The organism is Sphingopyxis italica (assembly GCF_011926545.1).
GTDB classification, from domain to species: Bacteria; Pseudomonadota; Alphaproteobacteria; order Sphingomonadales; family Sphingomonadaceae; genus Sphingopyxis; species Sphingopyxis italica.
Genome location: NZ_JAATIT010000001.1, coordinates 1,563,585 through 1,618,959 on the forward strand (window position 1 = coordinate 1,563,585; position 55,375 = coordinate 1,618,959).

General features: G+C 65.4%; 56 protein-coding genes (2 of these 56 only partly in view). 35 read left to right on the forward strand and 21 right to left on the reverse strand.

Annotation, left to right across the window (positions count from 1 at the left end; translation table 11 throughout):
- Together GGR90_RS07260 and GGR90_RS07265 are read left to right on the forward strand one after the other, a co-directional pair.
- Nucleotides 1-2,153, forward strand: partial view of a TonB-dependent receptor gene (locus tag GGR90_RS07260; protein ID WP_167920655.1) — the 3' portion only. The gene continues 643 nt to the left of window position 1, outside the view; the window shows 2,153 of its 2,796 coding nt (coding positions 644-2,796); the start codon falls outside the window, past its left edge; the stop codon is at nt 2,151-2,153.
- 94 nt (nt 2,154-2,247) lie between these two features.
- Nucleotides 2,248-3,843 carry a family 43 glycosylhydrolase gene (locus GGR90_RS07265; RefSeq protein WP_167920860.1) on the forward strand — a complete coding sequence of 532 codons (1,596 nt, stop codon included), beginning with the start codon at nt 2,248-2,250 and terminating at the stop codon, nt 3,841-3,843.
- Here GGR90_RS07265 and GGR90_RS07270 read toward each other — a convergent pair.
- Nucleotides 3,840-5,321 (reverse strand): UxaA family hydrolase, encoded by a 1,482-nt coding sequence (locus tag GGR90_RS07270; RefSeq protein ID WP_167920861.1) that lies wholly within the window; start codon nt 5,319-5,321, stop codon nt 3,840-3,842. The genes GGR90_RS07265 and GGR90_RS07270 overlap by 4 nt on opposite strands.
- A gap of 58 nt (nt 5,322-5,379) precedes the next feature.
- Between GGR90_RS07270 and GGR90_RS07275 the strand changes: the two genes are divergently transcribed.
- Genes GGR90_RS07275 through GGR90_RS07290 form a run of 4 tightly spaced genes read left to right on the forward strand, consistent with a single transcriptional unit; the run spans nt 5,380 to nt 10,237 of the window.
- Nucleotides 5,380-6,171 (forward strand): 2-keto-4-pentenoate hydratase, encoded by a 792-nt coding sequence (locus GGR90_RS07275; protein ID WP_245198429.1) that lies wholly within the window; start codon nt 5,380-5,382, stop codon nt 6,169-6,171.
- Nucleotides 6,172-6,196: 25 nt separating this feature from the next.
- On the forward strand, nt 6,197-7,504 hold the full coding sequence (locus GGR90_RS07280; protein WP_167920656.1) for an MFS transporter: 1,308 nt from the start codon (nt 6,197-6,199) through the stop codon (nt 7,502-7,504).
- A gap of 4 nt (nt 7,505-7,508) precedes the next feature.
- The gene (gene uxaC, locus GGR90_RS07285) at nt 7,509-8,921 is read left to right on the forward strand and encodes a glucuronate isomerase (protein WP_167920657.1); all 1,413 of its coding nucleotides are present in this window, start codon (nt 7,509-7,511) and stop codon (nt 8,919-8,921) included.
- Complete coding sequence (locus GGR90_RS07290) at nt 8,918-10,237, forward strand: mannitol dehydrogenase family protein (protein ID WP_342449904.1); 1,320 nt, start codon at nt 8,918-8,920, stop codon at nt 10,235-10,237. The genes uxaC and GGR90_RS07290 overlap by 4 nt, the downstream gene beginning before the upstream one ends.
- Here GGR90_RS07290 and GGR90_RS07295 read toward each other — a convergent pair.
- Entirely contained in the window at nt 10,234-11,121 is an 888-nt protein-coding gene (locus GGR90_RS07295) for a LysR family transcriptional regulator (protein WP_167920659.1), read from the reverse strand. The genes GGR90_RS07290 and GGR90_RS07295 overlap by 4 nt on opposite strands.
- A gap of 96 nt (nt 11,122-11,217) precedes the next feature.
- On the opposite strand from GGR90_RS07295, the gene GGR90_RS07300 reads away from it, so the two are divergent.
- From GGR90_RS07300 to mmsB, 10 genes are all read left to right on the forward strand, one after another.
- Complete coding sequence (locus tag GGR90_RS07300; protein WP_167920660.1) at nt 11,218-12,723, forward strand: CoA-acylating methylmalonate-semialdehyde dehydrogenase; 1,506 nt, start codon at nt 11,218-11,220, stop codon at nt 12,721-12,723.
- Between the two features lie 70 nt (nt 12,724-12,793).
- Entirely contained in the window at nt 12,794-13,315 is a 522-nt protein-coding gene (locus GGR90_RS07305; RefSeq protein WP_167920661.1) for a hypothetical protein, read from the forward strand.
- 26 nt (nt 13,316-13,341) lie between these two features.
- Nucleotides 13,342-13,647, forward strand: coding sequence for an I78 family peptidase inhibitor (locus tag GGR90_RS07310; RefSeq protein WP_167920662.1), 306 nt, complete (start codon nt 13,342-13,344; stop codon nt 13,645-13,647).
- Nucleotides 13,640-14,041 (forward strand): Rid family hydrolase, encoded by a 402-nt coding sequence (locus tag GGR90_RS07315; RefSeq protein ID WP_167920663.1) that lies wholly within the window; start codon nt 13,640-13,642, stop codon nt 14,039-14,041. The genes GGR90_RS07310 and GGR90_RS07315 overlap by 8 nt, the downstream gene beginning before the upstream one ends.
- A complete protein-coding gene (locus tag GGR90_RS07320; protein ID WP_167920664.1) occupies nt 14,038-15,195 on the forward strand; it encodes an acyl-CoA dehydrogenase family protein in 1,158 nt (385 codons plus the stop codon). The genes GGR90_RS07315 and GGR90_RS07320 overlap by 4 nt, the downstream gene beginning before the upstream one ends.
- The gene (locus tag GGR90_RS07325) at nt 15,192-16,235 is read left to right on the forward strand and encodes an enoyl-CoA hydratase/isomerase family protein (protein WP_167920665.1); all 1,044 of its coding nucleotides are present in this window, start codon (nt 15,192-15,194) and stop codon (nt 16,233-16,235) included. The genes GGR90_RS07320 and GGR90_RS07325 overlap by 4 nt, the downstream gene beginning before the upstream one ends.
- The gene (locus GGR90_RS07330; protein ID WP_209023581.1) at nt 16,220-16,576 is read left to right on the forward strand and encodes a YunG family protein; all 357 of its coding nucleotides are present in this window, start codon (nt 16,220-16,222) and stop codon (nt 16,574-16,576) included. Before GGR90_RS07325 ends, GGR90_RS07330 begins: the two co-directional genes overlap by 16 nt.
- 14 nt (nt 16,577-16,590) lie before the next feature.
- Nucleotides 16,591-17,373 carry an enoyl-CoA hydratase-related protein gene (locus tag GGR90_RS07335; RefSeq protein WP_167920666.1) on the forward strand — a complete coding sequence of 261 codons (783 nt, stop codon included), beginning with the start codon at nt 16,591-16,593 and terminating at the stop codon, nt 17,371-17,373.
- An 89-nt stretch (nt 17,374-17,462) separates the two neighbouring features.
- Complete coding sequence (locus tag GGR90_RS19265) at nt 17,463-17,615, forward strand: hypothetical protein (protein ID WP_209023582.1); 153 nt, start codon at nt 17,463-17,465, stop codon at nt 17,613-17,615.
- 1 nt (nt 17,616) lies between these two features.
- Nucleotides 17,617-18,492, forward strand: coding sequence for a 3-hydroxyisobutyrate dehydrogenase (mmsB, locus tag GGR90_RS07345; protein ID WP_167920668.1), 876 nt, complete (start codon nt 17,617-17,619; stop codon nt 18,490-18,492).
- A gap of 103 nt (nt 18,493-18,595) precedes the next feature.
- Here mmsB and GGR90_RS07350 read toward each other — a convergent pair whose 3' ends face one another.
- The 10 genes from GGR90_RS07350 to GGR90_RS07395 form a co-directional block, all read right to left on the reverse strand.
- A complete protein-coding gene (locus tag GGR90_RS07350) occupies nt 18,596-18,832 on the reverse strand; it encodes a hypothetical protein (RefSeq protein WP_167920669.1) in 237 nt (78 codons plus the stop codon).
- Nucleotides 18,833-18,975: 143 nt separating this feature from the next.
- Complete coding sequence (locus GGR90_RS07355; RefSeq protein ID WP_167920670.1) at nt 18,976-21,009, reverse strand: 3-hydroxyacyl-CoA dehydrogenase NAD-binding domain-containing protein; 2,034 nt, start codon at nt 21,007-21,009, stop codon at nt 18,976-18,978.
- 122 nt (nt 21,010-21,131) lie between these two features.
- Nucleotides 21,132-22,334 carry a serine hydrolase domain-containing protein gene (locus GGR90_RS07360; RefSeq protein WP_167920671.1) on the reverse strand — a complete coding sequence of 401 codons (1,203 nt, stop codon included), beginning with the start codon at nt 22,332-22,334 and terminating at the stop codon, nt 21,132-21,134.
- Between the two features lie 151 nt (nt 22,335-22,485).
- Nucleotides 22,486-23,289, reverse strand: coding sequence for an SDR family NAD(P)-dependent oxidoreductase (locus GGR90_RS07365; protein ID WP_167920863.1), 804 nt, complete (start codon nt 23,287-23,289; stop codon nt 22,486-22,488).
- Nucleotides 23,289-24,065: an SDR family NAD(P)-dependent oxidoreductase gene (locus tag GGR90_RS07370; RefSeq protein ID WP_167920672.1), complete on the reverse strand. Its 777-nt coding sequence runs from the start codon at nt 24,063-24,065 to the stop codon at nt 23,289-23,291. Before GGR90_RS07370 ends, GGR90_RS07365 begins: the two co-directional genes overlap by 1 nt.
- Nucleotides 24,062-25,129 (reverse strand): phosphotransferase family protein, encoded by a 1,068-nt coding sequence (locus tag GGR90_RS07375; RefSeq protein WP_167920673.1) that lies wholly within the window; start codon nt 25,127-25,129, stop codon nt 24,062-24,064. The genes GGR90_RS07370 and GGR90_RS07375 overlap by 4 nt, the downstream gene beginning before the upstream one ends.
- A 142-nt stretch (nt 25,130-25,271) precedes the next feature.
- A complete protein-coding gene (locus tag GGR90_RS07380; RefSeq protein ID WP_167920674.1) occupies nt 25,272-26,363 on the reverse strand; it encodes a Zn-dependent alcohol dehydrogenase in 1,092 nt (363 codons plus the stop codon).
- Between the two features lie 121 nt (nt 26,364-26,484).
- Complete coding sequence (locus GGR90_RS07385) at nt 26,485-27,774, reverse strand: acyl-CoA dehydrogenase family protein (protein ID WP_167920675.1); 1,290 nt, start codon at nt 27,772-27,774, stop codon at nt 26,485-26,487.
- Between the two features lie 109 nt (nt 27,775-27,883).
- Nucleotides 27,884-29,344, reverse strand: coding sequence for an MFS transporter (locus tag GGR90_RS07390; RefSeq protein WP_167920676.1), 1,461 nt, complete (start codon nt 29,342-29,344; stop codon nt 27,884-27,886).
- Nucleotides 29,341-30,198 (reverse strand): SDR family NAD(P)-dependent oxidoreductase, encoded by an 858-nt coding sequence (locus GGR90_RS07395; RefSeq protein ID WP_167920677.1) that lies wholly within the window; start codon nt 30,196-30,198, stop codon nt 29,341-29,343. The genes GGR90_RS07390 and GGR90_RS07395 overlap by 4 nt, the downstream gene beginning before the upstream one ends.
- A gap of 172 nt (nt 30,199-30,370) precedes the next feature.
- Here GGR90_RS07395 and GGR90_RS07400 point away from each other — a divergent pair, with 172 nt between their 5' ends.
- From GGR90_RS07400 to GGR90_RS07415, 4 genes are all read left to right on the forward strand, one after another.
- Nucleotides 30,371-31,552 carry an acyl-CoA dehydrogenase family protein gene (locus GGR90_RS07400; RefSeq protein WP_167920678.1) on the forward strand — a complete coding sequence of 394 codons (1,182 nt, stop codon included), beginning with the start codon at nt 30,371-30,373 and terminating at the stop codon, nt 31,550-31,552.
- Nucleotides 31,553-31,555: 3 nt separating this feature from the next.
- The gene (locus tag GGR90_RS07405; protein ID WP_167920679.1) at nt 31,556-32,674 is read left to right on the forward strand and encodes an acyl-CoA dehydrogenase family protein; all 1,119 of its coding nucleotides are present in this window, start codon (nt 31,556-31,558) and stop codon (nt 32,672-32,674) included.
- A 118-nt stretch (nt 32,675-32,792) separates the two neighbouring features.
- Complete coding sequence (locus GGR90_RS07410; protein ID WP_167920680.1) at nt 32,793-33,596, forward strand: SDR family oxidoreductase; 804 nt, start codon at nt 32,793-32,795, stop codon at nt 33,594-33,596.
- 180 nt (nt 33,597-33,776) lie between these two features.
- Nucleotides 33,777-34,295, forward strand: a complete 519-nt coding sequence (locus GGR90_RS07415; RefSeq protein WP_167920681.1) for a hypothetical protein — start codon at nt 33,777-33,779, stop codon at nt 34,293-34,295.
- Between the two features lie 138 nt (nt 34,296-34,433).
- Here GGR90_RS07415 and ppc read toward each other — a convergent pair whose 3' ends face one another.
- Together ppc and GGR90_RS07425 are read right to left on the reverse strand one after the other, a co-directional pair.
- On the reverse strand, nt 34,434-37,112 hold the full coding sequence (gene ppc, locus GGR90_RS07420) for a phosphoenolpyruvate carboxylase (RefSeq protein WP_167920682.1): 2,679 nt from the start codon (nt 37,110-37,112) through the stop codon (nt 34,434-34,436).
- 154 nt (nt 37,113-37,266) lie between these two features.
- Nucleotides 37,267-37,680, reverse strand: a complete 414-nt coding sequence (locus tag GGR90_RS07425) for a YbaY family lipoprotein (protein WP_167920683.1) — start codon at nt 37,678-37,680, stop codon at nt 37,267-37,269.
- 377 nt (nt 37,681-38,057) lie between these two features.
- Here GGR90_RS07425 and GGR90_RS07430 point away from each other — a divergent pair, with 377 nt between their 5' ends.
- Complete coding sequence (locus GGR90_RS07430; RefSeq protein WP_167920684.1) at nt 38,058-38,189, forward strand: entericidin EcnA/B family protein; 132 nt, start codon at nt 38,058-38,060, stop codon at nt 38,187-38,189.
- 180 nt (nt 38,190-38,369) lie between these two features.
- Here the strand turns inward: GGR90_RS07430 and GGR90_RS07435 are convergent, their stop codons facing one another.
- Nucleotides 38,370-38,936 carry an HNH endonuclease gene (locus GGR90_RS07435; protein ID WP_167920685.1) on the reverse strand — a complete coding sequence of 189 codons (567 nt, stop codon included), beginning with the start codon at nt 38,934-38,936 and terminating at the stop codon, nt 38,370-38,372.
- Nucleotides 38,937-39,117: 181 nt separating this feature from the next.
- On the opposite strand from GGR90_RS07435, the gene gluQRS reads away from it, so the two are divergent.
- The 7 genes from gluQRS (at nt 39,118) to GGR90_RS07470 (ending at nt 44,827) form a co-directional block, all read left to right on the forward strand.
- The gene (gene gluQRS / locus GGR90_RS07440) at nt 39,118-39,969 is read left to right on the forward strand and encodes a tRNA glutamyl-Q(34) synthetase GluQRS (RefSeq protein ID WP_167920686.1); all 852 of its coding nucleotides are present in this window, start codon (nt 39,118-39,120) and stop codon (nt 39,967-39,969) included.
- Nucleotides 39,970-39,978: 9 nt separating this feature from the next.
- Complete coding sequence (locus GGR90_RS07445; protein ID WP_167920687.1) at nt 39,979-40,203, forward strand: HIG1 domain-containing protein; 225 nt, start codon at nt 39,979-39,981, stop codon at nt 40,201-40,203.
- Nucleotides 40,204-40,338: 135 nt separating this feature from the next.
- Nucleotides 40,339-40,920, forward strand: a complete 582-nt coding sequence (locus tag GGR90_RS07450; RefSeq protein ID WP_167920688.1) for a cob(I)yrinic acid a,c-diamide adenosyltransferase — start codon at nt 40,339-40,341, stop codon at nt 40,918-40,920.
- A gap of 107 nt (nt 40,921-41,027) precedes the next feature.
- The gene (gene egtB / locus GGR90_RS07455) at nt 41,028-42,293 is read left to right on the forward strand and encodes an ergothioneine biosynthesis protein EgtB (protein ID WP_167920689.1); all 1,266 of its coding nucleotides are present in this window, start codon (nt 41,028-41,030) and stop codon (nt 42,291-42,293) included.
- 1 nt (nt 42,294) lies between these two features.
- Nucleotides 42,295-43,281 (forward strand): L-histidine N(alpha)-methyltransferase, encoded by a 987-nt coding sequence (gene egtD, locus GGR90_RS07460; RefSeq protein WP_167920690.1) that lies wholly within the window; start codon nt 42,295-42,297, stop codon nt 43,279-43,281.
- 68 nt (nt 43,282-43,349) lie between these two features.
- A complete protein-coding gene (locus GGR90_RS07465) occupies nt 43,350-44,216 on the forward strand; it encodes a 3-hydroxyacyl-CoA dehydrogenase NAD-binding domain-containing protein (RefSeq protein WP_167920691.1) in 867 nt (288 codons plus the stop codon).
- A gap of 122 nt (nt 44,217-44,338) precedes the next feature.
- Complete coding sequence (locus tag GGR90_RS07470; protein ID WP_245198431.1) at nt 44,339-44,827, forward strand: hypothetical protein; 489 nt, start codon at nt 44,339-44,341, stop codon at nt 44,825-44,827.
- 9 nt (nt 44,828-44,836) lie between these two features.
- Here GGR90_RS07470 and GGR90_RS07475 read toward each other — a convergent pair whose 3' ends face one another.
- From GGR90_RS07475 to GGR90_RS07485, 3 genes are all read right to left on the reverse strand, one after another.
- Nucleotides 44,837-45,154 (reverse strand): MliC family protein, encoded by a 318-nt coding sequence (locus GGR90_RS07475; RefSeq protein ID WP_167920693.1) that lies wholly within the window; start codon nt 45,152-45,154, stop codon nt 44,837-44,839.
- A gap of 13 nt (nt 45,155-45,167) precedes the next feature.
- Nucleotides 45,168-45,794, reverse strand: a complete 627-nt coding sequence (locus GGR90_RS07480) for a beta/gamma crystallin family protein (protein WP_167920694.1) — start codon at nt 45,792-45,794, stop codon at nt 45,168-45,170.
- 114 nt (nt 45,795-45,908) lie between these two features.
- Nucleotides 45,909-47,252, reverse strand: a complete 1,344-nt coding sequence (locus tag GGR90_RS07485; protein WP_167920695.1) for a NupC/NupG family nucleoside CNT transporter — start codon at nt 47,250-47,252, stop codon at nt 45,909-45,911.
- A gap of 125 nt (nt 47,253-47,377) precedes the next feature.
- On the opposite strand from GGR90_RS07485, the gene GGR90_RS07490 reads away from it, so the two are divergent.
- The 6 genes from GGR90_RS07490 to GGR90_RS07515 are packed head-to-tail and all read left to right on the forward strand — an operon-like array spanning nt 47,378 to nt 51,502.
- The gene (locus GGR90_RS07490; RefSeq protein WP_167920696.1) at nt 47,378-48,052 is read left to right on the forward strand and encodes a queuosine precursor transporter; all 675 of its coding nucleotides are present in this window, start codon (nt 47,378-47,380) and stop codon (nt 48,050-48,052) included.
- Entirely contained in the window at nt 48,049-48,957 is a 909-nt protein-coding gene (gene argB, locus GGR90_RS07495; protein WP_381448464.1) for an acetylglutamate kinase, read from the forward strand. Before GGR90_RS07490 ends, argB begins: the two co-directional genes overlap by 4 nt.
- Nucleotides 48,958-49,002: 45 nt before the next feature.
- Nucleotides 49,003-49,302, forward strand: coding sequence for a YggT family protein (locus GGR90_RS07500; protein WP_167920698.1), 300 nt, complete (start codon nt 49,003-49,005; stop codon nt 49,300-49,302).
- A 3-nt stretch (nt 49,303-49,305) separates the two neighbouring features.
- The gene (folD, locus tag GGR90_RS07505; protein WP_167920699.1) at nt 49,306-50,214 is read left to right on the forward strand and encodes a bifunctional methylenetetrahydrofolate dehydrogenase/methenyltetrahydrofolate cyclohydrolase FolD; all 909 of its coding nucleotides are present in this window, start codon (nt 49,306-49,308) and stop codon (nt 50,212-50,214) included.
- Complete coding sequence (locus GGR90_RS07510) at nt 50,214-50,879, forward strand: hypothetical protein (protein WP_167920700.1); 666 nt, start codon at nt 50,214-50,216, stop codon at nt 50,877-50,879. The genes folD and GGR90_RS07510 overlap by 1 nt, the downstream gene beginning before the upstream one ends.
- Nucleotides 50,876-51,502 carry a MarC family protein gene (locus tag GGR90_RS07515; protein WP_167920701.1) on the forward strand — a complete coding sequence of 209 codons (627 nt, stop codon included), beginning with the start codon at nt 50,876-50,878 and terminating at the stop codon, nt 51,500-51,502. Before GGR90_RS07510 ends, GGR90_RS07515 begins: the two co-directional genes overlap by 4 nt.
- Before the next feature lie 58 nt (nt 51,503-51,560).
- Here GGR90_RS07515 and GGR90_RS07520 read toward each other — a convergent pair whose 3' ends face one another.
- Nucleotides 51,561-52,250, reverse strand: a complete 690-nt coding sequence (locus tag GGR90_RS07520) for a YiaD family glycine zipper/OmpA-like lipoprotein (protein ID WP_167920702.1) — start codon at nt 52,248-52,250, stop codon at nt 51,561-51,563.
- A gap of 232 nt (nt 52,251-52,482) precedes the next feature.
- On the opposite strand from GGR90_RS07520, the gene GGR90_RS07525 reads away from it, so the two are divergent.
- Nucleotides 52,483-53,805: a hemolysin family protein gene (locus GGR90_RS07525; RefSeq protein WP_167920703.1), complete on the forward strand. Its 1,323-nt coding sequence runs from the start codon at nt 52,483-52,485 to the stop codon at nt 53,803-53,805.
- 352 nt (nt 53,806-54,157) lie between these two features.
- Here GGR90_RS07525 and GGR90_RS07530 read toward each other — a convergent pair whose 3' ends face one another.
- Together GGR90_RS07530 and purD are read right to left on the reverse strand one after the other, a co-directional pair.
- Nucleotides 54,158-54,949: a hypothetical protein gene (locus tag GGR90_RS07530; protein ID WP_167920704.1), complete on the reverse strand. Its 792-nt coding sequence runs from the start codon at nt 54,947-54,949 to the stop codon at nt 54,158-54,160.
- Between the two features lie 171 nt (nt 54,950-55,120).
- Nucleotides 55,121-55,375: the 3' end of a phosphoribosylamine--glycine ligase gene (gene purD / locus GGR90_RS07535; RefSeq protein WP_167920705.1), read on the reverse strand. Its footprint extends 1,023 nt past the window's final position; 255 of the gene's 1,278 nt are visible here — the last part of the coding sequence; its start codon lies beyond the right edge, outside the window; it ends in the stop codon at nt 55,121-55,123.

Consider the following 55,375-nt stretch of genomic DNA (forward strand, 5'->3'; position numbering starts at 1 on the left):
CCAATGCCGACCGGACCTTCGGCGTCTCCGCGTCGGTCGCCTGGGCCGACTACAAGACGCACGAGCTCGGCAACAACAGCGTGCGCTGGGCGCAGGCGCCGTTCCGCAGCGTCGACGGCGTCACCTGCCTTGCGGGCTCCGACTTCGTCGCCAACCCGTCGGACGCCTGTATCGAGGTCGCCGAAGCCTTTCACCCGCGCATCCCGCGCTATGGCCTCGTCAGCCACGACCGCGAGCGCCTCGGCGCCACGGCGTCGATCCAGTGGGAACCGAGCGAGAACACCAAAATCTCGATCGACGGCCTCTATTCGACCTTCAAGGAAACACGCGACGAATTTTGGGGCGAAGTGCTGCTGCGCAGCGAAGAGGAAGCGATCGACGTATCGAATTACACGATCGACGGCGACAACAACCTCATCGCCGCCGACCTCGACAATGTCTATGTCCGCACCGAACGCTATTCGCGCCAGAGCAAGACCGAATTCTATCAGATTTCGGGCCGGCTCGAGCAGCGGCTGACCGACACGCTCGCGGTCAATCTTCTCGGCGGCATCTCCAAGTCGCAAGCCGATATTCCGGTCGAAACGACGCTCGCTTTCGACGATGTCGACGCGACCGGCTATCGTTACGATTATACGAACATGAAATATCCGCTGCTGACCTTCGGCGCCGGCATCGACGATCCGTCGTCCTTCGTGCTCGCTGAATTCCGCGACCGCCCGTCCTTCCTGACGAACAAGTTCAAGACCTTCGCGGCCGATTTCGACTGGGACGTCGCCGACCGGTTCAAGATGCGCGGCGGCGGCTTCTATCGTCGGTTCGATTTCGATACGGTCGATTTCCGCCGCGACAGCAGCTATTGCAGCGCCTTCACCTGCGCGCCGGGCACCGGCGGGCTGCCGGTCACGTCGGACATCGCCGAGCTGTTCGAACTCGGCAACGCCGGGCAGCCGTCGGGCAACACCAACGCCTGGATCGTTCCCGATCTCGACGCGGGCACCGCGCTGATCGATCTTTATAACCGTCCCGCGGTGCTTCAGCAGGGCGGCCAGCGCGCCGTCACCGAAAAAACCTATGGCGGCTGGTTCATGGCCGAGTTCGAGACCGACGTGCTCGGTATGCGGATGACGGGCAATGCGGGCGTCCGCTATGCCAAGACCGATCAATCGTCATCGGGCTTCACCAGCGGCACCTTCGTCACGGTCGACCGGACCTATGACGACTGGCTGCCGTCGTTCAACGTCAACCTGCACCCGACCGACAGCATCATCCTGCGCGGCGCGATCGCCAAGGTGATCACGCGTCCGACGCTGGGCAGCCTGACCCCGGGCGGTTCGGTCGACCAGTTCAATTTCCGCATCACCTCGGGCAACCCGTTCCTCGAACCCTATCGCGCCACGACCTTCGACCTCGCGGCCGAATGGTATTTCGCGCCGGGGGCGATCGCGTCGGTGGCGCTGTTCGCAAAGGATATCGAAAGCTTCCCGATCGGCACGTCGCTCCAGGGAACCTATGCGTCGAGCGGGCTGCCGCTGTCGCTGCTGACGCCGGGGACGCCGGCCTATCAGGCGGTCGTCGATGGCGGCAATCCCAATCGCGAGTTCGAATTCCGTACAACCGGCAACGGTCCCGGCGCCAGCCTGAAGGGCGTCGAGCTGTCGCTGCAGCTGCCCTTCTCGGTCTTCTCGGATTCGCTGCGCCACTTCGGCGTGCTCGGCAACACGACCTTCGTGAAGAGCGACGTCGATTACGCCATCCGCGGGCCGCTCGCTTACGACCCCGACGACAACCGGCTCGAGGCGCCGGTCGCCAGCACCTTCACCCAGCCGCTGCTCGGGCTTGCGAAACGCGCGTGGAATGCCACCGTCTATTATGACGACGGCAAATTCTCGGTCCGCACCTCGGCGGCGTGGCGTTCGGGCTATAACGACAGCACCAGTGGCAACAACAATGTGTTCGAAGGTTATGGCAGCTCGTTCAACGTCGATGCGTCAATCCGCTATGCGCTGACCGACAACATCGAATTGTCGATCGAGGGCACCAATTTGACCGACGATTACCGTTATCGCTTCACCGACCGCGAAGCGAACCGCAATTACGAGAATAATCATTACGGCCGCACCTTCCTGTTCGGTGCGCGCTTCAAGATCTGACACCGAACATGTCGTCCCGGTGAGGCCCGGCCTTCGCTTGCGGGGGCCGGGCCTTTCTTTTTGCGAGGAGAATGATGTGACCGATCGCCGCGACATGCTCAAACTGGCCGGAGCGGGATTGCTGGGGACGGGCCTCTCGGGCTTCGGCGCCCCGGCGGCTCTTGCGAGCGGCGCACCCGCTTCGCCCGCCCCCGCGCCGGCGTGGGCGAAGGGCTTCGACGGCCAGCGCAAGGCCGACCTTGGCGACGGGCGCTTCCTCAATCCGATCATGGCGGGCGACCATCCAGATCCGTCGATCCTGAAGGATGGCGCCGACTATTATATGACCTTCTCGACCTTCGATAGCTATCCGGGTCTGGTCATCTGGCATTCGCGCGATCTGGTGAACTGGCGCCCGATCGGCCCCGCGCTCACCCGCAATATCGGCTCGGTCTGGGCGCCCGAACTCTGCAAGCACGACGGGCGCTATTATCTCTACGTTCCGACCAAGGGCCCGAACACAAGTTGGGTGATCTGGGCCGACCGGATCGAGGGACCGTGGAGCGATCCCGTCGATTTGAACCTCCCCAACCATATCGACCCCGGCCATGCGGTCGGCGAGGACGGGTCGCGCTGGCTGTTCCTGTCGGGCGGCGACCGCGTGCGCCTGTCGGACGATGGCCTGTCGCGCATCGGCGAGCCCGAACATGTTTATGACCCGTGGCGCTATCCGTCCGACTGGGTGGTCGAAGGCTTCGCGCCCGAGGGGCCGAAGATCGCGCGGCACGGCGACTATTATTACATGATCACCGCGGTCGGCGGCACCGCGGGGCCGCCGACCGGCCATATGGTGATCGCCGCGCGCTCGAAGTCGATCCACGGCCCGTGGGAAAATTGCCCCGCCAACCCGCTCGTTCGCACCAGATCGGCCGCTGAAAAATGGTGGTCGCGCGGCCATGCGACGCTCGTCGAGGGGCCGGCGGGCGACTGGTGGAGCGTTTATCATGGCTATGAGAATGGCTATTGGACCTTGGGCCGGCAGGCGCTGCTCGACCCCGTCGAATGGACCGATGACGGCTGGTTCCGGATGAAAGGCGGCGATCTGTCGCAACCGATCGCCAAGCCCAAGGGCGGCACGGTCGCGGGGCCGCACGGCATGGCGCTGTCGGACGATTTTTCGAGCCTAGCGCTCGGCGCCAAATGGAATTTCTTCAAGCCCGCGCCCGATGAGCGCCGCCGCGCGCGCGTCGAGGATGGCGCGCTGGTGCTGGCGGCTCGCGGCAAGGCGCCGGTCGATTCATCGCCCTTGCTGCTGATCGCGGGCGATCAGGCGTATCGCTTCGAATGCGATATCGAGATCGCGCCCGGCGGCACCGCGGGGCTGATCCTCTTCTATGACGAGAAGCTCTATTGCGGGCTCGGCTTCGACGGCGCCCGCTTCGTCACCCACCAATATGGCATCGAGCGAGCGCGCCCCGCCAATCCGCACGGCCGCCCGATGCGCATGCGCGTCACCAACGACCGCCATATCGTCACCTATGACACGAGCGGCGATGGCGGGAAAACATGGGTCCGCTTCGACCGCGGCATGGAGGTTTCGGGATACCATCATAATGTGCGCGGCGGCTTCCTGATGCTGCGCCCCGGGCTCTATTCGGCGGGATCTGGCGAAGCGCGCTTTCGGAACTTCACCTTCCGCGCGCTCGATTAAAGCGTCACGCCCGACTTCCAGATCGCGATATCGCGCTCTTCGTTGACCTCGGCTTTCGTCGGCTTTCCCGAGGCGGTGGCCGTGACGAGTTCGAGCAGCGCGTCGGCCGCCGCATCGAAACCGGCGTCGAGCACCGCCCCCGCGTCGAAATCGATCCACCCCGTCTTGCGCGCCGCGAGCGCGCTGTTCGACGCGATTTTGAGCGTCGGCGCCGGAAAGCCGAGCGGCGTGCCGCGCCCGGTGGTGAACAGGATGATCGTCGCACCCGCCGCGGTCAGTGCGGTCGAGGATACCGCGTCGTTGCCGGGCGCTTCGAGCAGCGTCAGCCCGGGAAGCGCCGCCTCTTCGCCATAGCGTCGGACATCGACGAGCGGCACCTGGCCGCCCTTCTGCACCGCGCCCAATGACTTTTCCTCGAGCGTGGTGATCCCGCCCGCGATGTTGCCGGGCGAGGGGTTCTCGCTCACCGGCTCGCCGTGGCGGATGAAATATTGCTTGAAATCGCGCACGAGCGCGGCGGTCTCGTCGAACACCGCGCGCGACACCGCGCGGTCCATCAACATTTGCTCGGCGCCGAAGATTTCCGGAATTTCGGTCAGCACCACCTTGCCGCCCGCCGCCGCGACGGCATCGGCCATCCGCCCGACGAGCGGGTTGGCGGTGAGGCCCGAGAGGCCGTCGGAGCCGCCGCATTTGACGCCCAAAACCAGCTTTTCCAGCGGCACGTCGGTGCGCGGCGCGTCGGCGCAGGCCGCGACCAGTTCGTCGACCAGCGCGAGGCAGGCGGCTTCGTCATCCTCGACCGCCTGCGCCGACAGGGTGCGGATATGGGCGCGGCGATCGGCTGGAATATGGTCCACCAGCGCGCCGAGCTGATTGCTCTCGCACCCCAGGCCGACGATCAACACGCCGCCCGCATTGGGGTGCTGCGCGAGCGCCGCGAGCAGCGCGCGCGTATGGCCGAGGTCGTCGCCGAGCTGCGAACAGCCGAAGGGGTGCTTGAACGCATGCACCCCGTTGATGCGCTCCGCATGGCGCTCGCCCGCGATCCGCGCGACGCGCGCGGCGAGGTTGCCGACGCAGCCGACGGTCGGCAGGATCCAGATTTCGTTGCGGGTGCCGACGCGGCCGTCGGAGCGGACATAGCCCGCAAAGGTCCGGGAAGGCATGGCGGTGGGCGCTGCACGGGCGGCGGGCGGCGCGTAACGATAGTCGCCGTCGCTGCTCAGCACGGTCGCCAGATTGTGGCTGTGCACATGCTCGCCGGGCGCGATGTCGGCGGTCGCGACGCCGATCGGAAAGCCATATTTGATCACAGCGGCGCCGCGCGCGATCGGCGCGAGCGCGATCTTGTGCCCGCGCCCCACGGCGACGGCGGCGCGCAGATCGCTGCCCGCGAACAGCGTCGTGCCCGGCGCGATGTCGGCGATCGTGGTCGTGACATTGTCCGCCTCATGGACGCGCAGCGCCCCGCGCATCGGATATTCGCTTGCCTTTGACACCGGTGTCTCTTACACCGCATCGCGGAAGAGGGAAATGAGAAAGATGCTGGCGACAAGCGATCACGAGAATATAGCGCGGGTCCTGATCGACGCGCGTGCGCGAAAGACACCGCTTACCGCCTATCCCGGCGCGATGCCGCAGACGATGGCCGACGCCTATGCGATCCAGGACAGCGCGATCGCGTTCGACGGCCGCCGCATCGGCGGATGGAAGGTCGGACGAATCGCGCCCGATCTCGTCACCCGCTACGGCGGCAATCGCCTGACCGGCCCGATCTTCGCCGACGAGATTTTCGACGGCGCCACCGGCGAACCCGTGATGCCCGTCTATGCCGACGGCTTCGCCGCCGCCGAAGCGGAGGTGCTGCTCTGCTTCGGCGAGGTTGGCACGCGCGATTATGACATCGACAGCGTGCGCGGCTGCATCGCCGACGTCCGCACCGGCATCGAGATTGCGAGCTCGCCCTTTCCCGAAATCAATCGCCACGGTCCCGCAGTCACCGCCTCGGATTATGGCAATAACAAGGGGCTGATCCTCGGCCCGCCGATCGCCGACTGGCGGAATGCCGATCTGATCCGCATGCCCGTCGAAATGGCGATCGACGGCGAAACCGTCGGCGCCGCGACGATGGAGGCCATGCTCGACGGCCCGTTCGGCTCGGCGCTGTTCCTGATCAACATCCTGCGGACGCGCGGCATAGCTATTCCAGCCGGAACATGGGTGTCCGCCGGCGCGATCACCGGTATTCATGAAATCAGGCCGGGCCAGCGCGCCGAAGCGGTCTTCGACGGAAAAATCCGCGTCGGCTGCTCGATCAAAAGCTAATAGAGCCAAATAACAGGAGAGGATTATGGCACAGGCATTCGCGGACGGAGGTACGGCGACGCCGGTGCCAAGGACCGGCCGTTACCGCTGGCTGATCGTCGGGGTGCTGTTCGCCGCGACCACGGTCAATTATATCGACCGCACCATGCTCGGACTGCTCGCGCCGACGCTCGGCGATGAGCTCAAATGGACCGAGAATGACTATGGCAACATCGTCACCGCCTTCCAGTTCGCCTATGCGCTGGGCTTTCTGCTCATGGGCTGGCTGATCGACCGCTTCGGTCCCAAGATCGGCTATGCGATCGCCATTTCGATCTGGACCGTCGGCCATGTCGCGCATGGTTTCGCTTCGTCGGTCGTCTCCTTCATGCTGGCGCGCGTCATCCTCGGCGTCGGCGAGGCGGGGCACTTCCCCTCGGTCGTCCGCGCGTCGAGCGAATGGTTCCCGCAAAAGGAGCGCTCCTATGCGATCGGCTGGGTCAACAGCGCGACGACGATCGGCGTCATCCTGACCGCGCCGACGGTCGCGCTGTGCATGCGCGTGCTCGGCTTCGACTGGCGCGAAACCTTCATCTATACGGGCGCTTTCGGCGTCCTGCTTCTGATCCTGTGGCTCTGGCTCTACAGCAACCCGCGCGAAAGCGGCAAGGTCAGCGAGGCCGAACTCGCATGGATCGAGCATGATCCGCCCGAAAAGATCGAACGCATCGGCTGGGGCAAGATCGTCACCAAGCGCGAAGCCTGGGCATTCGCGATGGCCAAATTCCTGACCGATCCGGTCTGGTTCCTGATGCTCTTCTGGCTGCCCAAATATTTCAGCACCACCTATAACGTCGATCTCAAGATCATATTGCTGCCGATGATCATCATGTATCTGCTCTCCGATGCCGGCAGTATCCTTGGCGGCTGGGTGTCGTCGAAACTGATCCAGACGGGCCACAGCGTCAATTTCGCGCGCAAGGTCACGATGATCGGCGCGGGTCTGTGCGTGCTGCCCTTGCTGTTCGTCACCGGGCTGGAAAATATGTGGCTCGCGGTCGTGCTGATCGGCATCGCGCTCGCCGGGCACCAGGCCTTTTCATCGACGATCCTGTCGATCCCGCCCGACATGTTCCCGAAACGTGCGGTCGGATCGGTGATCGGGCTCGGCGGCTTCATGGGCGGCGTCGGCGGCATGATCATGGCGAAATCGACCGGGCTCGTGCTCGATGCGACGGGGGGCAATTACACGCTCATCTTCGCCGCGTGCACGATCGTCTATTTCCTCGCCGTGCTCGCGGTTCATCTGCTGAGCCCGCGCCTCGCGCCGGTCGGCGTGGAAAGCGCAAAATAAGCCCATGCCGCGTCCGCTGCTACTCTCCCCCGACCGCCTCTTTCCGTCCGATCCGGCGCAGCGCGACATCGCGCGCCGGCTCTATAAGGAGGTGGCGGACCTGCCGATCGTCAGCCCGCACGGGCACACCGATCCCGGCTGGTTCGCGGGCAACGCGCCCTTCGGCAATGCGGCGGAGCTGCTGCTCCATCCCGACCATTATATATTCCGGATGCTCTATTCGCAGGGCATTCCCCTCGATGCGCTGGGTATCCGGAACCGCGATGCCGAGCCGCGAGAAAGCTGGCGGCTCTTCGCCGGGAACTATCATCTCTTCCGCGGCACCCCGTCGCGGATGTGGATGGACTGGGTGTTTGCGGAAGCCTTCGGATTCGATGTGCAATTTTCGGCCGAGACGTCGGACCTCTATTACGACCGCATCACCGAGGCGCTGGCGACCGATGCCTTCCGCCCGCGCGCGTTGTTCGACCGCTTCGGGATCGAGGTGATCGCGACGACCGAAAGCCCGCTCGACACGCTCGAGCATCACGCCGCCATCCGCACCGCGAATGAAAGCGGCGAATGGGGCGGGCGCGTGATCACCGCCTATCGCCCCGACCCGGTCGTCGATCCCGAATTCGAAGGCTTTCGCGATAATCTCCAGCGTTTCTCCGAGCTTTCGGGCGAGGACGCTTTTTCCTACGCAGGCTATCTGGCGGCGCACCGCAATCGCCGCGCCTTCTTCGCCGAAATGGGCGCGACCTCGACCGATCACGGCCACCCGACCGCGGCGACCGCCGATCTGCCATACGCCGAAGCCGAGGTGCTGTTCGCGCGCGTCACCGGCGACAAAGTCAGTGCGGCCGATGCCGAGCTGTTTCGCGCGCATATGCTGACCGTGATGGCGGGGATGAGCCTCGACGACGGGCTCGTCATGCAGATTCACCCCGGCGCCTTCCGCAATCACAACCCTTGGCTGTTCGACCATTATGGCCGCGACAAGGGCGCCGATATTCCCATGAGCACCGACTATGTCCATGCCCTGCGTCCGCTGCTCGGTCGCTACGGCAATGAAGCGGGCCTCACGATCATCCTCTTCACATTGGACGAGACGAGCTATGCGCGCGAACTCGCACCGCTCGCGGGCCATTATCCGGCGTTGAAGCTCGGCCCCGCTTGGTGGTTCCACGATAGTCCCGAAGGGATGCGGCGGTTCCGCAGCCAGATGACCGAGACCGCGGGTTTTTATAACAGCGTCGGGTTCAACGACGACACGCGCGCCTTCCTGTCGATTCCCGCGCGCCACGACGTCGCACGGCGCATCGACTGCGGCTTTCTCGCGCAGCTCGTCGCCGAGCACCGGATGGCGGAATGGGAGGCGGCCGAGCTCGCGGCCGACCTCAGCTACAATCTCGCCAAGGCCGCGTACAAACTGTGAGGCTGTCAGCGCAAACACCCCTCCCGGCGTCGGTGCGGGCGCCGGGCTACGACCGCGCCGCGCAGGCGGCGGGCATCGTCCATATCGGTATCGGCGCGTTCCACCGCGCGCATCAGGCGGTCTACACCGACGATGCGATGACGGCGGGCGATCGCGACTGGGGTATCATCGGCGTGTCGCTGCGCTCGGGCGATGTCGCGGCACAGCTCAATCCGCAGGACGGCCTCTATACCGTCAGCACGCGCAGCGCCGTCGGGACGCGGTTGCGCCTGATCGGCGCGGTGCAGAAGGTGCTCGTCGCGGCCGACGACAATCAAGCGGTGATCGACGCCATCGCCGCGCCGACGACGCATATCGTCAGCTTCACCGTTACCGAAAAAGGCTATCTGCGCCGGCCCGACGGCTCGCTCGACCTCGCCGCGGCGGTCGGGAATCCAAGCCTCTATCGCTTCCTCGCCGCCGGGCTCGCCGCGCGCAAAGCGGCGGGGCTCGGCGGACTGACCCTGCTCAGCTGCGACAATCTGGCGGGCAATGGCGCGGTGCTGCGCCGCCTGATGCGCGAATATCTCGCCGCCTGTCACCCCGACCTGTCGGCGTGGTTCGATAGGGCATGCACCTGCCCCGCGACGATGATCGATCGCATCGTCCCCGCCACGACCGATGCCCACCGCGCGGAGGTCGAAGCGACGCTCGGCGCGCGCGATGAGGGCGCGGTGGTCACCGAGGGTTTCAGCCAGTGGGTGATCGAGGATGATTTCGCCGGCCCGCGCCCGCGCTGGGAAAAGGTCGGCGCCGAACTCGTTGCCGACGTCGCGCCCTATGAGACCGCGAAGCTGCGCATGCTCAACGGCGCGCATTCGGCGCTCGCCTATATCGGGCTGGGGAAGGGGCATGAATATGTCCATCAGACGATCGCCGATCCCCAAATCCGCCCGGTCATCGAGCGGCTGATGGTGGGCGAAGCCGCGCCGACGATCGACGCCGCGCCGGGGCAGAATCTCGCCGCCTATGCCGATGCTTTGCTGGGTCGCTTCGCCAACCCCGCGCTCGATCATCGGCTGATCCAGATCGCGATGGACGGCAGCCAGAAGATCCCGCAGCGCTGGCTTGAAACGCTGGCATGGCATCAAGCGCGCGGTGCGCGCTGCCCGTCGCTCGAAGCGGCCATCGCGGCGTGGATCGCCTTTCTGCGGAGCGATCATCCGGTCGATGACCCGCTCGCCGGCAAACTGCGCGAAGCGGCGGCGGGTCCGGACGCGATGGCAAGGCTGTTCGGCAAAAGCGGCCTGATCGCCTCCGATTGGCGTCCGGCCTAAGCGGGAATCAGCACCCCCCGGCTCTCCCTCACCTCGGCGTCCAACCAGTCGATGAACGCCCGTATCCGCGGCTGCGGCGCGACGTCGCGGTGGAGCGCGAGCCAGAAGGCGCGCGCGATCACCTGATCGAGCCGCACGCGCACCAGCGCCGGGTCGCCCGCCGCGAGGAAACAGGGCAGCACACCGACCCCCGCGCCGCCCGCGATCATGCGCCGCTGCGCGAGGATCGACGACGATCGCACATTCGCCCGCAATCCGGGCTCGATCTCGCCCAGATAGTCGAGTTCGGGCGCGTAGAGGATGTCGGGCATATAGCCGATCACCGGAATCCCCGCGCGCGACAGCGGCGCGGCGGCGACCGCCACCTGCCAGTCGGGCCGGTCGGCGGGCGCATAGAGGCCGAGGCCGTAGTCGGAGAGCTTGCGCGTGATCAGCGGGCCTTTTCGTGGCCGCGCAAGCAGCACCGCCATATCGGCCTCGCGCCGCGACGGATTGAGGAAGCCCGACGAAGCGACGAGGTCGATTTCGAGTTCGGGATGCGCCGCGACGAAGCGTCCGAGCCGCGGCGCGATGAAGCTGTTGCCGAAGCCTTCGGACACGCTGACGCGCAATTGCCCCGACAGGCCCGAGCCGGCTTCGTCAGCCTTATGGATGCGCGCCGCCGCCGCCGCCATCGCTTCGGCGTGCGGCACGAGCGCACGGCCCGCCGCGGTCAGAACGAAACCCGTCGGCGCGCGTTCGAACAATGTCTGGCCGAGCGACGTCTCGAGCGCGCTCACCCGGCGGCTCACCGTCGTCGCATCGACGTGCAGCGCGGCACCGGCGCGCGCGAGCGTGCCGTGACGCGCGACGAACAGGAAATATTGCAGCTTGTCCCAGTCCATGACCTGCAAATATGCAGGATGGTCCTGCAAGTCTATCCCTTGCAATCGGACCGTAACTGGTCTGTGGCAAGGCCAACATCTTTGGGAGACTATGCCATGCGACAGATCGACCATCACATCGTCGGCGGTGCCGGCGGCGGCACGAACGGTGCCGGCCGGTTCGCCGACGTTCTCGACCCCAACAACGGCGGCGTGCAGGCGCGGGTCGCGCTCGGCGACCGCGCCGTCCTCGACCGCGCCGTCGCCGCCGCCAAGGCCGCGCAGCCCGCCTGGGCCACGACGAACCCGCAGCGCCGCGCGCGCGTGATGTTCGAATTCAAGCGCCTCGTCGAAGCCAATATGGACGAGCTCGCGCAGATGCTGTCGGCGGAGCATGGCAAGGTGATCGCCGACGCGCGCGGCGACGTTCAGCGCGGGCTCGACGTCGTCGAATTCGCCTGCGCCGCGCCGCATGTGCTGAAGGGTGAATATACCGTCGGTGCCGGCCCCGGCATCGACGTCTATTCGATGCGCCAGCCGATCGGGATCGGCGCGGGCATCACGCCGTTCAACTTCCCCGCGATGATCCCGCTGTGGATGGGCGCGATCGCGACCGTCGTCGGCAACGCCTTCATCCTGAAGCCCAGCGAGCGCGATCCCTCGCTCCCCGTGCGCCTGTCCGAACTCTTCCTCGAAGCGGGCATGCCCGAGGGAGTTTTCCAGACCGTCCATGGCGACAAGGAAATGGTCGACGCGATCCTCGACCATCCCGACATCGGCGCGGTCAGCTTCGTCGGCTCGTCGGACATCGCGCATTATGTCTACAACCGCGGCGTCGCGAACGGAAAGCGCGTCCAGGCGATGGGCGGCGCGAAGAACCATGGCATCGTCATGCCCGATGCCGATCTCGACCAGGTCGTCAATGATCTGACCGGCGCGGCCTTCGGTTCGGCGGGCGAACGCTGTATGGCGCTGCCGGTCGTCGTTCCCGTCGGCGAAGACACCGCGAACCGGCTGCGTGAAAAGCTCGTCCCCGCGATCGAGGCGCTGCGCGTCGGGGTGTCGACCGATGCCGACGCGCATTACGGCCCCGTCGTTACGCAGGCGCACAAGGACAAGGTCGAGGGCTGGATCGCGAAATGCGCCGACGAAGGCGCCGAACTCGTGATCGACGGCCGCGGCTTCACGTTGCAGGGCCACGAAAAGGGCTTCTTCGTCGGTCCGACCCTGTTCGACCATGTCACCCCCGACATGGAAAGCTACAAGGAAGAGATTTTCGGCCCCGTCCTCCAGATCGTCCGCGCGCCCGATTTCGAGACCGCGCTCGAACTGCCGTCGAAGCATCAATATGGCAACGGCGTCGCGATCTTCACGCGCAACGGCCACGCCGCGCGCGAATTCGCGGCGCGGGTCAATGTCGGCATGGTCGGCATCAACGTGCCGATCCCGGTGCCGGTGGCCTATCACAGCTTCGGCGGCTGGAAACGGTCGGCGTTCGGCGACACCAACCAGCACGGCATGGAAGGCGTGAAGTTCTGGACCAAGGTCAAGACGATCACCGCGCGCTGGCCCGATGGCTCGCCTGACGGTGGCAACGCCTTCGTCATCCCGACGATGGGGTGAGGCGCGGATCGGGCGCGGCGGTGAAACCTCTGTGCCCGGTCGAACATTTCTCCCGCGAAGGAGAATGACGATGATGCGATGGACGATGCCCGCCGCCCTGTTGATGCTCGCCGCGTGCAGCGGCGGACAGGATGAGGAAACGGGCCCCGAAGCCAGCTCCGATATCGGCCCGCTGCAAAAGGCCGAACGTCCGGCGCCCGCCGAAACGCCCGCAGCCGACGCGGAAACCGAAGCGTCCGCAAAGGCCGATCCGGGCAACGCCGCCGTTGACGGCAAGACGATTCCGCCCGCGATTCGCGGCCGCTGGGCGCTGAAAGCCGCCGATTGCACAGCGCGGAGAGGCACCGACCTCACCGCACTGACGATCGATGCGACCAATCTGCGTTTTTTCGAATCGCACGGCGAACTCGCGCGCGTGCAAGAGAGCGACGCGAGCGGCATCGTCGCCGACTATAAGTTCAGCGGCGAGGGCGAGGAATGGGATCGCCGGATGCGGCTCGACCTCGCCGACGGCGGCAAGACGCTCGTTCGCCGCGACGAAGGCGAGGGTGCCGCGGCTGGTCCGATGCGCTATACGCGCTGCGCCGGTTGACGGTTTTTTTGAAAGGGAGACGAAAGATGGACATTCGCTGGATTGCAATTGCTGCCGCCCTGCCGCTCGCCGCCTGTTCGAGCAGCGAAGCGCCCGTCGAATCGACCCCGCCGCCGCCCGAAGCCGAAATGACGTGTCAGGCCGATGCGGTGCAATCCTATGTCGGCCAGACCGCGACCCCCGCCCTCGGCGGCGCGATTCTGAAAGCGTCTGGCGCGCGCACGCTGCGCTGGGGGCCGCCGCGCTCGGCGATGACGATGGATTACCGCGTCGACCGCGTGAACATCATGTACGACGACGCCTACAAGATCACGCAGGTCACCTGTGGCTGAGTCCAGCCGCCGCAATCATTCATCGGCGTCCCCATTCGAACCCGTCTACGGCTACAGCCGCGCGGTTCGGGTGGGGAGCCGCATCGACGTCGCGGGCTGCGCGCCGATCGAGGCCGACGGAAGCTCGACTCCCGGCGACGCGGGGGCACAGGCGGCGCGCTGCCTGACGATCATCAAGGAAGCGCTCGAAGCGCTCGGCGGCTCGCCCGCCGATGTCGTGCGGACGCGCATGTATATCACCGACGCCGCCGACGCCGACCTCGTCGGCCATGCGCATGGGGCGATGTTCGGCGACATCCGCCCGGCCGCGACGATGCTTGTCATCCCCGCGCTGATCCGGCCCGAGTGGAAAGTCGAAATCGAAGCCGAAGCTATTTTAGAGACCGAGACATGACCGACCAGTTCCAGCTTACCGACGACCAGCTCGCCATTCAGGACATGGCGCGCAAATTCACCGCCGACCGCATCACGCCCTTCGCGGCGGAATGGGATGAGAAACATCATTACCCCGTCGATGTGTGGAAGGCGGCGGGCGAGCTCGGCTTCGGCGCGATTTACGTTGCCGAGGAATCGGGCGGCATCGGGCTCGGCCGGCTGGAGGCGGCGCTGATCATGGAGGCGATGGCCTATGGCTGCCCCGCGACCAGCGCCTATGTCTCGATCCACAATATGGCGACCTGGATGATCGACCGCTTCGGCGGCGCCGAGATCAAGGCGCGCTTCCTGCCCCAGCTCGTCAGCATGGAAAAGATCGCCAGCTATTGCCTGACCGAGCCGGGCTCGGGGTCCGACGCCGCCGCGCTCAAGACGACGGCCAAGCGCGCCAAAGATTCTGGGGGTGATCATTATGTCCTGAACGGCACCAAGCAGTTCATCTCGGGCGCGGGCACCAACGACATCTATGTCTGCATGGTCCGCACCGGCGAGGAAAAGTCGAAGGGCATCAGCTGCCTCGTCATCGAAAAGGATACGCCGGGCCTCAGCTTCGGCGCGCCGGAGAAGAAGCTCGGCTGGAACGCATCCCCCACCGCGCAGGTGATCTTCGAGGATTGCCGCGTGCCCGTGGAAAATCTCGTCGGTGCCGAGGGTGACGGCTTCCGCTTCGCGATGGCCGGGCTCGACGGCGGCCGGCTCAACATCGGCGCCTGTTCGCTCGGCGGGGCGCAACGCTGTCTCGACGAAGCGATCGCCTATACCAAGGACCGCCAGCAATTCGGCCAGCCGATTGCCGATTTCCAGAACACCCAGTTCATGCTCGCCGACATGGCGACCGACCTCGAAGCATCGCGCGCTTTGCTCTATCTCGCGGCAGCCAAGGTCACCGCGAACGCGCCCGACAAGTCGCGCTTCTCGGCGATGGCGAAAAGGCTCGCGACCGACAATGGCAGCAAGATCGTCAACGACGCGCTGCAGCTCTTCGGCGGCTATGGCTATTTGCGCGACTATCCGATCGAGCGTTTCTGGCGCGACCTGCGCGTCCATTCGATCCTCGAAGGCACCAACCAGGTGATGCGGATGATCGTCGGAAGGGACCTGCTGCGCCAATGACAAACGATGTGTTGATCTCGACCGACGTTCGCGTCGGCCGCATCGCGCTCAATCGCCCCAAGGCGATCCACGCGCTCAACCTCGCGATGTGCGAAGCCATGATCGACGCGCTCGTCAAATGGCAGGGCGACGCCGCGGTCGAAGCGGTGATCATCGACCATAGCGAGGGCCGCGGCTTCTGCGCTGGCGGCGACATCCGCATGCTTGCGGAGAGCGGCGCGAAGGACGGCAAGGAAGCGCGCCAATTCTTCCACACCGAATATCGCCTCAATCACCTGCTCTTCACCTATCCCAAGCCCGTTGTCGCCTTCATGGACGGCATCACCATGGGCGGCGGGGTCGGGATTTCGCAGCCTGCGAAATATCGCGTCGCGACCGAGCACACGCGCTTCGCCATGCCCGAAACCGGGATCGGCCTGTTCCCCGACGTCGGCGGCGGCTGGTATCTGCCGCGCCTCGAAGGGCGCGTCGGCGCGTATCTCGCGCTCACCGGCGCGCGGCTCGACGGCGCGGAGTGTCTCGCGCTTGGCCTTGCGACGCATTATCTGCCGTCCGAAAAGCTCGCCGAGGCGAAGGCGCGCATCGCGGTCGACCCCGACCGCATCGGCGGCATTTTGGGCGAGCTGTCGGTCACCGCGCCGCCCGCCGCGATCACCCAGCATATCGAACGGATCAACCGCCTGTTCGCGAGCGACACCTATGAGAATATCCTTGGCGCGCTCGAAGCCGATGGCGGCGCATGGGCCGAAAAGGAACTCGCGACGCTTCACGGCAAATCGCCCCAGACATGCAAGGTCGCGCTCCGTCAATTGCAGGAAGGCGGCGAGATGCACGACTTCGCGGAGCAGATGCGCCAGGAATATGCGATCGGCAGCCGCGTCGTTCAGATGCACGACTTCATCGAGGGCGTGCGCGCGCTGATCGTCGACAAGGACAACAGCCCGAAATGGGATCCGCCGACGCCCGAGGCCGTAACCGACGAGTGGATCGACGCGATTTTCGCGCCGCTGCCCGAGAGTGAGAAATGGACGCCGCTGTGAGTTTTTCCGATCCGATCGCCCTTTATCATGCGGTGAAGCGGAGCTGGTCGGCCGAGACGATATCGGATCCGTTCGACCCCGCGAACCCCTGCCGCAACCAGTGTGCGGTGACCGCGCTCGCCGTGCATCATCATTTCGGCGGCGACATCATGAAAACCGCAACAAAGGGCGGCACGCATTTCTACAACCGGATCGATGGGCGCACCTGGGACCTCGCGGCCGACCAGTTCGACGAGCCGATTCCCTACGACAACCAGCTGACCTCGACCGACGAGGCGCACGACCATGCCACCCCGGCGCAATTGCAAGTGCTGCTGCGCAATATCGACGCCAACCGCTGATACAGGACAAGACCATGAGCTATGAAACTCTCCTCGTCGAAACGCGCGGGGCCGTCACGCTGGTGACGCTCAACCGCCCGCAGGCGCTCAACGCGCTGAACTCGGGCGTGCTCGACGATCTGATCGCGGCCTTCGCGGCGTATGAAGCCGACGACAGCCAGCGTTGCGCCGTCCTCACCGGCTCGGGCGACAAGGCGTTCGCCGCGGGCGCCGACATCAAGGAAATGGCCGACAAGCCGGCCGCCGATTTCTACCTTGAGGACTTTTTCTCGAAATGGACGAGCGATTTCGTGAAGAAGGTGAGGAAGCCCTGGATCGCCGCGGTGAATGGCTTCGCGCTCGGCGGCGGCTGCGAACTCGCGATGATGGCCGACTTCATCATCGCGTCGGACAAGGCGAAGTTCGGCCAGCCCGAAATCAAGCTCGGCGTCGCGCCGGGCATGGGCGGGTCGCAGCGGCTGACGCGCGCGATCGGCAAGGCGAAGGCGATGGAAATGTGCCTCACCGGCCGGATGATGGACGCCGCCGAAGCCGAACGCTCGGGCCTCGTCGCGCGCGTCGTCGAACATGAAAGTCTCGTCGACGAAGCGGTGAAGACCGCCACCACGATCGCCAGCATGCCGCCGATGGCCGCGATGGTGAACAAGGATATGGTCAACGCCGCGTTCGAAACGACGCTCGATCAGGGCCTCATCTACGAACGCCGCCTGTTCCAGATCCTCGCCGCGACCGAGGACAAGGCCGAAGGCATGGCCGCCTTCATCGAAAAGCGCGAAGGCGTGTGGAAAGGGCGGTGAGTCTCGCGCGGAGGCGGCTGGTTTCAAAGCGAGCGATATATGCTGCCGCGATCCTGATCGGCCTCCACCTACTCGCTTATGCCTATGTCGTGGATCAGCGCATTTTATATGACCAAGGCGACCTTGAAGGATTGCTCTGGTGGCTCGTCGCCTTCCTCGTCTTGCCAACCGCTGCCTTGCTGACGCTTGCAATCAGCTTGGTTGCGCAATGGCTTAAATCGAAAAATCCCTCGGGAGAATGACATGAAGATCGCATTCATCGGACTCGGCAACATGGGCGGCGGCATGGCCGCGAACCTCGCGAAGGCGGGGCACGACGTCCGCGCTTTCGATCTCAGCGAGGAAGCATTGGCGCGCGCCGTCGAGGCGGGCTGCACCCGCGCCGCATCGGCCGCCGAAGCCGTCACCGGCGCCGAGGCGGTCGTGACGATGCTCCCCGCGGGCAAACATGTTTCCGGCGTCTATGAAGCCGATGTCTTCCCGAACGCCGCGCCGGGCACCTTGCTGCTCGACTGTTCGACGATCGATGTCGCGACCGCGCGCTCGAACATCGAAGCGGCGACCGCGAAGGGCCTCGTCGCGGTCGATGCGCCCGTCTCGGGCGGCATCGCGGCGGCGAACGCGGGCACGCTGACCTTCATGGTCGGCGGCGTCGATGACGGCTTCGCGCGCGCCGAACCGATCCTAGCGAAAATGGGCAAGGCGGTGATCCACGCCGGCGGCGCGGGCGCGGGGCAGGGGGCGAAGATTTGCAACAACATGCTGCTCGGCGCCTCGATGGTCGCGACGTGCGAAACGCTCGCGCTCGCGCAAAAGCTCGGGCTCGATCCGCAGAAATTCTTCGACATCGCCAGCGTGTCGTCGGGCCAGTGCTGGTCGCTGACGAGCTACGCGCCACTCCCCGGCGTCGGTCCCGCGACCCCCGCCGACAATGACTATAAGGGCGGGTTCGCCGCGGCGCTGATGCTCAAGGACTTGCGCCTCGCGATGGAAGCCGCGGCGAGCGTCGATGCCGACGTCCCGATGGGATCGAAGGCGCACGAGCTTTACGAAGCCTTTGTCGAGGCCGACAAGGACGGCCGCGACTTTTCGGCGATCATCAAGACGTTGCAGGACTAACGCCTCTCCCATTCCGTTCGTGTCGAGCGAAGTCGAGACACTCATCGAGACAATGCCGTGCCGAGGGGCATCTCGACTTCGCTCGATGCGAACGGGAATTGGGTCAGTAAAAATCCGCGGTCTCGCCGCCCTCGCGGCGCGTCGTCCGATGCACCTGGGTCGATGCCTTGCGCTCACCGGTGCGCACCTCGAGCCGGCCGTCGATCCGTCGCACCTCGGCGGGCGAAAGGATACGTGCGCGCGCCACCGCAACTGCGGAAACCTGCGGCGTTGGCACAGGAGCCGCAACCGGCGCGCTGCCGGCAAGCAAAAGGATGGCGAGGGCGGACATGGCGTTCATGCTCTGCCCTGACGGCGGGTCTTGCCAGCACTTTAACCTTGAATCGCAAATTTTCGATCATGGCGGCCGTGTTCGCGGCAAAAAAGAAAGGCCGCCTGCCCCGCACCGGGACAGACGGCCTCTTTTTCGTAAGCGAAGGCGGCTTAGAAGCCCGATTTCGCCTCGGCCTTCTCCTTGAGCAAAGGCGCGATTTCGAACCCATGCTTCTCGAGCGCCGCGACGATCTTGTCGGTGCCTTCCAGCCCCGCCCAGAACATCGGGCCGCCGCGATAGACCGGCCAGCCATAGCCATAGATCCACACGACATCGATGTCCGACGCGCGCTGCGCCTTGCCTTCGGACAGGATCAGCGCGCCTTCGTTGACCATCGGATAGAGCGTGCGTTCGATGACCTCCTGATCGGTGATCTCGCGCTTTTCGACGCCGGCCTTCGCCCGGAATTCCTCGATGATCTCGGCGACGCGCGGGCTTTCCGACGGATTGCGCTTGTCGTCATAGTCATAGAAGCCCGCCTGCTTCTTCTGCCCCCAGCGGCCTTCGGCGGCGAGCGCGTCGCGGATGCTTTCGATGCGGTTCGGGTCGCGGTGCCAGCCGATATCGACGCCGGCGAGGTCGCTCATCTGGAACGGCCCCATCGGCATGCCGAATTCGACATGGACCTTGTCGACCTGCGCCGGGGTCGCGCCTTCGAGCAGCAGCTTCATCGCCTCCATCTGGCGCGGCTTCAGCATCCGGTTGCCGATGAAGCCGTCGCACACGCCCGCGACCACCGCGACCTTGCCGATTTTCTTGCCGATCGCCATCGCGGTCGCCAGCGCATCGGGCGCTGTCTTTTCGCCGCGCACGACCTCGAGCAGCTTCATCACATTGGCGGGCGAGAAGAAGTGCATGCCGAGCACGTCGCCGGGGCGGTTCGTCGCGGTCGCGATCTCGTCGACGTCGAGATAGCTGGTGTTCGACGCGAGGATCGCGCCGGGCTTCGCAATCTTGTCGAGCTTGCCGAAGATGTCCTTCTTGACGTCCATATTCTCATAGACCGCCTCGATGATCAGGTCGCAGTCGGCCAAATCGTCGAGGCTGAGGCTCGGTGTGAGGATGCCCATCATCTGGTCGACCTGCTCGGGCTTGAACCGGCCCTTCGCTGCCGAGGCGTCGTAATTCTTGCGGATCACCCCGACGCCGCGGTCGAGCGCGTCCTCTGCCATCTCGACGATCGTCACGGGGATGCCCTTTTGCAAGAAGTTCATGCTGATCCCGCCGCCCATCGTGCCGGCGCCGATGACGCCGACCTTTTTCACGTCGCGCAGCGCGGTATCCTTGGGCAGGCCGTCGATCTTCGCGGCCTGACGCTCGGCGAAGAAGATGTGGCGCTGCGCGGCCGACTGGCTGCCGAACATTAGCTTCATGAACTGCTCGCGCTCGAAGGCGAGCCCCTCGTCGAAGGGCAGCCGCGTCGCGGCTTCGACGCAGGCGAGGTTGGCATAAGGCGCCTCGAAGCCGCGCCAGCGCTTGGCGTTCCTGGCCTTCAATTGTTCGATCACGCCGACATCGCCAAAGACTTCGCGTTCGCGCGTCGGGCGCGGGCCGTCGGCGATCTTCGCGCGGGCAAAGGCGATGGCGTCGGCGGCAAGGCTGTCCTCGCCCGCGAGTTCGTCGACGAGGCCAAGTTCTTTCGCCTTGGCGGCGGGCAGCGGATCGCCGGTCGAGGTCATCGTCGCCGCGGCTTCGACGCCGACGACGCGCGGCAGGCGCTGCGTGCCGCCCGCGCCCGGCAGCAGGCCGAGCTTCACCTCGGGCACGCCGAGCTTCGCCGAGGGCACCGCGATGCGGTAGTGGCAGACGAGCGCGGTTTCGAGGCCGCCACCGAGCGCCGTGCCGTGGATTGCGGCTACCACCGGCTTCGACGCCGCCTCGATGCTGCCCAGCACCGCGTTGAAATCGGGGCCGCGCGGCGGCTTGCCGAACTCGCTGATGTCGGCGCCCGCGATGAAGGTCGCGCCGGCGCAGCGCAGCACGATCGCCTTGACGCTGTCGTCGGCGAGCGCGGCGCCGAAATTATCCTCGAGGCCCTGGCGGACGTGCCAGCTCAGCGCGTTGACGGGCGGGTTGTTGACGATGATGACGGCGACTTCACCATCCTTTTCCATCGTGACGGAAATCGGTGTGTCTTCGGACATGGGAGAACTCCTTCAAATAAGCCCGCTCGCATCGAGCGAAGTCGAGATGCCCCTCGGGCTAGGCGCCCGGTCGATGGGTATCTCGACTTCGCTCGATACGAACGGATAGGTGGTGTTGCATTTCAGTCGTCGATCGCGGCGTGGACAAAGGTCTTGACCTCGCGCCGCACGGGGTAGGTGGAGGAGGGCATGAGCTGGGTCATAAGGACCATGCAAATCTCTTCGACCGGATCGACGAAGAAGCCGGTCGAGAACATGCCGCCCCAATAAAAATCGCCGACCGAGCCCGGAATGCCCGCGCGTGCGGGGTCGAGCGTGACCGCGAAGCCGAGGCCGAAGCCGATCCCGGCATTCTCGTCCTCGCTGAAAATACCGACGCTGTGCTGCGTCAGGTCACCGCCGCCGGGCAGATGGTTCGACGTCATCAGGTCGAGCGTCTTGCGGCTGATGATCCGCGTATCGCCCAATTTCCCGCCGCCGAGCAGCATCAGGCAGAAACGGTGATAATCGTGGAGCGTCGAGGCGAGCCCGCCGCCGCCCGAATGGAAGCTGCGATCCTTCGCCCAGCGGCTCCGCGCGCCGGCGTCGAAATCCTGCATCCTGTCCTTGGGGTGAAAGGCATAGGCGTCGGCCAACCGGTGCTGCTGCTCGGCGGGCACCTTGAACCCCGTATCGACCATGGAGAGCGGGCCGAAGATCCGTTCCTGCAACACCTCGCCGAATGGTTTGCCCTCGATCCGTTCGATCACCGCGCCGAGCACGTCGGTCGCCATCGAATAATTCCAGTGTGCACCGGGGTCGAATTGCAACGGGATTTTCGCGAGGTCGGCGATGAAGCTGTCCATCGTATAATCGGCGTCGAAATCGTCGATCCGCGCCTTGCGGTACGCGGCGTCGACCGGGGTGCGCTCCTGAAAGCCATAGGTCAGGCCCGCGGTATGGCGCAGCAGGTCGACCATGCGGATCGGCGACGCGGGCGGCCGCGTCAGGAAGGGCACATTGCCGCCGCCCGCGACGAAGACGCCGGTGCCCTTGAACTCGGGGCAATATTTGACGAGCGGGTCGGAGAGCGCGACCTTGCCCTCTTCGACCAGCATCATGAAAGCGATGCTGGTGATCGGCTTGGTCATGCTTGCGATACGGAAGATCGCATCGTCCTTCAGCGCCTCGCCCGGCCGTGCGTCGCCGATGCACGAGCGATGCGCGATCTCGCCGCGCCGGGAGACGAGCGTCGCCGCATGCGGCAGGCGGCCGGTGTCGACATATTTGTCGGCGAGGAAGGCGGGAATGCGGTCCAGCCGCGCGAGGTCGAATCCGTGGGTCATGAAATTCCTCTGGTATTTGGTCTCAAATCATACCCCTGCTTCCGTTCGTGTCGAGCGAAGTCGAGACACCCCGAAGGCGTGCCCGACCGATGGGCGTCTCGACTTCGCTCGACGCGAACGGGGTTGGTGAAATGCGCCAAAGCCGAATATTTCAATGCGACGTCTGACCGAGCAACTGGCGCGTCACGGGGTGCGAGCTCGTCAACCCGCCATCGACCGCGATCGCCTGTCCGTTGACATAGCTCGCCTGATCGCTGGCGAGGAAAAGCGCGACATTGGCGAGTTCCTCGGGCTGCGCCGCGCGGCGCAGCGGGTTGAGCTGGCCGAGCTTGTGCGTGACCTCCTTCGCCTTGGCATAGTCGAAGGTCGGCTTGGTCATCCCCGTTTCGGTGAGGCCGGGGCACACCGCGTTGACGCGCACGCCGCTCGTCGACAGCTGCTGCGCCGCGACCTTGGCGAGGTTGATCACCCCCGCCTTCGACGCCGAATAGGCGCCCGGGCCCGCGCCCGAATTCAATCCCGCGACGCTCGCGGTCAGCACGATCGCGCCGCCGCGCCCCTGATCGACCATCGCCTTGCCGGCGTGCTTCACCATCAGCGCCGGACCGATCAAATTGACGCGCAACGTTTCGGCCCATGCGTCGGGATCGAAGTCGAAAATGCCGCCCATGTCGCCGATGATCCCGGCGTTGGCGAAGGCGACGTCGAGCGCGCCATAAGTGTCCTTTGCCGCCGCGACGAGCTTCGCGACATCGGCCTCGACCCCCGCATCGATTTCGAGCGCGACGACCTCGCCGCCCGCATCCTTCACCAGCTCTGCCGTCTCATGCACCGCTGCCGTCTTGTCGCCGATCACGAGCTTGGCGCCCTCGGCGGCGAAGCGCAGCGCGCTCGCGCGGCCGATGCCCGAACCGGCCCCCGTGATGATCGCAACCTTGCCGTCCAACGCGCCCATCATGCGCCTCCCGAAATCGTGGCTCCGCCATCGCACACGATGGTCTGGCCGGTGGTGAATGCCCCCGCCTTGCTGGCGAGGAAGACCGCGGCGCCCGCGATCTCGTGCGGCTCGCCGATGCGCTTCAGCGTCGAGGCGGCGGTCGATCGTTTGAGGTTTTCCTCATTTTCCCACAAGGCGCGCGCCATGTCGGTGCGGATCAGGCCCGGCGCGATGCAATTGACGCGCACCCCCTTCGGCCCGAATTCGACCGCGAAATTCCGCGCGACCTGCATGTCGGCGGCCTTCGAAATCCCGTAAGCGCCGATGATCGGCGATCCCTTGAGCCCGCCGATCGAGCTGATGATCGTGATCGACCCCTCGCCGCGTTCGAGCATCTCGGGCGCGACCATGGTGATCAGCCAGTGGTTCGACAGGATATTATTGTCCATGATCTTGCGGAACTGCTCGTCGCTGATCCCGAGACCCGGGCCATAATAGGGGTTCGATGCGGCGTTGCAGACGAGCGCGGTGATCTTGCCGAAGGCGGCGCGCGTTTCATCAACCAGATTCTGCAGATCGTCCTTCGACGAGATGTTCGCGGCGACCGCAATCGCCGTGCCTTCGCCGAATTTCGCGTTGATTTCCGCCGCGGCGTCGTCGCACGCATCCTGCTTGCGGCTCGATATGACGACCTTCGCACCTTGTTCGGCCATCGCCTCGGCGGTGGCCTTGCCGATGCCGCGCGACGATCCGGTGATCAGCGCGACCTGCCCGCTCATGTCGAACAGGCTCATGCGCCGGCCTTTCGGGCAAAATCCCACGCCTTTTCGGCGAGCGGACGGACGCGTTCGGACATGTCCTTCGCGTGCTGCGACGAGGCGGTGCCCTCAATCACGCGCTTCTTGATCCCCTGGATGATTCCCGCGAGACGGAAGAAATTATACGCGAAATACCAGTTCATGTCGGGCACGCCGTCGCGGCCGGTGGCGGCGCAATAGCGGGTCACCATCTCGTCGAGTTCGGGAATGCCGAGCGCCTCGCGATCGAGGTCCGAAACGCCTGATCGCCCGCCATTCTCGGTCACCCACGCCATCGCGACATAAGTGAAATCGGCGAGCGGATCGCCCAGCGTCGAAAGCTCCCAGTCGAGCACCGCGAGCACCTCGGGCCGATCCTTGGCGTATATCATATTGTCGATGCGATAATCGCCGTGGACGACGCTCGTGCGCGTCTGTTCGGGCAAGGTCGCGGGCAGCCACGCGATCAGCCGCTCCATCTCGTCCATCGTCTCGGTTTCGGACAATCGGTACTGCTTGGTCCAGCGATCGACCTGGCGGCCGAAATAATTGCCCGGCTTGCCGAAGTCCGAAAGCCCCGCCGCCTCGACATCGACGCTGTGCAGCGCCGCGAGCGTGTCGATCATCGCATTGTACGTGGCGCGGCGGTTTTCGGGCGTCGATCCCGGCATCGCGCCGTCCCAGATCGTGTGGCCATCGACCATCGACATCACATAGAACCAGCTGCCGACCACGCTGTCGTCGGTGCAGAGGCCGTACTGGCGCGCGACGGGGAGCCCCATCTTATAGAGCCCCGCCTGCACCTTATACTCGCGGTCGACCGCATGCGCCGAGGGAAGCAGCTGGCCGAAGGGCTTGCGGCGGAGGACATAATTGCCCGACGGCGCCGAAATCTTGTAGGTCGGGTTCGACTGGCCGCCGGCGAATTTGCCCTGCGTCAGCGGGCCGGTGAAGCCCTCAACATGGGTTTCCATCCACGCGGTCAGCTTCGCCTCGTCGAGCACATCGGCGCCCTCGGGCGCGACGGTGCCGCTGAAGGCTTTCTGTGCGTCCAAAGTCATAAGCCTCTCTCTGTCCGCTCACCCGGCGCGGACGCCAATAAATAGGGACAGTCCCTATTTAATTCATATCGCAGCGGGCCGATCGATGCCGGCGCCGCAATTAAATAGGGACAGTCCCTATTTATTGACTTCGGGCTGACGGTCACTGGTCGAATACGATCACCGATCGTGCGGCGTCGCCCTTCTTCATCTTGTCGAAGCCTTCGTTGATCCGTTCGAGCGGGATCGTTTCGGCGACGATGCTGTCGAGGTCGAGCAATCCGCGCAGGTAGAAATCGACGAGGCGCGGGATGTCGACCGGGAAGCGGTTGCCGCCCATGATCGCGCCCTGCAATTTCTTGCCCGAGAGCAGGTCCATCGCGCTGAGCCCGACCTTCTCGCTGAGCGGCATCATGCCGAGAATCGTCGCGGTGCCGCCGCGGCGCAGCGACGCGACCGCGAGGCTCGCCGAAGCGGGACGGCCCACAGCTTCGATCGCATGGTCGACCCCGCCCTTGGTCAGTTCAAGGATCTGTTTCGCGGCATCGTCGGCGAGCGCATCGACGACGTCGGTCGCGCCCAGTTTCTTCGCGAGTTCGCGCTTTTCGGGAACCGGATCGGCGGCGATGATGCGCCCCGCGCCCGCGATCTTCGCGGCGTTGATCGTCGCGAGCCCGACGCCGCCGCAGCCGACGACCGCCACCGTCTCGCCCGGGGTCACCTTGCACGCGTTGAAGATCGTCCCCGCACCCGTCGTCACCGCGCAGCCGATCACCGCGGCGCGGTCGAGCGGCATCGCGGGGTCGATCGCGACGCACGCATGTTCGTGGACGAGCATCGTCTCGGCGAAGGCCGACAGGTTGAGCATCTGGTTGACTGGCGATCCGTCGGGGCGCGTGATGCGCGGCGCCGATCCGGCGGCGCGGCGCGTGTCGCCGCCCATGCACAGCGACATGCGGCCCGACACGCAGAACTCGCAGTGGCCGCAAAAGGCCGACAGGCAGGTCACGACCGCGTCGCCGACCTTCACCGTGCGCACTTCGCTGCCGACCGCCTCGACGATGCCCGCGGCCTCGTGGCCGGGAATAGCCGGAAGGGGGTGCGGATAGGCGCCGTCGATGAAATGCAGGTCCGAATGGCAGAGCCCGCACGCGATGGTGCGGATACGCACCTCGTGCGGGCCGCAATCGGCGATCTGCACCGTCTCGATCGACAGCGGCTTGCCGGGTTCGATCAGGATGGCGGCTTTGGTCATTATAGTCTCCGTAAAATCCCCCTCCCGCTCGCGGGAGGGGCTAGGGGAGGGTTGTCGATTTCCAAACAGGGAGAAACAAGCCCTCCCCAACCCCTCCCGCAAGCGGGAGGGGAGTTTTGGATTACCGCGAAGCGCCGACGTCGCCCGACGAAAAGCCGGGCTCGCTCGCTTCGCTATGCTTGGCGAATTCGATGCGCGCGATCGCGCGTTCGTGCACTTCGTCGGGCCCGTCGGCGAGGCGCAGCGTGCGCTGATGCGCATAGGCTTTGGCGAGCCCGAAATCCTCCGACACGCCGCCGCCGCCATGCGCCTGGATCGCGTCATCGATGATTTTGAGCGCCATGTTCGGTGCCTGCACCTTGATCATCGCGATCTCGGCGGCGGCCGACTTGTTGCCGACCTTGTCCATCATGTCGGCGGCCTTGAGGCAGAGGAGGCGCGTCATCTCGATATCGATGCGCGCGCGCGCCAAGCGGTGCTCCCAAATGCTGTATTCGGCGACCTTCTTGCCGAACGCGACGCGCGACTGCAGCCGCTTCGCCATCTTCGCGATCGCTTCTTCGGCGACCCCGATCGTACGCATGCAGTGATGGATGCGCCCTGGCCCGAGCCGCCCCTGCGCGATCTCGAAGCCGCGCCCTTCGCCGAGCAGCATCGCTTCCTCGGCATTGACGCGCACGTCCTTCAATTCGATTTCCATATGGCCGTGCGGCGCGTCGTCATAACCGAAGACGGGCAGGTGGCGCAGGATGTTCACGCCGGGCGTGTTCAGCGGCATCAGCACCATCGATTGCTGCGCGTGGCGCTTGGCGGCGAAATCGGTCTTGCCCATCACGATCGCGACCTCGCAACGCGGGTCGCCCGCGCCCGACGACCACCATTTGGTGCCGTTGATGACATAATCATCGCCGTCGCGCTCGATGCGCGTCTCGATGTTCGTCGCGTCGGACGAGGCGACGCGCGGCTCGGTCATCAAAAAGGCCGAGCGGATCTCGCCGTTCATCAGCCGGCCGAGATATTTGTCCTTCTGCGCACGCGTTCCGTAACGGTGGAATACTTCCATATTGCCCGTGTCGGGCGCCGAGCAGTTGAACACCTCGCTCGCAAAACCGACGCGGCCCATTTCCTCGGCGCACAGCGCATATTCGAGGTTGGTGAGGCCCGGCCCTTCGAACTCGAACGTCTCGTCGACATGACGATGCGCGGCCGACTTGGGCGGCATGAACAGGTTCCAGATACCGGCTTCCTTCGCCTCGGCCTTCAGATCCTCGACGATCTGGATCACCTTCCAGCGGTCGCCGGCCTTGTCCTGCTCGTTGTAGGTGGGGACGGCGGGACGCACCTTGCGCTCGATGAAATCGCGCACGCGGTCACGCCAATAGACCTGCCGGTCGGTGAGATCGAAATCCATCTCGCATCCTTCCCTTTACGTTCACGTAAACCCTTGGACCGATTCGCCGGCCTTGCCAAGTCCTGCGGTCCGAAAATTACCTCATTTGGTCATGGCGCGCATTTTTCGCTCAGGGGTGCGCTCCGCTCGCGTCGGGTTCGGCACGCGCCGCGTCGCCCAGCAGCGCCAGCCGCGCTTCGTGATCGGCGCGCGAGATCGGGAAGCGCCGCATCACGATCAGCCCGACGATCCCGATCACGAGCACCGAAAACATGTAACCGAGCGCGAGATCGCCGAGCACCGCGTTGCTGACCTGTCCCGGCTCCGCCCCGGCCGGAAAGGCGGCGAAGGACAGGATCATCCCCGCAACGAAGATGCCGATGCCGGTCGCGCATTTCTGCATGAAGAAATAGCCCGCGAAAAACAGCCCCTCCGACCGGCGGCCCGTTTCGCTTTGCGAGGCTTCGACGACGTCGGCCATCATCGACGAGGAGAGGATCATCAGGATGATCGAGAAGCTGTTGGAAACGAAAACCAGCCCGAACATCCATGCGACGCTCGGCTTGCCCGGCAGACCGGGGAAAAACCCGTAAATCCACGCGAAATAGATGCCGCTGTTGACGATCAGCGAGATCGCACCGGCCAGAATCGCGCCGTCGCGCTTGCCGAGTTTGGCCGAGATCGGCGCGACCAGAATGAAAGCTGCGATCATCGTCCCGAACAGCAGGAAGACATAGGCGACCATCTCCCCCCGCGTGAACTGCCAGAAAAAGCTCAGCAGATAGTTGTTCATCGCAAAGGTGATGCCCTGATTGACGAAGCCGAAAAGCGCAGCGAACACCAGCCACAGGAAGGCGCGGTTCGACAGCGTGTCGCGCATGTCGCGCAGGATATGGCCCAGGCTCATCGCGGGTTTGACGTCGGCGAGGTTCGACACCGCGATCCGCTTGTGCTGCCCGGCGGCGGACAGGACGACAGCGCCGAGCATCACGAGCGCGCCGGTCAGTGCATAGGGGAAATAGCCCGCCGGATCGACCAGCGCCTTTGGCCCGCCGAAGAAGACGCCATAGGCGAGGGCCAGAATGACGAGTCCGCCGCCCCATCCGAACAGGAAGCGGTAGCGCATCACCGCGGTGCGCTCGTCATAATCGGCGGTGAGCTCGGGGACGATCGCGACCGACGGCACTTCGCACATCGACACCAGCGCGCGCACGACGATCGCGAAGCCGATCAGCCAGGCGATGGTTGCCGCATCGCTCATTTCGGGCGGGCTCCACAGCGCCATCCACGCGAACGCGAGCGGGAAGGGCGCGATATAGAGCCAGGGCAGGCGGCGGCCCCAGCGGCTGCGGGTGCGGTCGGTCAGCTCGCCGATCACCGGGTCGACGAACGCATCGAAAATCAGCGCGACCATGATCGCGATGCCGACGATGCCCGCGTCGAGCCCGATGACCTGATTGTAGAAGAGCAGGAGAAAGGTGGAAAAGCCGTTCTCCTTGACCCCGTAAGCGATGCTGCCGAGCCCGTGCACCAGCTTCAGCCAGACCGGAAGCCATTCGGGGCGCGGCGCCGCGGCGGTGGCGGCGTTCACGCCGGGCTTCCCGCCTTCGTCGCTTCCTCCATCGCGAGCAGGGCGTCGAATATGCCCGGCGTTTCCTTGTCCCACGCGTGACGCTGGCCGATCGTCAGCCCGCCGTCGACGAGCAGGTGGGTGCCCGTCATAAAGCTTGATTCCTCGCTCGCGAGATAGGCGACGGCGTTGGCGATATCCTCGGGCTGGCCGCCGCGCGCGACGGGCTGCGCGTTCGCGCTCATTTCGGCGATCACCGCATTCGCCTGCGTCTTGAGTTCGCCCGGAACGTCGAGCGAGGCGGTGAAGATATTGGTGTTGATGAAGCCCGGGCAGATCGCGTTCACGCGGATGCCATATTGGGCGAGGTCGGTCGCCGCGACCTTGCTCAGGTGGAGCACGCCAGCCTTCGCCACGGCATAGGCTATCGGCGAATAGCCCGCGCCGAGCGCCGCGACGCTCGCGGTGTTGACGATGCTCGCGCCTTTGCGTCCTTTCATGTGCGGCGCCGCATAACGAATGCCCATCGCGACCGATTTCAGCACCAGGTCCATCGTGCGGTCCCAGCCCTCGGGGGTAATCTCGTCGATCGGCGCGCGGTCGCCGCCCGCGGCGGCATTGTTGAAGACGATGTCGATCCCGCCCGCCTTTGCGGCCGCCGCGTTCATCAGCGCCTCGATGTCGGCGGGCACGGTCACGTCGCAGCGTATAAAGCTGATCTTGCCGTTCGACTGTTCGGCGAGAGCGCGTCCGCCCGCCTCGTCGATGTCGGCGGCGAAGACATGCGCGCCCTCGCCGGCCAGTTTCAGCACCGCGGCCTTGCCGATTCCCGACGCCGCACCCGTGACGACCGCTACCTTGCCTGCGAATCGCATGACCCATTCTCCCGTTTTCTTTTGCCACTTAGCTTAGGCGCCAAAGGGGACGCGTCAACGGCGGTCAATCCGACGCTACGGCGCCGTAACGGCAGGTGCCAGATCCCAAGTTGACGCTTGCGTAAAGCGGCGAAGCGGACGTAGATTTGGGGGCAGAAGAGGAGCCAAAAGGATGAGCGAACTGGACGCTTTCCGCACCGAGGTGCGCGAATGGCTGGAAGCGAATTGCCCCGCCGAAATGCGCGTGCCCGTGCGCGACGAAGGGGACGTCTGCTGGGGCGGGCGCAACTGGGTGTTCAAAAATGATGCCCAGAAACAATGGCTCGAAGCCTGTGTGTCGAAGGGCTACACCGTCCCCGACTGGCCGAAGCCCTATGGCGGCGCAGGCCTCACCCCCGAGCAGACCAAGGTCCTCAAACAGGAAATGAAGCGCATCCACGCGCGCTCGCCGCTCGACAGCTTCGGCATCTGGATGCTCGGCCCCGCACTGCTGCAATTCGGGACCGAGGAACAGAAGGTCCAGTATCTGAACCCGATCGCGCGGGGCGAAATCCGCTGGTGCCAGGGCTATTCGGAACCCGGTTCGGGCAGCGACCTCGTCAGCCTGCAAACCTTTGGCGACGATAAGGGCGATCATTGGATCGTCAACGGATCGAAAATCTGGACGAGCTACGCCGACAAGGCCGACTGGATCTTCTGCCTCGTCCGCACCGACAAGGCGAACAAATATCAGGGCATCACCTTCATGCTCTTCGACATGGCGAGCAAGGGCGTCACGACCAAGCCGATCCTCCTGATCAGCGGCAACTCGCCCTTCTGCGAGACCTTCTTCGACGATGTCGAAGTGCCGAAGACGCAGTTCATCGGCGAAATCAACCGCGGCTGGGACGTCGCCAAATATCTGCTCGGCCACGAGCGCGAGATGATCTCGGGCGGCGGCGCGGGCGGCGATATGGTCAGCATCGGCGGTGCGTTCGCGAAATCCTTTGGCAAGAACGCCGCGGGCGAACTCGACGATCCGATCCTGCGCGCCGAAATGGCGGCGTTCGACGTCGATGTCTTCGCCTACCGTGCGATGGGCGAGCGTTTCATGGACATGTGGAAGACCGGCCGCGCGCATCCGGCCAGCTCGAACATGATGAAATATGTCGGCACCGAGCTCAACAAGCGCCGCCACGAACTCGTCATGTCGGGCGGCGGCAGCGAAGCGCTCGAATGGGACAGCGAAGAGACCAAGGGCGGCGCGCGCGCGCGCGGCTGGCTGCGCACCAAGGCCAATTCGATCGAAGGCGGGACGAGCGAAGTCATGCTCAACGTCATCGCCAAGCGTATCCTCGACCTGCCTGGAGCCTGACCCATGCCTTTGTATCACAATGACGACCAGGCGATGCTCAAGGACAGCGTCGCTCCTTTTGTGGCCGAACAGGCGCCGGTCTCGCACCTCCGCAAGCTGCGCGACTCCGCCGACGCCACCGGCTTCTCGCGCGACCTCTGGGCGCAGTTCACCGAAATGGGCCTGCCCGGCATGCTCGTTCCCGAGGCGCATGGCGGGCTCGGCATGGGGCATATGGAAGCGGGCATCGTGCTCGAGGAAATCGGCCGCAACCTGACCCCGTCGCCCTTCCTGTCGACCGGCGTCGGCGCGGTCGCCGCACTCGCGAAGGCGGGCGGGACGCAGGCGGGCCGCTGGCTCCCCGCCATTGCTTCCGGAGAGGCGATCGTCGCGCTCGCGATCGACGAGGGCGCCAAGCACCGCCCCGACCGCATCGCGACGACCGCGACGCGCGCGGGCAACGGGTTTCGGTTGGACGGCAAGAAGAGCTTCGTCCTCCACGGCCATGTCGCCGATATGAGCATCGTCGCGGCGAAGACCGACGGCGGGATCACTTTGTTCGCGGTGCCGAAGGATGCGAAGGGCGTCACCGCCGACCCGCGCCGCCTCGTCGACAGCAGCTTGGCGAGTCATGTCACGCTCGACGGCGTCGAGGTCGACGCTGACGCGGTGATCGGCGAGGTCGATGCGGGCGGCGAAATCCTCGACGCGCTGCTCGCCGCGACGCGCACCGGCGCCGCCGCCGAAATGGTCGGCGTCGGGCAGGGCGCGATGGACATGACGGTGAATTACCTCAAGGAACGCAAGCAGTTCGGCAAGCTGATCGGCGAGTTCCAGGGCCTTCAGCACCGCGCCGCGCATCTCTACGGCGAGATGGAAGTCGCGCGCGCGACGGTGATGAAGGCGCAGCAGCTTTTGGATGAAGGCAGCGAGGGCGCGAAGCTGATGGTCTCGGTCGCCAAGGCCAAGGCCGGCCGCGCCGCGAACCTCGCGGTGCGCGAGGGCGTGCAGATGCACGGCGGCATCGGCATGACCGACGAATATGACATCGGCCTCTACATGAAACGCGACCGTGCGCTCGCCGAATATATGGGCGATGTGCATTATCACATCGACCAGGTCGCGCGGATGAACGGCTACTGACCTTGCGGGGTCAATAAATAGGGACAGTCCCTATTTTTCTGCAAACCGACCCCGCTGCCGCAAACAATGTGAACGAAAAATAGGGACTGTCCCTATTTATTGGCAGAGAGCCCAACCCATGAACCTCCAAGACATGTTCGGCCTCGACGGCCGCATCGCGCTCGTCACCGGCGGCTCGCGCGGGATCGGCAAGATGATCGTCGAGGGCTATCTCGCCGCGGGCGCCGCGCGCGTCTACATCTCGGCGCGCAAGAGCGCGCAGATCGAGGAAGCCGTCGCCGATTTCGAAACGCGCTATCCGGGCAAGGTCATCGGACTCCCTGTGGATCTCGCGACCGTCGAGGGCTGCCGCGCGCTCGCCAAGGAACTCGAAGCGCGCGAGGAGCGGCTCGACATCCTCGTCAACAATGCCGGCGCCGCCTGGGGCGAACCCTTCGAGGGTTTCCCTGAGGCCGGCTGGGACAAGGTGATGGACATCAACGTCAAATCGCCCTTCTTCCTCACCCAGGCGCTCCACGGGCTGCTCAAGGCCGGCGGCTCGCACGACCGCCCGGCGAAGGTGATCAACATCGGCTCGATCGACGGCCAGCGGCTCAACCCGTGGGAAACCTATAGCTATCATGCGTCGAAGGCCGCGATCCTCTATCTCACCAAGCGCCTCGCGGCGCGGCTGGTCACCGACCATATCCTCGTCACCGCGATCGCGCCCGGCGCCTTCCAGTCGGATATGAACAAGGCCGCGCGCGACCATGGCGACGCGGTCGCCAAGAGCATTCCGGTCAAGCGCATCGGCGTGCCCGAGGACATGGCCGGCGCCGCGATCTTCCTCGCGTCGAAGGCGGGCGATTATGTCGTCGGCGATACGATCACCGTCGATGGCGGGCTCGTCCACGGCGATGTGCGGACCAGCATCGACGCCTGATCTCGCTCTCCCTGCCATCGTCACCCTCGAACGAGACACGTGGCTGTTCGACTTGATCCGGGGTCCATGACCGCGCCGGTAGAATGGATGCCGGATCAAGTCCGGCATGACGAAATTGGGGAAATTGACTCAATAATCTCCTTGGTGTATTATATAACTAATGCACTAAGGAGATTGGCCATGCGTCTCGCGTTCCTCATTCCCCCGATCATGCTCCTCGCCGCCTGCGGGTCGGAGGAGAAGAAGGCCGGGGAGGGCACCGAAGTCTCGATCAACGCCGAGGGCGACGGCGGCGGCATCAAGATCCAGACCGGCAAGGATGGCGGCAAGATCCGCATCGGCGGCGATGGCGCCGCGATCAATATCGACGTCCCCGATTTCGTCGACCTCGACGTCGCGAGCGACTTCGACATCGATGGGGTCAAGCTCTACCCCGGAAGCAACGTCACGACGGTCAACGTCGATGCGAGTGACAAGAATGGTGCCGACAAGGCGCGGGTCGAACTCGGCTTCACCTCGCCCGCCGCGCCCGCGAAAGCGGCCGACTGGATGGCCGGCGAATTTGCGAAGCAAGGCATCAAGGTCACGCGCACCGGCGACACGCTCGCGGGCAAGGACAAGGACGGCGCCGACTTCACGATCAAATTCGCCCCCGACGGCGCGAACGCCAAGGGTGAAGTGGTGATTACGAAGGTTTGACCCAAAAACCCGTTCGTCCTGAGGAGCCATTGAGCTTGTCGAAATGGCGTCTCGAAGGACGGTGGCGCGGCGTTGCGTCCTTCGAGACGGGCCTTCGCATCCGCTCAGTCCCTCCTCAGGACAAACGGCTATGGTTGTTTACCCGCTATTCCTCAGCGCCGTCGCGATCGCGTTGATCGTCAGCTGGATGCCCTCGGCGATGCGCGGGTCGGTTTCGCCCGCGCGGTGGCGCTTCATCAGCTCGATCTGGAGCAGGTTCAGCGGCTCGATATAGGGCAGGCGCAGCCGGATCGACGCCTCGAGCGCCGGATTCTTCTCGAGCAACCGTGTCTGGCCCGTGATGTCGAGCAGCCCGTCATGCGCGCGGTTCCACCCGTCGCGGATGCGCGTGAAGATCGCATCATGCCCGTCGATGCCGCCGGCGAGTTCGGCATAGCGCGCCGCGATGCCCATGTCGGATTTCGCGAGCACCATCTCCATATTGCCGAGCAAAGCCGCAAAGAACGGCCAGCCCGCCGCCATGTCTGAGAGAAGCGCCTTGTCCTCGAACGCCGCGAAACCCTCGCCCGTCCCGTACCAGCCGGGCAGCATCGCGCGCGACTGCGCCCAGCTGAACACCCAGGGGATCGCGCGCAGATCCTCGATCGCGCTCGACTTGGTGCGGCTCGACGGCCGCGACCCGATCTTGAGCCCCGCGATCTCGGCGATCGGCGTCATCGCGCGAAAGAAATCCTTGAACGCCGGCGTATCGTAGACCAGCCCGCGATAAGCGGCGAAGGCGCCATCGGACAGCTGGTCCATCGCGGTGGTATAGCGCGCCGCATCCTTGTCGCTCAGCGCCTCGGGCTCGAGGCTCGCGAGCAGGCTCGCCGACACCATCGCCTCGAGGTTCGTCGCCGCGCTGTCGACCGTGCCATATTTGGCGGCGATCACCTCGCCCTGTTCGGTGATGCGGATGCGCCCCTGCACCGTCCCCGCGGGCTGCGCGCGGATCGCGGCAAAGGCGCTGCCGCCGCCGCGCCCGACCGCGCCGCCGCGGCCGTGGAACAATTGCATCGCGGTGTCGGCCTCTTCGAACACCGGGGTCAGCGCCTGCGACGCCTGATGCAGCCCCCAGGTCGAAGTCAGGTAACCGCCGTCCTTGTTCGAATCCGAATAACCGATCATCACTTCCTGATGCCCGCGCTGGCCGATTTGGGGGCCGATTTCGGGCATGGCGAAATAGCGCGCCATGATCGCGGGCGCGCGGTCGAGGTCGGCGATCGTCTCGAACAAGGGCACGACCATCAGGTTCGATTGGCCCGCCGCGTCGCCGCTGCGCCACAATCCCGCCTCGCGCGCGAGGACATGGACCTCGAGCAGGTCGGACAATTCCTGCGCCATGCTGATGATCCACTGGCAGATCGCATCCTCGCCCAGCCGCGCCCGCACATCGGCGGCAGCGTGGACGATCGCGAGTTCGCCCGCGGTCTCGTCGCTCCACTGGTGCCAAGGCGCGGCGAGCGGCCGGTCGCTCGCGAGCTCGGCGGTGAGCAGCGCGACCCGCTCCTCTTCGCCCAGCGCCAGATAGTCGGCGCACACGCCCGATACCGCCAGCAGCTCGGCGAGCACGCGCTCGTGCACCGCGCTATTCTGCCGCATGTCGAGCGTCGCGAGGTGAAAACCGAACACCTCGACCGCGCGGATCAGCCGCCCTAGCGCGCCGATGCCCGCGAACTGCCCCTTGCCGCTCGCCGACAGCCCGCCCGCGATGGTGACGAGGTCGCGGCGGAATTCGGCGGGGGTGGCATAGGCTTCGCCCTTCAGCGCGGCGGGGCGCGGGGGCGCCTTGCCGGCGATCGCCAGATATGTAGCCGACAGCCGTGCATAGATGCCCGACAGCGCGCGGCGATAGGGCTCGTCGCCGCGGCTCGGCGCGGTATCGCCGCTCGCCTCGGCGAGTTCCTTGACCGCTTGCGGCACCGACGCAAGGCTCGACGACACCGACAATTCGGCGCCGAGCGCGTGGACCTGATCGATATAATGGCCGAGCACCGCCGCGGCGTTGCGCGCCGTCGCTTGTCGCAGCGTCTCGGCGGTGACGAAGGGATTGCCGTCGCGGTCGCCGCCGATCCAGCTGCCGACGCGCAGGAAGGGTGCGGGGCGCTGCCCCAGTTCCTTCTCCCAGCGCGCATAAAGCTTGGGCACCACGGGCAGGAAGACATCGCGCAAATAGGTGAGCGCGTTGTCGATCTCGTCGGCGACGAACAATTTCTCGGTGCGCAGCGGGCGCGTTTGCCACAGCAGAACGACCTGCCGCCGGATCGCTTCCTCGATCACATCGCCCTCGGGGGTTTCGTCGAGCCCGGCGTCGCGCATCCGCATCAATTCGGCGACGCGGTTCTTGTGGTCGAGCACCGATTTGCGGCGCACCTCGGTCGGGTGCGCGGTGAGCACCGGCGCGACGAGCGAGGCGCCGAGCAGCGCCGCGATCGCGTCCTCATCGATCGCGTCGCCCTTCAGCTTCTCGATCGCCGCCGCGACCGTCGCCTCGGGCTCGGCCGCCACGCCCTGCCGGTCCTCGGCGAGATTCGCGAGCATCGAAAACAGCATGAAACCGCGCACGAAGGCGATCGTGTCGTCGAGGCTCAGCGCATCGAGCCCCGGGTCGATCGCCTCCGCCCCCGCGATCCCGCGATGCCGGTCGACGCTGGACGAGCGGATATATTCGGTCTGACGGAACAATTTGTCGCCGCCATAGGCGCGGATGACGTCGCCGAGGATCCGCCCCAAATAGCGGATGTCGGGATTTTGCGAGATCTGGATAGGCGGGCCCATGCGCCGTTTGCTGCACTTGCGAAGGCGCAGCGTCAAGCCGCGCATAGCTATGCGCCCTCCACCCCCGTCATCCCGGCGAAGGCCGGGATCTCGCCGGTGCGTCATGTTGCGAGGTCGAGATTCCGGCCTTCGCCGGAATGACGAACTGGGGGGATCAGTTCGTCTTGACGAGGTTGAGCATGCCCATATCGACCGTCGAACCGCTTGTGAACGTAACGGAGTTGCGCGTGTCGGTGATGAACATCAGCTTGCCGTCGGCGCCGGTGATCCGCGCCGACACCGCATAGCTGTGGCGCGGGTCGAGGTCGGCGCGGTCGACCGTCAATGCGAAGGCAAAGGGAACCTGCTTGCCGCCGGCAGCGAAACGCTGGCTCGCAAGCGTCCGCGACGGCGCATCGGCCAGGCTGACGTCGTCGAGCTTCACCTCGATCCGGGCGGTCGGCGGCAGCGCGATGCGCTCGCGATAGGTGACGCTGCCGGTGACGGCGATCGTCCGCTCGGCGGGCGCGGTGCTGGCGCAAGCGGAAAGGGCAAAAGCCGAAATCCCGAGGAAGATTGTGCGAACCATTATACGTCTCCTTTAACGCCTCCGAAGTCAGAGGTTTACAGTGCGCAAACCGGTGATGGAAGGCCGCTATCGCTCGGTTGCCGCCGCTCGAAACGAACGGACCGTGAGGATCGCCGCAAACGACCGGAAGCTGCCGTCGCATTCCTTCTTACTTCGTCATTCCCGCGAAAGCGGGAACCCAGGGTGGGATCGGCCGACGCACGCTCCGGGTTCCCGCTTTCGCGGGAATGACGCGAAAGAAATGCCGCTCATTGACGCCCTGGCGACCTTTTCGAACGCTTCGGCTGGCGGGACGCCGATGCAACGGAACGACCGTCGCGAGCAGCCGTTGTCGGAATCACTCAAGGGTGGTTCGCCCTCGCCGTCGGAGAGAGAATATGAAAAAGCTTTTTACAATTTTCGCAATTAGCGGCTCGCTGATCCTGTCTGCTTGCAACACGGTTGAAGGTGCAGGAAAAGACGTCGAATCCGCTGCGGACTGTGCTGATGGAGTCGAAGGCAACTGCTAATCGCAGTGCTGGCCCGGCCGTTTAATCCTCCCTGTGGCGATGCCACGGGGAGGACGCGCCGCCGCGAAGCGGGGGTGAAGGGTCGGCGACGGTAGCGCCAAAGGCTCCGCCGTCTCGCTTTGCGTTGTCACCTCGCCATCGCTGCACCGCCAAGCTGCCCGGGCCAAATGCCGGTGCCGCCTACCCCTCCAGCTCGACATCCCAATAAAGCCAGTCGATCCAGCTCGTGTGCAGATAGTTGGGCGGAAAAGCCCGGCCATTGTCCTGCAACTGCCAGCTCGTCGGGCGCCACGGCTGGCGATAGAGCGGCATCCGCGCCTGTTGCGGGGTGCGGCCCCCCTTCTTGAGATTGCACGGCGCGCAGGCGGTGGCGACATTCTCCCACGTCGTGCGTCCGCCCAGCCGGCGCGGCACGACATGATCGAAGGTCAGGTCCTTGCCCGACCCGCAATATTGGCACGCGAAGCGGTCGCGCAGGAACAGGTTGAATCGCGTGAAGGCGGGATGCTCCGACGGCTTCACATATTGGCGCAGCGCAATGACGCTCGGGATCGCCATCGTTCGCGTCGGCGAGTGAATTTCGCGCTCGTAATTCTCGACGATGGTGACGCGGTCGAGGAATACCGCCTTCACCGCGGTCTGCCAGGGCCAGAGGCTCAGCGGATAATAGCTCAGCGGCGTATAATCGGCGTTGAGAACAAGCGCCGGACAGCTATCGGGATGCCGGGCAAGATCGGGATGGAACATGGCTAGGTAACGCTGCCCCCTTTGATCGCGGGATGGCGCGCCACTGCCGTTCCTGCATGACACCGTCATTACATGCCGCATCAGATTCTGACGTCAAGGGGCTTGTGCGCGCAAGATATGGAATGATTGCCTTTGACTCGCCACCGCATATGGATTCATGGGATCAGGTGAGGATCCTATCATGTTGACGCGTTTCGCCCCCAGCCCGACCGGCGAGCTTCACCTCGGCCATGCCTATAGCGCGGTGCTCGCGCATGATGCTGCGCGCGGGGCGGGCGGGCGGTTTATGATCCGCATCGACGATATCGACGGCAGCCGTTCGCGGGAGGAATTTATCGGCGCGTCGCTCGCCGATCTGGCGTGGCTCGGCATCGACTGGGACGGCGACCCGGTGCGCCAGTCGGCGCGGCTCGGCGCCTATGCCGCCGCACTCGACGATCTGCGATCGCGCGGCCTCGTCTATCCCTGCTTCTGCACCCGCGCCGACATCGCGGCCAGCCTGTCGGCGCCGCATGGTCCTTCGGGCGCCGTCTATCCCGGAACTTGCCGCGACCTGCCCGATGTGGATCGCGAACGGCGCATGGCGGCCGAACCGCATTGCTGGCGGCTCGACATGGCGCGCGCGGTCACGGAAACGGGCGAACTTGAATGGGAAGAAATGGGGCAGGGGCGCCGCATCGCCGACGGCCAAGCCCACGGCGATATCGTCCTCGCGCGCAAGGACGCGCCCGCCAGCTATCATCTCGCGAGCACGCTCGACGACGCCGCGATGGGCGCGACGCACGTCATCCGCGGCGCCGACCTGATCGCCTCGGCCGACGTCCATCGGCTGCTGCAGGCGCTGCTCGGTCTGCCGACGCCACTCTATCGTCACCACGCGCTCGTCTGCGGCCCCGACGGCAAAAGACTCGCCAAGCGCGACACCGCCGCATCGCTCGCCTCGCTCCGCGCAGCCGGGATCGACGGCCGCGCGCTTGCCGCCGATCTCGCCGCCGACCGGCTTCCCACTGGCTATTCGCTCCGGAAGTCCTAAATAGGGAGTATGGAAATCCTGCTCATCCTTGGCGTCGTGATTGCCGCCGGCTTCGTCCTCTTCTCGCTCGCGCGGGGGCTCTTCTATTTCTCGCAAGGGCACAAGGCCCAGATCGAGGGCACCGTCCAGGAAAATCAGGTGATGCAAAACAAGATGATGATGGCCCGCGTGAAGTGGCAGGCGATCACGATCATCCTGCTCGTATTGATCGGTCTGCTCGCCGCCGGCAGCTGATCGGAGCACTTCTTTTTCCGTTCGTGTCGAGCGAAGCCGAGACACCCATCGACGTAGCGCCTAGCCCGAGGGGCATCTCGACTTCGCTCGATGCGAACGGAATAAAGCGATAATTCCAATTGCGGGTTGTCTGATATGGTCAAGCTCAACAAGATCTACACGCGCACCGGCGACGACGGCACCACCGGGCTCGTCGACGGCTCGCGGATCGCCAAGTCGGATGCGCTGATGGCGGCGATCGGCGACGTCGACGAAGCGAACAGCGCGATCGGTCTCGCGGCCGCCGCGCTCGATCCGGCGAGCGACGAGGCGGCGATGCTGTCGCGGATCCAGAACGAGCTGTTCGATCTTGGCGCCGACCTTGCGACCCCGCCCGATATTCAGTTCGGTTTCGGCCCGCATGAGATGGCGCTGCGGATCGTCCCGAGCCAGATCGCGCGGCTGGAGGATGAGATCGACGCGATGAATGCGGCGCTGGACGCGCTTCGCAGCTTCATCCTCCCCGGCGGCACCGAAGCCGCGGCGCGACTCCATCTCGCGCGTGCGATCACGCGCCGCGCCGAACGTGCGGCGGTCGCGGCGGGGGCGGCGCGCAAGCTCAACCCGCTCGCGCTCAATTATCTCAACCGCCTGTCGGACCATCTCTTCGTGCTCACGCGGCACGTAAACGCGGCCGCGGGCGGCGACATCCTCTGGAAACCCGGCGCGACGCGCTAGGAATCTCGTCGCACCTTGTTCCCTAAACGTTCTAGACAATCCCGCGCGCCGTAACCATAATCCGACGAACCGCGAAACCGAATCGCACCCCGGGGGATTGTCTCGACATGGCCAGCCGCACCGATGCTTCGACCCGCGCCGATCCGATCGAGGCGTTGACCCGGCGCTTCGCCGCGACGCGGCGTCTCTCGCTCGATCTTGCGGCGACGCTCTCCGACGCCGACGCGAGCGCGCAGTCGATGCCCGACGCCTCGCCCGCCAAATGGCATCTCGCGCACACGACATGGTTTTTCGAAACCTTCGTCCTGCGCGATCATGTGCCGGGCTATGCGCTCTTCGACGCCCGCTATCCCTATCTCTTCAACTCATATTATGAGGCCGAGGGGCCGCGCCACGCGCGCCCGCGGCGCGGCCTGCTGACGCGCCCGTCGCTTGACGAAGTGCGGGTCTGGCGCGCGCATGTCGATGTTGCCGTGCAGACCGCGCTTCCCGATCTTCCACCCTCGGCCCGCGCCCTTGTCACCCTCGGCATTCATCACGAGCAGCAGCATCAGGAGTTGCTGCTCACCGACCTCAAGCATCTCTTTGCGCAGAACCCGCTCGGCCCCGCCGTGTGGGAAACGCCGATCACGAGTGAAGTTCGGCAGTTTTCCGCGATGAAATGGGTGAAGGGCGCCGAAGGCATCGTGGCGGTCGGCCATTGCGGCGACGGCTTCGCCTTCGATTGCGAGGGGCCGCGGCATGAGGTGCTGCTGGCGCCGCACGCGCTCGCCAGCCGCCCTGTGACCAATGGGGAGTGGCGCCAGTTCATCGACGACGGCGGCTATCACACCCCCTCGCTCTGGCTCAGCGACGGTTGGGCGTGGTTGCAGGCCGACAATATCAAGGCGCCCGCCTATTGGCGCGACGGCAAGCTTTTCACCCTGTCGGGCTGGCACGATATCGATCCCGCCGCACCCGTCACGCACATCAGCTTCTTCGAAGCCGACGCCTTCGCCAGCTGGGCCGGCGCGCGCCTGCCGACCGAGCAGGAATGGGAAGCCGCGGCCGCCGCGCTCGACCCAGACGGCGGCCAGCAACTCGACGGCGCCGGGCCAGTTCAGCCCGCTCCTGTCACTGGTGGCACCGGCCTGGAACAGATGTTCGGCAGCGTGTGGGAATGGACCGGCAGCGCCTATCGCCCCTATCCCGGCTTCCGCGCCGCGCCGGGCGCGGTCGGCGAATATAATGGCAAGTTCATGAGCGGCCAGTTCGTGCTGCGCGGCGGCAGCTGCGCGACCCCGCGCGGCCATTGCCGCGCCTCCTACCGCAATTTCTTCTACCCCTACCAACGCTGGCAATTCACCGGCGTTCGCCTCGCGAAGGATCTTTGACATGGGCGTTGTGCGCAATCTTCGGCAAGTTGCGGCCGATGACGTCGGAGTCGACATCGCCTTTCGCGCCGACGTTCACGCCGGCCTCGCGCAGCGGCGAAAGGCGATTCCCGCGCGCTGGTTCTACGATGCGACCGGCTCGGCGCTGTTCGAGGACATCACCGCGCTCCCCGAATATTACCCGACGCGCAGCGAAACCGACCTGCTCACGCGCCACGCGGCCGACATCGCGTCGGCGATCGGACCCGGGCGCGCGGTCGTCGAACTCGGATCGGGCAGCTCGACCAAGACGCCGCTGCTCCTCGATGCCATCGCGCCCGCCGCCTATGTCCCGGTCGATATTTCGGGCGACTTCCTTCGCGACAGCGCGCAGGCGCTCGCGGCGCGCTTCCCCGCGGTTCCGATCTATCCCGTCGAGGCCGATTTCACTCAGCGTGTGGAATTGCCGCGCGAAATCTGCCCGCTCCCGAAACTCGGCTTTTTTCCGGGCTCGACGATCGGCAATATGGTCGCACGCACCGCGATCGACCTTTTGCGCAACTGGCGCGCAACGCTCGGCGACGGGTCGATGATGCTGATCGGCGTCGACCGGATCAAGGACATCGGCATCCTCGAACGCGCCTACGACGATCCGACGGGGGTAACCGCGGCGTTCAACCTCAACCTGCTCGAACGCATCAATCGCGAACTCGGCGGTGATATCGCGGTCGAGAATTTCAGCCATCGTGCGGTGTGGGACGATGTTCATGCGCGCGTCGAAATGCACCTCGTCGCGGCGTGCGACATGGATTTCACGATCGACGGCCGCGCCTATCATATGGCGAAGGGCGAAACGATCCACAGCGAGAACAGCCATAAATACGGCGCGCGCGACGCGAACCTGCTGCTGCGCGCAGGCGGCTGGACTCCGATCGCGACATGGGACGACGCCGACCCCGCCTTCGCGCTGATCCTTGCCGAAGCGACCGAGTTCCGCTCCGCCCCCTGAGCTCACCCTTGACGCCCCGACCCGAAACCGTAGGGGCACAGGCGGAGTTTCAAGCGAAAGGGCAGGATATGATCGTCGGCGTTATCGGAGCGGGGCAGATGGGCGCGGGCATCGCGCAGGTGTCGGCGGGCGCGGGCCATGACGTGCTCCTCTCCGACATCGACATCGCGCGCGCCGAAGCGGGCAAGGCGGGCATCGCCAAGGCGCTCGGCCGCCTCGTGGCAAAAGAGAAAATGGGCCAGGCCGACGCCGATGCGCTGCTCGGCCGCATCACCCCCGTCGCCGACCATAGCGCCTTCGCTCCCGCCGACCTCGTCATCGAAGCGGCGACCGAGCGCGAGGAGATCAAGCGCGCGATCTTCGCCAGCGTCGGCCAGCATCTCTCGGCCACGGCAATCCTTGCCAGCAACACCAGTTCGATCCCGATCACGCGTCTTGCCCAGGCCGCGCCCGACCCGGCGCGCTTCATCGGCGTGCATTTCTTCAACCCGGTGCCGGTGATGGGGCTGATCGAACTGATCCGCGGCCTCGCGACGAGCGACGACACGCTCGCCAAGGTCGAGGCCTATGGCCGCGGGCTCGGCAAGGAAATCGTCCACGCCAACGACGCACCAGGCTTCATCGTCAACCGCGTGCTGATGCCGATGATCAACGAAGCCGTCTTCGCGCTCGGTGAGGGCGTCGCGACGATGCAGGACATCGATGCGGGGTGTCGCCTCGGTCTCAACCATCCGATGGGCCCGATCACGCTCGCCGACTTCATCGGGCTCGACACCTGCCTCGAAATCATCCGCGTGCTCCACAGCGGCACCGGCGATCCGAAATTCCGCCCCGCGCCTTTGCTGGTCCAATATGTCGATGCCGGCTGGGTCGGTAAAAAGGCCGGTCGCGGTTTCTACGACTGGACCGGGCCGGAGCCTCGTCCGACACGGTGAGCGGCTACGACGCCCGAACCCTCGCTTTCAACGTGGAAGAGGCGCCGGTTTATAGGACGGCCGATGGAGCCGAAAGGCGTCGGGCGCGTTGGATCTGCGAGAATATAGGGGATGATATGGTCATGCGTAACAAGCTCTTACTCGCTCTCGCGGCAAGCTGGCTTGCCGGAACCGCATCCGCCCACGTCCAGCAGGGCGCGCCCGCCGAGTCGACGATCAAGGACACCGCCAATTCGGTGACCGAGCCGTTCGACGGCAAGGAGGTGCCCGCCAAGCTGCTCGAGGTGCAGGGCGATCCCTATTCGCTCGCGGGCCTCGGCAAATGCGCCGCGATCATCGGCGAGGTGAACGAACTCGACGCCGTGCTGGGCCCCGATGTCAACGAGCAGGTCGACAAGGACCGCGCGAAAAAGCGCGAAGAAACCGCCGGCCGCGTGGCCGGAACGGTGGCGGGCGGGATCATTCCGTTCCGCGGGCTGATCGGCGAAGTCACCGGCGCCAATGCCGAGCGGCGGCGCTATGCGCTCGCGGTCTATGCCGGCACGGTGCGCCGCGGCTTTCTCAAGGGTGTCGGGCTCGAGCGCGGCTGCAAGGCGCCCGCCCGGCCCTGATCGCGCCCGTCAGAGCGGCGTGTAGACGGTGCGGCAGCTTTCGGGCGCCGAGCGCAGCGCGGTATTCCACGTCACACTATTGCCGTTGCGCTGGAGCCGCACGCCCTTTTTATTCTCGTAAATCTGGCCGCGGTTCGCTTGCGTCGATTTGAGCACCACCGTCCGGCGACCGTTGACGCGTACGATCGCGCCGTCGCCGGCATAATCGACCTTCAATTTCGTGCCGCGATCGCATTCATAACTGGTGCCCGTGTTGCGCGGCACCGACGAGCAGGCGGCCAGCGCGAGAACCGCGGCGCTCGCCGCGAAAACAGACGTGGTTTTCATGTCGCTCTCCCCTTCAATAGCCCGAGCGGACGCACAAGACGTCGGCGAGGTAGACGCGCCCGCTCACCGTTTCCATATGTTCGCGCGCCGACCCGTTCCAGCCGATCGAGCGGCACCAGCTGTCGGCGGTGCTCGCGGCGCAACTGGCGGTCGCCGAGCCCCGGGTGCAGGCGAGCACGCGGTAGTTGCTTGTCGCCGGCTGCGTATGGAATTCGGCGAAATTGCCGCGTGCGACCTGATCATTGGCGGGCGGATTGGGGTTCCCGCCCCCGCCGCCCCCCGAACCGACCGGACGGATCGACTGGACCGTGATGCCGCGCAGGACATTGTTCAGCATCGGCGTATCGCGATCGACCGTCCGGCAATCGCCGCGATAGCGCGTTCTTTCGCAAAGCTCCCAGCGCCCGTTCGGTACGCGGACCGAATTGACCGGCCACGCGAGGCCGAGGTTCGGTTTCGCTTCGCCGATGAACACGGCCGGGCCGCGATAGCCGGCGTCGCGATAAATCGTCGCCTCGGGCGGACGATCGGGGCGGTAGCGTTCCGTTTCGGCGGTCTGGGCGTAGGAGGTGGCGAGGAACCCCGCCCCTATCGACGCCGCAGCCGCGGCAAGGATCGACAAACGATAAGCGGTTTTCATCACAGCCTCCCATTTTGCGAACGCGACCCGGGATTCGTTATGTCGCTAAGTTTACGCCATTCGCTGGGGGCTTGCAAATTCTCCCATATCGTCAGCGCGATGGGAGGCCACGCGTTACGGCGTCTTTGCGGGGGGCGTTGTCGAGCCCGTCGTTTCGAGCCCTGCCGTGGGCGCCGGCAGAGGCGCAGCCGGTTCGGCAGCGGGCGCCGCGAGCGGCGGCGCGATCCCGAGCATCAGCCCGGCGAGCGCCGCCGACATCAGGTTCGACAGGCTCCCCGCGAGCAGCGCCTTCAGGCCGAGCTTGGCGATCATCGGGCGCTGATTCGGGGCGAGTCCGCCGGTCACCGCCATCTGGATCGCGATCGAGCTGAAATTGGCGAATCCGCAAAGCGCAAAGGTGGCGATCGCGACCGCCGCCATCGACATGTCGCCCTGCACCTTGCCGAGGTCGATGAAAGCGACGAATTCGTTGAGCACGATCTTGCTGCCGAACAGTCCGCCGACGGTCGCGCTTTCGTCCCACGGCACGCCCATCAGCCACATGACGGGGCGAAAGATCGCGCCGATCACCGCCTGGAACGAAAGGCTTTCATAGCCGAACCAGCCGCCGATGCCGGCAAGCAGCCCGTTGGCGAGCGCGACGAGCGCGACGAAAGCGAGCACCATCGCGCCGACCGCGACGGCGAGCTTGACGCCGGTCTGCGCGCCCTGCGCCGCCGCCATGATGATGTTTGCGGGCTTTTCCTCGTCATGGCTGGCCTCCGGCATGATCACCGGCTCGATGCCGAGATCCTTCGGATCGTCGGGCATCATGATCTTGGCCATCAATATGCCGCCGGGCGCCGACATGAAGCTTGCCGCGAGCAAATAGGGGAGCAACTGCTCGCCGATCATGCTCGCATAGGCGCCGAGGATGGTGCCCGCGACGCCCGCCATACCGACCGTCATAACGGTGAAGAGCTGGGGGGGGGTGAGGCCGGCGAGATAGGGGCGGATGACCAGCGGCGATTCGGACTGGCCGACGAAGATGTTCGCCGCGGCGCCGAGGCTTTCGACCTTGGTGATTCCGGTGACCTTCTGGATTGCGCCGCCGACCCATTTGATCACCAGTTGCATGATGCCGAGATAATAGAGGATCGAAATGAGCGAGGCGAAGAAGATGATCACCGGAAGCGCGGCGATCGCGAAGCTATTTGCCCCCATTTCGGGCGACGCGAGCGGGCCGAAGATGAAATCGGTGCCCGCCTTGGCATAGCCGAGCAGGTTCGACACGCCGTTCGACATCGCCTGGATCACCGCGCGCCCCCATGGCGTGCCGATCACGAGCACCGCGAAACCGGCCTGAAGCAGAAAGGCGGGGATGACGATCCGCGGGCGAATCCATCGCCGGTTCGATGAAAAAAGCACGGCAATCGCGAGCAATACGACGATGCCGAGCAGACCGATCAGGCGTTCCATGATGTCAATGCGTCCCCCGCAAGTGAATGGGCCTGAATAACGGGCTTTGGCGGCGGGGCAAGGGCCGCGCGGCCAGCCGTGTTTCTCGGACTTTCCAGCTTGTGCAAAACCGACTATCGGGCGGCATGACCGAACCCACGTCAGCGTTGCCGCGCACGCTCTCTCCGTCGCTCTTTCTTTTCTCGATCGTCTATGGCGGCATGGTCGTGCTCGCCGGCGTGCTCGGGAACAAGCAGGTCGCGTTGGGGAGCTGGCTGGCGGTCGAGGCGGGCATTTTCGCCTTTCTGCTGCTCGTCGCGCTGTCGAGCGCGGTGTCCGAACTGCACGGACAGCCGGTCGCCAACCGGCTGGTGCTTTGGGGCTTCGTCCCGCTCGTCCTGTCGATCATGCTGACCGCGCTGGTCCTCGCGCTGCCCGCATCGCCCGAGATGCAGCCCGAACGGCTCGCGGCGTTCGACATGATCCTCGGCCAGAGCCCGCGCCTGATGGCGGCGGGGATCGTCGCCTATGGCACCTCGCAATTTTTGAACGTCACCATTTTCAGCAAGCTTCGCGGGCGCGAAGGCGTCGGCACCGGGACCACTTGGCTCGCGATCCGCGGCGCGATCGCCAGCGCGCTGAGTCAGATCGTCGATACGTTGCTGTTCGTCACCATCGCCTTTTACGGCGTGTTCCCGATCGCCAACCTGATGGGCGGGCAGATGCTCGCCAAGGTCGCGCTGTCGGTGCTCGTCATTCCTTTCGTCATCACCGGGCTGGTCGCACTCGGCCGCAGCCTCGATGCGAAGAACGCCGGATGATATCGATGACCGACCCCTCGAAAATGCCCGACCTGCTCGCCAAAGCCGAAACCCTCGTCGAGGCGCTGCCCTATCTGCAACGCTATGCGGGCGAGACCTTCGTGATCAAATATGGCGGCCATGCGATGGGCGATCCCGAAGCGCAGCGCGATTTTGCCGAGGATGTCGTGCTGTTGAAGGCCGTCGGCATCAACCCGGTGGTCGTGCACGGCGGCGGGCCGCAGATCGGCGCGATGCTGAAACAGCTCGGCATCGAATCGACCTTCGTCGGCGGCCTTCGCGTCACCGATGCGGCGACCGCCGAGGTCGCCGAGATGGTTCTCGCGGGCAAGATCAACAAGGAAATCGTCAGCTGGATCGCCGGGCTCGGCGGCCGCGCGGTCGGCATTTCGGGCAAGGATGCGAACCTCGTGCTCGCCGAAAAGGTCAGCCGCACCGAGCCCGATCCCAATTCGGGGATCGAGCGCCACGTCGACCTGGGTTTCGTCGGCGAACCCGTCGCGGTCGATCCGACGATCCTCGTCAACCTGACCCACGACAATTTCATCCCAATCGTTGCCCCCGTCGCGCTCGGCGCCGATGGCGCGACGTACAACATCAACGCCGACACGATGGCGGGCGCGATCGCCGGCGCGCTTGGCGCGAAACGCTTCTTCCTGCTCACCGACGTTGCCGGGGTGCTCGACAAGTCGGGTGCGCTGCTCACCGATCTCGACCGCGAGGCGATCGACGGATTGAAAGGCGACGGCACGATCACCGGCGGGATGATCCCGAAGGTCGAGACCTGCGTCGCGGCGGTCGATGCGGGGGTCGAGGCGGCGGTCATCCTCGACGGACGCATCCCGCACGCGATGCTGCTCGAAATTTTCACCGCCAGGGGTGCGGGCACGCTCATTCACCGCTAAGACGGACGCCATCGACCTTCGGCCGGAGACCTTGCCTTGTATTTCATGTTTCTCGATATTCTGTCGATCCTGCTCAACATCCTCTGGTGGATCATCATCGTCCAGGCGGTAATGTCGTGGCTGATCGCGTTCAACGTCATCAACACGCACAATGATTTCGTCGGGCAGCTCTGGCATGTGCTCGACCGGATCACCGAGCCGCTGTATCGTCCCTTCCGGCGTATCATGCCCGATTTCGGCGGCATCGACCTGACGCCGATGGTGGTGCTGATCCTGCTCATCATCATCCAGGGTCCGGTGATGACCTATCTCTACCGGCTCGGCGTCCAGACCGGGATGGCCTGACGCATGACCGCTTCGGTACCCGCAGCCAAAGTGATCGACGGCAAGGCTTTCGCTGCGGGGCTTCGCGCGCGGATCGCCGATGCGGTTCCGGCGTTCAGCGCGGCGACGGGGCGCGCGCCCGGGCTCGCGGTTGTGCTGGTCGGCGACGATCCGGCGAGCGCGGTCTATGTCGGATCGAAAGGCAAGGCGACGGTCGCCGCCGGCATGGAAAGCTTCGAACACCGCCTGCCCGCGACGGCGACGCAAGACGAGGTCGAGGCGCTGCTCGCCAAGCTCAACGCCGATGAGGCGGTCGACGGCATCCTGCTGCAATTGCCGCTGCCCGGCCATCTCGACGAGCAAGCGGCGGTCGCGACGATCGATCCCGACAAGGACGTCGACGGGTTGACGCCGGTCAGCGCGGGGCGCCTCGCGCTCGGCATCGCCGGCATGGTGCCATGCACACCTTATGGCTGCCTGCTGCTGCTGCAGGACCGGCTCGGCGACCTCAGCGGCAAGGACGCGATCGTCGTCGGGCGCTCGATCCTCGTCGGCAAGCCGATGGGGCAATTGCTGCTCGGCGCCAATTGCACGGTGACGATGGCGCATAGCCGGACGAAGGATTTGCCGGGTCTCGTCCGCCGCGCCGACATCGTCGTCGCCGCGGTGGGCCGCGCCGAAATGGTCAAGGGCGACTGGATCAAGCCCGGCGCGATCGTGATCGACGTCGGCATCAACCGCCTGCCGCCCGCCGAAGGCGAAGCGAAGGGACGGCTCGTCGGCGACGTCGCCTATGCCGAAGCCGCAGACGTTGCCGACGCGATCACCCCGGTTCCCGGCGGCGTCGGCCCGATGACCATCGCGTGCCTGCTGCGCAACACGCTCGTCGCGGCGCACCGCCGCGCGGGGCTGGCCGATCCGGAGGGTTTTTGATGCGCCGGCTGCTCGCCGCCGCGCTTGTGCTGACGCTCGCGGGCTGCGCGGGGTCGCAGGGCGATTTCCGCAACCGGCCGCTCGCCGCCAATCCCAGCGCGTTCATCGCCGCCGAGATCCGCTTCGCGCAGCTCGCGCAGGCGGAGGGGCAATGGACGGCATTTCGCGAAACCGCGCACCCCGATGCGATCATGTTCGTGCCCGAGCGGGTGAAGGCGCAAGACTGGCTGAAGTCGCAAAAGGACCCAGCCGAGGCGGTGAAGTGGCAGCCGCACGCCGTCTATGTCAGCTGCGACGGCAACAGCGGCGTCACCACCGGCGCGTGGCAGAAGGGGCCGGCGAACGGCTTTTTCACCACCGTCTGGACGCGCGATAAAAAGGGCCGGCTGAGCTGGGTGCTCGACCATGGCGACGCGCTGACGACGCCGCGCGAGGCGCCCGAGTTTATTGCGTCGAAGCTGGCGGTCTGCGGTTCGCGGCCCGCGGTGCCGATCGAGGCGGGCGGCGAGGGCGAAGATATGGCTGTTGGTCTGTCGGCGGACCAGACGCTGAGCTGGACCTCGACCGTTCGCGCCGACAAGTCGCGCCGCGTCACGATCCGCCTGTGGGACGGCAAGGACATGGCGACCGTCATCGACGATCGGGTCGCGGCGCCGCGGCCATGATCGACCTTTTCATCTCGGCCTTCGTCACTTTGTTCGTCGTGATCGACCCGCCCGGCTGCGCGCCGATCTACGCCAGTCTGACGACGGGAGCGAGCGCGGCGCAGCGGCGCTCCATGGCGATCCGCGCGACGTTGATCGCGGGGTGCATTCTCGTATTTTTCGCGATGTTCGGCGAAGCGCTGCTGAGCTTCCTGCACATCGACCTCGACAGTTTCCGCATCGCGGGCGGCATCATGCTGTTCATCATCGCGATCGACATGGTGTTCGAAAAGCGCACCGAACGCCGCGAGCAGCGAGCCGAAAAAGTGCTTGCCACCCCCGAGGTCGACGATGTCTCGGTCTTTCCCATGGCGATGCCGATGCTGGCGGGGCCGGGTTCGATCGCGTCGGTGATGTTGCTCGTGTCGCAGAACAACGGCCTCGACCGCGCCTTCATCATTTTTGGCGCCTTGCTGCTCGTGCTGTTGTTGACGCTTGGCGCGCTGCTGGCGGCCGGGCCGTTGATGAGGATCATCGGCAACAAGGGCGAGGCGGTGATCACCCGCCTGCTTGGCGTTCTGCTTGCCGCGCTCGCGGCCCAGTTCGTCATCGACGGGGTCAAGACGAGCTTCAACCTCGGCTGATGGGAAAAGGGCGCCGCCCTTCGGCGACGCCCTTTCTATTCCACGGGAATGGAACTTCTTAGCGCGCGGCGTTGACGTCGTCTTGCGTAACCGGCGCGATGCGGATTTCGACGCGGCGATTGCACTGATAATCGGCTTCGCTCCGCTCGGGCGAACATTTCAGCTGCGATTCGCCATAGCCGAGCGTCGCCATGCGCGCGCGCTGGATACCGCGGCCGCCGAGATAGTCGGCGACCGACGCGGCGCGGCGCTCGGACAGGCCCTGGTTATAGCTGTCGCTACCGGTCGAATCGGTGTGGCCATAGACGTCGATATAGGTGCTCGGATATTCGGCGAGCGTTGATGCCACGCCGTCGAGCGCGCTGCGGAACTGCGATTTGACCATCGCGCTGTTGAGGTCGAAAGTGACGTCGCCGGGCATGTTGAGCACGAGCTGATCGCCCTGGCGCTCGACGTCGATGCCGGTGCCCGCGGTGCGTTCGCGCAGCTTTTTTTCCTGCTGATCCATATAATAGCCGGCCCCCGCGCCCGCGACCGCGCCGATGCCCGCGCCGACGATTTCCTCGGTGCGGCTGTTCTTGCCGCCGATCAGATCGCCGAGCAGATAGCCGCCGAGCGCGCCGCCGACGCCGCCGATCGCCGCTTTCGATATCTTGCGTTCGCCGGTCACCGGATCGGTGACGCAACCGGTCAGCGCGATCGCGCCGATGCTGGTTAAAATGGTGAGCTTGATCGTCCTGCTATTCATTTTTTCGCTCCCTTATCCGGCGGATGCTTCTGATCCTTTGCATACCGCGCATACGTGCCGATAACATATGGCCGGCGATCTGGTTCCCGAACAGGGCTGAATGGCGGCTGAGCGGGACATTGAGGTGAGCATTGTGCAACGCTGCGCCTTTCGCTTATAGGGTGGACATGACCGACGATGACAGGGGCCGGGCGCCGACGCGCCGTACGATCGCCCGCCCCCCGCTTCTCCCATGACCCCTTTTCCCTGGTCGGATGTTGTGATCATCCTGATCCTCATCCTGCTCAACGGCGTTTTCGCCATGTCCGAACTCGCCATCGTCTCGTCGCGCGGCCCGCGACTGCAGGCGGCGGAAAAGCGCGGCAGCCGGGGCGCGAAGATCGCGCGCCAACTTGCCTCCGATCCGGGGCGATTCCTCTCGACGGTGCAGGTCGGCATCACGCTGATCGGCGTCCTGACCGGCGCCTATTCGGGCGCGAGCCTTGGGCAGCCGGTCGCCGACCGGCTTTCGGTGTGGCTGGGGCTTGATGCCGAGAATGCGGAAGCCGCCGGCTTCGCCGTGGTCATCGCGCTCACCACCTATTTCTCTTTGATCGCGGGCGAACTGGTGCCCAAGCAGTTCGCGCTTCGTGCCCCCGAACGGATCGCGATCATCGTCGCGCCGATGATGTACGGGCTGTCCAAAATCGGCGCACCGCTCGTATGGTTGCTCGACGCCAGTTCGGCGCTCGTATTTCGCATTCTCGGCCTCAATCGCGAATCGGAGGACCGGGTGACCGCCGAGGAACTCCACCTGATCGTCGCCGAGGCGTCCAAATCGGGGGTGATCGAGGAAAGCGAGCGCGCGATCATCTCGGGCGTCGTGCGCCTCGCCGACCGGCCGGTGCGCGAGGTGATGACGCCGCGCAAGGATGTCGACTGGGTCGATATTTCGCTCGACGCGCGCGGTGTGCGCGACAAATTGCTCGAAACGCCGCACAGCCGCCTGCCGGTCGCGCGCGGATCGGTCGACGACATCGTCGGCGTCGTGCAGGCGCGCGACATCGCATCGGCGCTGTTCCAGGGCGAGACGCTCGACCTCGAACAATTGATGCGCCCCGCCAAAGTCATCCACGACCAGATCGACGCGATGGATGCGCTCGAGGCCTTGCGCGTCGCCGAGGTGCCGATGCTGCTCGTCCACGACGAATATGGCCATTTCGACGGGCTGGTGACCCCGGCGGATCTCTTGTCGGCGATCGCGGGCGAATTCGCGTCGGACCAGGATATCGGCAGCGAACCTTTCGTCGTCGAGCGCGACGACGGCAGCCTGCTGATCGCGGGGTCGATGCCCGCCGATCAGATGGCCGAGCGGCTCGGCATCGAACTGGGCGAGGATCGCGATTACGCGACCGCGGCGGGTCACGCACTCGCTATCCTCAAGCGCCTGCCAAAGGAAGGCGAGCACTTCACCGATAAGGGCTGGCGGTTCGAGATCGTCGACATGGACGGGCGCAAGATCGACAAATTGCTCGTCACCCAGATTCGCAAGCCGAAGGACGAGGAAGGCGCGTAGCGCGCCGCATCCGCGCAATTTACTTCCGAAGTTGTCAAACTTGTCATTCCCCTCGGGTATAATGATACCCGTCGCGGCGGGGCCGACCTTGCCGACGCGCAGGCGGCTGCCGGCGAGGAGGGGGGATGGAAGAGCGAGAGACGTCATCCGCCAGTTTGAAGCATGACGGAGGAATGTAGGAAAGGATTATTTGAGGGCGTTGGCGTCGGGGTGGAGAGCGGGCGTTCTTCACTTTCGTCATCCCGGCCCCTTCGACTGCCTTGCAGGCGCTCAGGACAGGCTTCGCCGGGATGACGATGTTGATATGACCGAAACCGGTCTCTCCCCGCCATTCGGCCGGTAGCAGGACCCGTCAGAGTTCGCCGCCGAGCGCGCCGTATTTCGCTTCGAACCCCGCCTTGTCGCCGCGCGCGAGATAGGCGGCCTGGTCGACGATATTGTCGCGCGTGATGCGGCCCTGAAAGGCGCCGAGCGCCGCGTCCACCCGCGCGACGTCGGCGTCGGTCCAGTCGGCGATCTGCCGGAAGCTGGTGACGCCGAGCCCGTTCAGCAGCACGACGAGCTTGGGGCCGACGCCTTTCAGCAATTGCAGATTGTCGGCTCCGGTCGTTGACGATGCCGGTGCGGGTTTCGCGACGGGCGGCGGCGAAACCGTCGGCTCTTCGGGAATAGCCGCCGCCTTGGGTGCCTTTTTGGCTGCGGGCTTGGCTGCTGCCTTTGTCGCTGGTTTTGCGGCGGGTTTCGCCGCCGGTTCTTTGGTGGCGGCTTTCTTCGCGGCGGGTTTTGTGGCCGCTTTTGGTTTGGCTGCGGGCTTGGACGCCGGAGGGGCGGTTTCGGTGACCGGTTCGACGACGGGCGCTGGAGCGGGAGCGGAAGGCGGCGCTTTGGCGGCCGGCTCGGGCGCGGGCGGCGGCGCGGCTGGGGTGACGGGCCGCGGCCCCCGCTCGATCGGCTTGAAGCGCGCAGGCTCGGCGGCGACGATCTCGGGCTTGGCCGGTTCGAGCGGCTTGGCGGGCTTCGCCGGTTCGGCGGCCGGCGGCGCAATCTCCTGCGGCTTGGCGCGTCCGAACAGCCACCACAGCAGGACGACGGCAACGACGAGGCCGACGACCGCGATAATCCAGTTTTCCTGAAGCCAGATCATGATCTTCTCCGCTTGTGAGTTTCGGTCAGCCTATGCGGGGTTGTGTGCCGGGTCTACCTTAACGAATGGGTTACCATGAATTTCCTCGTCATTCCCGCGAAAGCGGGAACCGAGGTGCGACGTCGGCTCGCTGGGTTCCCGCTTTCGCGGGAATGTGACGAGGTGGGGTTTCTATTCCGCTTCGCGCGCGACCTCTCGCCAACCGATGTCGCGGCGGCAGAAGCCGCTCGGGAAATCGAGCTTGTCGACCGCGGCATAGGCGCGCGCCTGCGCTTCGGTCACGCTCTTGCCCGTCGCGGTGACATTGAGCACGCGGCCGCCGGCGGCGACGAGGGTGCGATCGTCGCGCGCGGTGCCGGCGTGAAAGACGCGCACGCCGCCCGCTTCGGCATCGGCGATGCCGCGGATCGCGCCGCCCTTTTCGGG

Excerpts from the sequence above, each read along its gene's own strand:
- GGR90_RS07265 (WP_167920860.1), top strand. The coding sequence starts at position 2,248 with ATGCTCAAACTGGCCGGAGCGGGATTGCTGGGGACGGGCCTCTCGGGC.
- GGR90_RS07270 (WP_167920861.1), bottom strand. The coding sequence starts at position 5,321 with ATGCGCGGGGCGCTGCGCGTCCATGAGGCGGACAATGTCACGACCACG.
- GGR90_RS07275 (WP_245198429.1), top strand. The coding sequence starts at position 5,380 with ATGAGAAAGATGCTGGCGACAAGCGATCACGAGAATATAGCGCGGGTC.
- GGR90_RS07280 (WP_167920656.1), top strand. The coding sequence starts at position 6,197 with ATGGCACAGGCATTCGCGGACGGAGGTACGGCGACGCCGGTGCCAAGG.
- uxaC (WP_167920657.1), top strand. The coding sequence starts at position 7,509 with ATGCCGCGTCCGCTGCTACTCTCCCCCGACCGCCTCTTTCCGTCCGAT.
- GGR90_RS07295 (WP_167920659.1), bottom strand. The coding sequence starts at position 11,121 with ATGGACTGGGACAAGCTGCAATATTTCCTGTTCGTCGCGCGTCACGGC.
- GGR90_RS07300 (WP_167920660.1), top strand. The coding sequence starts at position 11,218 with ATGCGACAGATCGACCATCACATCGTCGGCGGTGCCGGCGGCGGCACG.
- GGR90_RS07305 (WP_167920661.1), top strand. The coding sequence starts at position 12,794 with ATGATGCGATGGACGATGCCCGCCGCCCTGTTGATGCTCGCCGCGTGC.
- GGR90_RS07310 (WP_167920662.1), top strand. The coding sequence starts at position 13,342 with ATGGACATTCGCTGGATTGCAATTGCTGCCGCCCTGCCGCTCGCCGCC.
- GGR90_RS07320 (WP_167920664.1), top strand. The coding sequence starts at position 14,038 with ATGACCGACCAGTTCCAGCTTACCGACGACCAGCTCGCCATTCAGGAC.
- GGR90_RS07325 (WP_167920665.1), top strand. The coding sequence starts at position 15,192 with ATGACAAACGATGTGTTGATCTCGACCGACGTTCGCGTCGGCCGCATC.
- GGR90_RS07330 (WP_209023581.1), top strand. The coding sequence starts at position 16,220 with ATGGACGCCGCTGTGAGTTTTTCCGATCCGATCGCCCTTTATCATGCG.
- GGR90_RS07335 (WP_167920666.1), top strand. The coding sequence starts at position 16,591 with ATGAGCTATGAAACTCTCCTCGTCGAAACGCGCGGGGCCGTCACGCTG.
- mmsB (WP_167920668.1), top strand. The coding sequence starts at position 17,617 with ATGAAGATCGCATTCATCGGACTCGGCAACATGGGCGGCGGCATGGCC.
- GGR90_RS07350 (WP_167920669.1), bottom strand. The coding sequence starts at position 18,832 with ATGAACGCCATGTCCGCCCTCGCCATCCTTTTGCTTGCCGGCAGCGCG.
- GGR90_RS07355 (WP_167920670.1), bottom strand. The coding sequence starts at position 21,009 with ATGTCCGAAGACACACCGATTTCCGTCACGATGGAAAAGGATGGTGAA.
- GGR90_RS07360 (WP_167920671.1), bottom strand. The coding sequence starts at position 22,334 with ATGACCCACGGATTCGACCTCGCGCGGCTGGACCGCATTCCCGCCTTC.
- GGR90_RS07365 (WP_167920863.1), bottom strand. The coding sequence starts at position 23,289 with ATGGGCGCGTTGGACGGCAAGGTTGCGATCATCACGGGGGCCGGTTCG.
- GGR90_RS07370 (WP_167920672.1), bottom strand. The coding sequence starts at position 24,065 with ATGAGCCTGTTCGACATGAGCGGGCAGGTCGCGCTGATCACCGGATCG.
- GGR90_RS07375 (WP_167920673.1), bottom strand. The coding sequence starts at position 25,129 with ATGACTTTGGACGCACAGAAAGCCTTCAGCGGCACCGTCGCGCCCGAG.
- GGR90_RS07380 (WP_167920674.1), bottom strand. The coding sequence starts at position 26,363 with ATGACCAAAGCCGCCATCCTGATCGAACCCGGCAAGCCGCTGTCGATC.
- GGR90_RS07385 (WP_167920675.1), bottom strand. The coding sequence starts at position 27,774 with ATGGATTTCGATCTCACCGACCGGCAGGTCTATTGGCGTGACCGCGTG.
- GGR90_RS07395 (WP_167920677.1), bottom strand. The coding sequence starts at position 30,198 with ATGCGATTCGCAGGCAAGGTAGCGGTCGTCACGGGTGCGGCGTCGGGA.
- GGR90_RS07400 (WP_167920678.1), top strand. The coding sequence starts at position 30,371 with ATGAGCGAACTGGACGCTTTCCGCACCGAGGTGCGCGAATGGCTGGAA.
- GGR90_RS07405 (WP_167920679.1), top strand. The coding sequence starts at position 31,556 with ATGCCTTTGTATCACAATGACGACCAGGCGATGCTCAAGGACAGCGTC.
- GGR90_RS07410 (WP_167920680.1), top strand. The coding sequence starts at position 32,793 with ATGAACCTCCAAGACATGTTCGGCCTCGACGGCCGCATCGCGCTCGTC.
- GGR90_RS07415 (WP_167920681.1), top strand. The coding sequence starts at position 33,777 with ATGCGTCTCGCGTTCCTCATTCCCCCGATCATGCTCCTCGCCGCCTGC.
- ppc (WP_167920682.1), bottom strand. The coding sequence starts at position 37,112 with ATGGGCCCGCCTATCCAGATCTCGCAAAATCCCGACATCCGCTATTTG.
- GGR90_RS07425 (WP_167920683.1), bottom strand. The coding sequence starts at position 37,680 with ATGGTTCGCACAATCTTCCTCGGGATTTCGGCTTTTGCCCTTTCCGCT.
- GGR90_RS07430 (WP_167920684.1), top strand. The coding sequence starts at position 38,058 with ATGAAAAAGCTTTTTACAATTTTCGCAATTAGCGGCTCGCTGATCCTG.
- GGR90_RS07435 (WP_167920685.1), bottom strand. The coding sequence starts at position 38,936 with ATGTTCCATCCCGATCTTGCCCGGCATCCCGATAGCTGTCCGGCGCTT.
- gluQRS (WP_167920686.1), top strand. The coding sequence starts at position 39,118 with ATGTTGACGCGTTTCGCCCCCAGCCCGACCGGCGAGCTTCACCTCGGC.
- GGR90_RS07445 (WP_167920687.1), top strand. The coding sequence starts at position 39,979 with ATGGAAATCCTGCTCATCCTTGGCGTCGTGATTGCCGCCGGCTTCGTC.
- GGR90_RS07450 (WP_167920688.1), top strand. The coding sequence starts at position 40,339 with ATGGTCAAGCTCAACAAGATCTACACGCGCACCGGCGACGACGGCACC.
- egtB (WP_167920689.1), top strand. The coding sequence starts at position 41,028 with ATGGCCAGCCGCACCGATGCTTCGACCCGCGCCGATCCGATCGAGGCG.
- egtD (WP_167920690.1), top strand. The coding sequence starts at position 42,295 with ATGGGCGTTGTGCGCAATCTTCGGCAAGTTGCGGCCGATGACGTCGGA.
- GGR90_RS07465 (WP_167920691.1), top strand. The coding sequence starts at position 43,350 with ATGATCGTCGGCGTTATCGGAGCGGGGCAGATGGGCGCGGGCATCGCG.
- GGR90_RS07470 (WP_245198431.1), top strand. The coding sequence starts at position 44,339 with ATGCGTAACAAGCTCTTACTCGCTCTCGCGGCAAGCTGGCTTGCCGGA.
- GGR90_RS07475 (WP_167920693.1), bottom strand. The coding sequence starts at position 45,154 with ATGAAAACCACGTCTGTTTTCGCGGCGAGCGCCGCGGTTCTCGCGCTG.
- GGR90_RS07480 (WP_167920694.1), bottom strand. The coding sequence starts at position 45,794 with ATGAAAACCGCTTATCGTTTGTCGATCCTTGCCGCGGCTGCGGCGTCG.
- GGR90_RS07485 (WP_167920695.1), bottom strand. The coding sequence starts at position 47,252 with ATGGAACGCCTGATCGGTCTGCTCGGCATCGTCGTATTGCTCGCGATT.
- GGR90_RS07490 (WP_167920696.1), top strand. The coding sequence starts at position 47,378 with ATGACCGAACCCACGTCAGCGTTGCCGCGCACGCTCTCTCCGTCGCTC.
- argB (WP_381448464.1), top strand. The coding sequence starts at position 48,049 with ATGATATCGATGACCGACCCCTCGAAAATGCCCGACCTGCTCGCCAAA.
- GGR90_RS07500 (WP_167920698.1), top strand. The coding sequence starts at position 49,003 with ATGTTTCTCGATATTCTGTCGATCCTGCTCAACATCCTCTGGTGGATC.
- folD (WP_167920699.1), top strand. The coding sequence starts at position 49,306 with ATGACCGCTTCGGTACCCGCAGCCAAAGTGATCGACGGCAAGGCTTTC.
- GGR90_RS07510 (WP_167920700.1), top strand. The coding sequence starts at position 50,214 with ATGCGCCGGCTGCTCGCCGCCGCGCTTGTGCTGACGCTCGCGGGCTGC.
- GGR90_RS07515 (WP_167920701.1), top strand. The coding sequence starts at position 50,876 with ATGATCGACCTTTTCATCTCGGCCTTCGTCACTTTGTTCGTCGTGATC.
- GGR90_RS07520 (WP_167920702.1), bottom strand. The coding sequence starts at position 52,250 with ATGAATAGCAGGACGATCAAGCTCACCATTTTAACCAGCATCGGCGCG.
- GGR90_RS07525 (WP_167920703.1), top strand. The coding sequence starts at position 52,483 with ATGACCCCTTTTCCCTGGTCGGATGTTGTGATCATCCTGATCCTCATC.
- GGR90_RS07530 (WP_167920704.1), bottom strand. The coding sequence starts at position 54,949 with ATGATCTGGCTTCAGGAAAACTGGATTATCGCGGTCGTCGGCCTCGTC.